General features: G+C 36.0%; 50 protein-coding genes, 1 tRNA gene and 1 riboswitch (2 of these 52 running past the window's edge). Of the genes, 27 read left to right on the top strand and 24 right to left on the bottom strand.

What is annotated here, in order from left to right:
* A protein-coding gene (locus HOO91_07380; GenBank protein ID NOU17361.1) for a type II toxin-antitoxin system RelE/ParE family toxin crosses the window boundary here: on the top strand, nucleotides 1–124 show its 3' end. The gene continues 227 nt to the left of window position 1, outside the view; 124 of the gene's 351 nt are visible here — the last part of the coding sequence; its start codon lies beyond the left edge, outside the window; its stop codon occupies nucleotides 122–124.
* Nucleotides 121–432 (top strand): helix-turn-helix transcriptional regulator, encoded by a 312-nt coding sequence (locus HOO91_07375; GenBank protein NOU17360.1) that lies wholly within the window; start codon nucleotides 121–123, stop codon nucleotides 430–432. The genes HOO91_07380 and HOO91_07375 overlap by 4 nt, the downstream gene beginning before the upstream one ends.
* A 78-nt stretch (nucleotides 433–510) precedes the next feature.
* Here the strand turns inward: HOO91_07375 and HOO91_07370 are convergent, their stop codons facing one another.
* The 3 genes from HOO91_07370 to HOO91_07360 are packed head-to-tail and all read right to left on the bottom strand — an operon-like array spanning nucleotide 511 to nucleotide 2,301.
* A complete protein-coding gene (locus HOO91_07370; protein NOU17359.1) occupies nucleotides 511–1,311 on the bottom strand; it encodes an ImmA/IrrE family metallo-endopeptidase in 801 nt (266 codons plus the stop codon).
* The gene (locus HOO91_07365; GenBank protein NOU17358.1) at nucleotides 1,298–1,705 is read right to left on the bottom strand and encodes a hypothetical protein; all 408 of its coding nucleotides are present in this window, start codon (nucleotides 1,703–1,705) and stop codon (nucleotides 1,298–1,300) included. Before HOO91_07365 ends, HOO91_07370 begins: the two co-directional genes overlap by 14 nt.
* Before the next feature lie 2 nt (nucleotides 1,706–1,707).
* Entirely contained in the window at nucleotides 1,708–2,301 is a 594-nt protein-coding gene (locus HOO91_07360; protein NOU17357.1) for a hypothetical protein, read from the bottom strand.
* 101 nt (nucleotides 2,302–2,402) lie between these two features.
* Here HOO91_07360 and HOO91_07355 point away from each other — a divergent pair, with 101 nt between their 5' ends.
* Together HOO91_07355 and HOO91_07350 are read left to right on the top strand one after the other, a co-directional pair.
* Nucleotides 2,403–2,651, top strand: coding sequence for an HNH endonuclease (locus tag HOO91_07355; GenBank protein ID NOU17356.1), 249 nt, complete (start codon nucleotides 2,403–2,405; stop codon nucleotides 2,649–2,651).
* A gap of 230 nt (nucleotides 2,652–2,881) precedes the next feature.
* The gene (locus tag HOO91_07350) at nucleotides 2,882–3,022 is read left to right on the top strand and encodes a hypothetical protein (protein NOU17355.1); all 141 of its coding nucleotides are present in this window, start codon (nucleotides 2,882–2,884) and stop codon (nucleotides 3,020–3,022) included.
* A 393-nt stretch (nucleotides 3,023–3,415) separates the two neighbouring features.
* Here HOO91_07350 and HOO91_07345 read toward each other — a convergent pair.
* A tRNA-Val gene (locus HOO91_07345) sits at nucleotides 3,416–3,490 on the bottom strand.
* The gene (locus HOO91_07340; GenBank protein NOU17354.1) at nucleotides 3,481–3,675 is read right to left on the bottom strand and encodes a hypothetical protein; all 195 of its coding nucleotides are present in this window, start codon (nucleotides 3,673–3,675) and stop codon (nucleotides 3,481–3,483) included. Before HOO91_07340 ends, HOO91_07345 begins: the two co-directional genes overlap by 10 nt.
* A 10-nt stretch (nucleotides 3,676–3,685) precedes the next feature.
* On the opposite strand from HOO91_07340, the gene HOO91_07335 reads away from it, so the two are divergent.
* Complete coding sequence (locus tag HOO91_07335) at nucleotides 3,686–4,564, top strand: hypothetical protein (GenBank protein NOU17353.1); 879 nt, start codon at nucleotides 3,686–3,688, stop codon at nucleotides 4,562–4,564.
* A 13-nt stretch (nucleotides 4,565–4,577) separates the two neighbouring features.
* Here the strand turns inward: HOO91_07335 and HOO91_07330 are convergent, their stop codons facing one another.
* The 5 genes from HOO91_07330 to HOO91_07310 all read right to left on the bottom strand — a co-directional run bounded on the left by HOO91_07330 (nucleotide 4,578) and on the right by HOO91_07310 (nucleotide 12,269).
* Nucleotides 4,578–5,867 (bottom strand): bifunctional folylpolyglutamate synthase/dihydrofolate synthase, encoded by a 1,290-nt coding sequence (locus tag HOO91_07330; protein ID NOU17352.1) that lies wholly within the window; start codon nucleotides 5,865–5,867, stop codon nucleotides 4,578–4,580.
* Nucleotides 5,868–6,238: 371 nt separating this feature from the next.
* Entirely contained in the window at nucleotides 6,239–6,964 is a 726-nt protein-coding gene (locus HOO91_07325; GenBank protein ID NOU17351.1) for a DNA alkylation repair protein, read from the bottom strand.
* Nucleotides 6,965–7,538: 574 nt separating this feature from the next.
* Nucleotides 7,539–10,733, bottom strand: coding sequence for a DUF2135 domain-containing protein (locus HOO91_07320; protein ID NOU17350.1), 3,195 nt, complete (start codon nucleotides 10,731–10,733; stop codon nucleotides 7,539–7,541).
* Between the two features lie 427 nt (nucleotides 10,734–11,160).
* The gene (locus HOO91_07315) at nucleotides 11,161–11,568 is read right to left on the bottom strand and encodes an endonuclease domain-containing protein (GenBank protein NOU17349.1); all 408 of its coding nucleotides are present in this window, start codon (nucleotides 11,566–11,568) and stop codon (nucleotides 11,161–11,163) included.
* 56 nt (nucleotides 11,569–11,624) lie between these two features.
* Nucleotides 11,625–12,269: an HAD family phosphatase gene (locus HOO91_07310; protein ID NOU17348.1), complete on the bottom strand. Its 645-nt coding sequence runs from the start codon at nucleotides 12,267–12,269 to the stop codon at nucleotides 11,625–11,627.
* 95 nt (nucleotides 12,270–12,364) lie between these two features.
* Nucleotides 12,365–12,467: riboswitch (SAM riboswitch) on the top strand.
* Nucleotides 12,468–12,741: 274 nt separating this feature from the next.
* On the opposite strand from HOO91_07310, the gene HOO91_07305 reads away from it, so the two are divergent.
* From HOO91_07305 to HOO91_07270, 8 genes are all read left to right on the top strand, one after another.
* Nucleotides 12,742–14,046, top strand: coding sequence for an O-acetylhomoserine aminocarboxypropyltransferase/cysteine synthase (locus HOO91_07305; protein ID NOU17347.1), 1,305 nt, complete (start codon nucleotides 12,742–12,744; stop codon nucleotides 14,044–14,046).
* Nucleotides 14,047–14,172: 126 nt separating this feature from the next.
* Complete coding sequence (metX, locus tag HOO91_07300; protein ID NOU17346.1) at nucleotides 14,173–15,195, top strand: homoserine O-acetyltransferase; 1,023 nt, start codon at nucleotides 14,173–14,175, stop codon at nucleotides 15,193–15,195.
* Between the two features lies 1 nt (nucleotide 15,196).
* The gene (locus HOO91_07295; protein NOU17345.1) at nucleotides 15,197–16,453 is read left to right on the top strand and encodes a homoserine dehydrogenase; all 1,257 of its coding nucleotides are present in this window, start codon (nucleotides 15,197–15,199) and stop codon (nucleotides 16,451–16,453) included.
* A 91-nt stretch (nucleotides 16,454–16,544) separates the two neighbouring features.
* The gene (gene metH / locus HOO91_07290) at nucleotides 16,545–20,222 is read left to right on the top strand and encodes a methionine synthase (protein NOU17344.1); all 3,678 of its coding nucleotides are present in this window, start codon (nucleotides 16,545–16,547) and stop codon (nucleotides 20,220–20,222) included.
* A 72-nt stretch (nucleotides 20,223–20,294) separates the two neighbouring features.
* On the top strand, nucleotides 20,295–21,248 hold the full coding sequence (gene metF, locus HOO91_07285; protein ID NOU17343.1) for a methylenetetrahydrofolate reductase [NAD(P)H]: 954 nt from the start codon (nucleotides 20,295–20,297) through the stop codon (nucleotides 21,246–21,248).
* A 522-nt stretch (nucleotides 21,249–21,770) separates the two neighbouring features.
* Nucleotides 21,771–22,328, top strand: a complete 558-nt coding sequence (locus tag HOO91_07280; GenBank protein ID NOU17342.1) for a hypothetical protein — start codon at nucleotides 21,771–21,773, stop codon at nucleotides 22,326–22,328.
* Nucleotides 22,329–22,549: 221 nt separating this feature from the next.
* Entirely contained in the window at nucleotides 22,550–22,894 is a 345-nt protein-coding gene (locus HOO91_07275; protein ID NOU17341.1) for a type II toxin-antitoxin system RelE/ParE family toxin, read from the top strand.
* Nucleotides 22,891–23,190, top strand: coding sequence for a helix-turn-helix transcriptional regulator (locus tag HOO91_07270; protein ID NOU17340.1), 300 nt, complete (start codon nucleotides 22,891–22,893; stop codon nucleotides 23,188–23,190). Before HOO91_07275 ends, HOO91_07270 begins: the two co-directional genes overlap by 4 nt.
* A 176-nt stretch (nucleotides 23,191–23,366) precedes the next feature.
* Here the strand turns inward: HOO91_07270 and HOO91_07265 are convergent, their stop codons facing one another.
* Genes HOO91_07265 through HOO91_07255 form a run of 3 tightly spaced genes read right to left on the bottom strand, consistent with a single transcriptional unit; the run spans nucleotide 23,367 to nucleotide 26,414 of the window.
* Nucleotides 23,367–24,368 (bottom strand): NADP-dependent oxidoreductase, encoded by a 1,002-nt coding sequence (locus HOO91_07265; GenBank protein ID NOU17339.1) that lies wholly within the window; start codon nucleotides 24,366–24,368, stop codon nucleotides 23,367–23,369.
* Nucleotides 24,369–24,392: 24 nt separating this feature from the next.
* Nucleotides 24,393–25,178, bottom strand: a complete 786-nt coding sequence (locus HOO91_07260; GenBank protein ID NOU17338.1) for an SDR family NAD(P)-dependent oxidoreductase — start codon at nucleotides 25,176–25,178, stop codon at nucleotides 24,393–24,395.
* 45 nt (nucleotides 25,179–25,223) lie between these two features.
* Nucleotides 25,224–26,414 carry an NADH:flavin oxidoreductase gene (locus HOO91_07255; protein ID NOU17337.1) on the bottom strand — a complete coding sequence of 397 codons (1,191 nt, stop codon included), beginning with the start codon at nucleotides 26,412–26,414 and terminating at the stop codon, nucleotides 25,224–25,226.
* 109 nt (nucleotides 26,415–26,523) lie between these two features.
* On the opposite strand from HOO91_07255, the gene HOO91_07250 reads away from it, so the two are divergent.
* A complete protein-coding gene (locus HOO91_07250) occupies nucleotides 26,524–26,958 on the top strand; it encodes a helix-turn-helix transcriptional regulator (protein ID NOU17336.1) in 435 nt (144 codons plus the stop codon).
* Between the two features lie 404 nt (nucleotides 26,959–27,362).
* On the opposite strand, the gene HOO91_07245 is transcribed toward HOO91_07250, so the two are convergent.
* A complete protein-coding gene (locus HOO91_07245) occupies nucleotides 27,363–28,718 on the bottom strand; it encodes an ATP-binding protein (protein ID NOU17335.1) in 1,356 nt (451 codons plus the stop codon).
* Nucleotides 28,708–30,087: a sigma-54-dependent Fis family transcriptional regulator gene (locus HOO91_07240; GenBank protein NOU17334.1), complete on the bottom strand. Its 1,380-nt coding sequence runs from the start codon at nucleotides 30,085–30,087 to the stop codon at nucleotides 28,708–28,710. Before HOO91_07240 ends, HOO91_07245 begins: the two co-directional genes overlap by 11 nt.
* Before the next feature lie 255 nt (nucleotides 30,088–30,342).
* Here HOO91_07240 and HOO91_07235 point away from each other — a divergent pair, with 255 nt between their 5' ends.
* The 6 genes from HOO91_07235 (at nucleotide 30,343) to HOO91_07210 (ending at nucleotide 35,264) form a co-directional block, all read left to right on the top strand.
* Nucleotides 30,343–31,602 carry an HlyD family efflux transporter periplasmic adaptor subunit gene (locus tag HOO91_07235; protein ID NOU17333.1) on the top strand — a complete coding sequence of 420 codons (1,260 nt, stop codon included), beginning with the start codon at nucleotides 30,343–30,345 and terminating at the stop codon, nucleotides 31,600–31,602.
* 38 nt (nucleotides 31,603–31,640) lie between these two features.
* Nucleotides 31,641–32,324, top strand: coding sequence for an ABC transporter ATP-binding protein (locus tag HOO91_07230; GenBank protein ID NOU17332.1), 684 nt, complete (start codon nucleotides 31,641–31,643; stop codon nucleotides 32,322–32,324).
* Nucleotides 32,325–32,528: 204 nt separating this feature from the next.
* Complete coding sequence (locus tag HOO91_07225; protein NOU17331.1) at nucleotides 32,529–32,828, top strand: hypothetical protein; 300 nt, start codon at nucleotides 32,529–32,531, stop codon at nucleotides 32,826–32,828.
* Nucleotides 32,829–32,839: 11 nt separating this feature from the next.
* Nucleotides 32,840–33,193, top strand: coding sequence for a hypothetical protein (locus tag HOO91_07220; protein ID NOU17330.1), 354 nt, complete (start codon nucleotides 32,840–32,842; stop codon nucleotides 33,191–33,193).
* A 42-nt stretch (nucleotides 33,194–33,235) separates the two neighbouring features.
* The gene (locus HOO91_07215) at nucleotides 33,236–34,594 is read left to right on the top strand and encodes a TolC family protein (GenBank protein ID NOU17329.1); all 1,359 of its coding nucleotides are present in this window, start codon (nucleotides 33,236–33,238) and stop codon (nucleotides 34,592–34,594) included.
* A 130-nt stretch (nucleotides 34,595–34,724) separates the two neighbouring features.
* Entirely contained in the window at nucleotides 34,725–35,264 is a 540-nt protein-coding gene (locus HOO91_07210; protein NOU17328.1) for a hypothetical protein, read from the top strand.
* A gap of 74 nt (nucleotides 35,265–35,338) precedes the next feature.
* On the opposite strand, the gene HOO91_07205 is transcribed toward HOO91_07210, so the two are convergent.
* Nucleotides 35,339–35,809, bottom strand: a complete 471-nt coding sequence (locus HOO91_07205) for a GNAT family N-acetyltransferase (GenBank protein NOU17327.1) — start codon at nucleotides 35,807–35,809, stop codon at nucleotides 35,339–35,341.
* A gap of 9 nt (nucleotides 35,810–35,818) precedes the next feature.
* Complete coding sequence (locus tag HOO91_07200; GenBank protein NOU17326.1) at nucleotides 35,819–37,468, bottom strand: amidohydrolase family protein; 1,650 nt, start codon at nucleotides 37,466–37,468, stop codon at nucleotides 35,819–35,821.
* Between the two features lie 56 nt (nucleotides 37,469–37,524).
* Between HOO91_07200 and HOO91_07195 the strand changes: the two genes are divergently transcribed.
* From HOO91_07195 to HOO91_07185, 3 genes are all read left to right on the top strand, one after another.
* Complete coding sequence (locus tag HOO91_07195; GenBank protein NOU17325.1) at nucleotides 37,525–39,000, top strand: hypothetical protein; 1,476 nt, start codon at nucleotides 37,525–37,527, stop codon at nucleotides 38,998–39,000.
* Nucleotides 39,001–39,015: 15 nt separating this feature from the next.
* Nucleotides 39,016–40,053, top strand: coding sequence for an endonuclease (locus HOO91_07190; protein ID NOU17324.1), 1,038 nt, complete (start codon nucleotides 39,016–39,018; stop codon nucleotides 40,051–40,053).
* Between the two features lie 290 nt (nucleotides 40,054–40,343).
* Nucleotides 40,344–40,898 (top strand): HDIG domain-containing protein, encoded by a 555-nt coding sequence (locus HOO91_07185; GenBank protein NOU17323.1) that lies wholly within the window; start codon nucleotides 40,344–40,346, stop codon nucleotides 40,896–40,898.
* Here the strand turns inward: HOO91_07185 and HOO91_07180 are convergent.
* On the bottom strand, nucleotides 40,895–42,181 hold the full coding sequence (locus HOO91_07180) for a DUF5103 domain-containing protein (protein NOU17322.1): 1,287 nt from the start codon (nucleotides 42,179–42,181) through the stop codon (nucleotides 40,895–40,897). The two genes, HOO91_07185 and HOO91_07180, sit on opposite strands and share 4 nt — an antisense overlap.
* A 754-nt stretch (nucleotides 42,182–42,935) precedes the next feature.
* On the opposite strand from HOO91_07180, the gene HOO91_07175 reads away from it, so the two are divergent.
* Both HOO91_07175 and HOO91_07170 read left to right on the top strand, forming a co-directional pair.
* Nucleotides 42,936–46,256 (top strand): hypothetical protein, encoded by a 3,321-nt coding sequence (locus tag HOO91_07175; protein NOU17321.1) that lies wholly within the window; start codon nucleotides 42,936–42,938, stop codon nucleotides 46,254–46,256.
* Between the two features lie 322 nt (nucleotides 46,257–46,578).
* Nucleotides 46,579–47,820, top strand: coding sequence for a peptidase C1 (locus HOO91_07170; GenBank protein ID NOU17320.1), 1,242 nt, complete (start codon nucleotides 46,579–46,581; stop codon nucleotides 47,818–47,820).
* Between the two features lie 89 nt (nucleotides 47,821–47,909).
* Here the strand turns inward: HOO91_07170 and HOO91_07165 are convergent, their stop codons facing one another.
* Nucleotides 47,910–49,349, bottom strand: coding sequence for an HD domain-containing protein (locus tag HOO91_07165; GenBank protein NOU17319.1), 1,440 nt, complete (start codon nucleotides 49,347–49,349; stop codon nucleotides 47,910–47,912).
* A gap of 296 nt (nucleotides 49,350–49,645) precedes the next feature.
* Here HOO91_07165 and trxA point away from each other — a divergent pair, with 296 nt between their 5' ends.
* Nucleotides 49,646–50,002, top strand: a complete 357-nt coding sequence (gene trxA / locus HOO91_07160; GenBank protein ID NOU17318.1) for a thioredoxin — start codon at nucleotides 49,646–49,648, stop codon at nucleotides 50,000–50,002.
* A gap of 255 nt (nucleotides 50,003–50,257) precedes the next feature.
* Here the strand turns inward: trxA and HOO91_07155 are convergent, their stop codons facing one another.
* Nucleotides 50,258–50,665 (bottom strand): GxxExxY protein, encoded by a 408-nt coding sequence (locus tag HOO91_07155; protein ID NOU17317.1) that lies wholly within the window; start codon nucleotides 50,663–50,665, stop codon nucleotides 50,258–50,260.
* A 543-nt stretch (nucleotides 50,666–51,208) separates the two neighbouring features.
* Here HOO91_07155 and HOO91_07150 point away from each other — a divergent pair.
* On the top strand, nucleotides 51,209–51,919 hold the full coding sequence (locus HOO91_07150; GenBank protein NOU17316.1) for a hypothetical protein: 711 nt from the start codon (nucleotides 51,209–51,211) through the stop codon (nucleotides 51,917–51,919).
* Nucleotides 51,920–52,074: 155 nt separating this feature from the next.
* Here the strand turns inward: HOO91_07150 and HOO91_07145 are convergent, their stop codons facing one another.
* From HOO91_07145 to HOO91_07130, 4 genes are all read right to left on the bottom strand, one after another.
* A complete protein-coding gene (locus tag HOO91_07145) occupies nucleotides 52,075–52,908 on the bottom strand; it encodes an acyltransferase (protein NOU17315.1) in 834 nt (277 codons plus the stop codon).
* Between the two features lie 246 nt (nucleotides 52,909–53,154).
* Nucleotides 53,155–54,522 (bottom strand): dihydropyrimidinase, encoded by a 1,368-nt coding sequence (hydA, locus tag HOO91_07140; protein NOU17314.1) that lies wholly within the window; start codon nucleotides 54,520–54,522, stop codon nucleotides 53,155–53,157.
* A 236-nt stretch (nucleotides 54,523–54,758) separates the two neighbouring features.
* Entirely contained in the window at nucleotides 54,759–56,117 is a 1,359-nt protein-coding gene (locus HOO91_07135; protein NOU17313.1) for an aminotransferase class III-fold pyridoxal phosphate-dependent enzyme, read from the bottom strand.
* 187 nt (nucleotides 56,118–56,304) lie between these two features.
* Nucleotides 56,305–57,671, bottom strand: partial view of a CoA-acylating methylmalonate-semialdehyde dehydrogenase gene (locus tag HOO91_07130; GenBank protein NOU17312.1) — the 3' portion only. 91 nt of this gene lie beyond the right edge of the window; 1,367 of the gene's 1,458 nt are visible here — the last part of the coding sequence; its start codon lies beyond the right edge, outside the window; its stop codon occupies nucleotides 56,305–56,307.

Here is a 57,671-nt window from a genome sequence, read left to right as displayed (position 1 = left end):
AGGAAATCTTGTAGTACTATTCAATGGTTTTCAAAAGAAATCGCAGAAAACCCCAAAGAATGAGATTGATAGAGCCCTGCAAATTAAAGAGGAGTATTTTAACGCAAAAAGGAGGACGAAATGAAAAAGGAAAAGAATACAAGTATGGAAATAACAACTTTCGATGAGCATTTAGAAAGGCGTTATGGCTCTCTTGGCACTGCAAAAAGAACAGAATTTGAAATAAAGGCTAAAGCTTATGCCATTGGCGAGATTATTAGAGAAGAGCGTAAACAGGCGCACATGACTCAGGAGGATCTTGCACGAAAAACAGGAACCCGAAAAAGTTTTATTTCAAGAATTGAGAACGGTCATAGCGATATTCAGCTATCAACCCTTTATCGATTGATAGAGATTGGATTTGGGAAGCAGATTAACGTAACAATTTCTTAATTGTGGTGGAACCCGGTTTTGGCTCTTCAAGGTTTTGAATGAACAAAATTGCAGAATTGGGTGAGTGAAAGTTAAGTTCTATTTTTCCCAAATCACACTTACTATGGTTTTATATTGTTTTGTTGGAATGCAATATTCAAAAAAATCAGTATCCTTATCATACTTATTTAATTTACACCAGGTTGATTTCGATATAAGTTGAGCCTTTTCATTTCCACTATAAATAAATTCATAGTCTGCATTTATATATTCCATTGCAACTGAATCATCAGGGGGAGCCAACTTAGTAATATCCTTTATCCAATAAGTCCAATTAGAAGTTTTATCCCAATATTTAACTGTTCCATTATAGATAAAAACAACAAGTAATGGATGAATGTCAAGATTTAAGCATCTAAATACAGTCGAAGTTATGCTAGTTTTGAATCTTTCAGATAAATATTTAATTAAGTCTGGAGAAAAGGACTTGCCAAGAGTTTCATTTCGGAAAATTTGTTCAGGCATAAGCAATTCAGATGCAAAATCATTAGCTTCCCATTCCTGCAAGCCTTTTTTCAACTGGGTTTCCGTACTAACAAACCAGTTTAAGGTATTTGAGTTTTCATTGTGTACTTCAATCTTTTCATGCATCAGAAAATGACCAACTTCATGGGCAATGGTAAAACGTTTTTTTGATTCATAAGAAATTTGAGAATTTACTTTTATTAATGTCTTTGTTTTACCTCTAACAATCTTGCCATCTGAATTTTGTAATTCTTCTTCAACAAGGGTTGCTCCCAAACCAGAAACAAATAATTTCATTGATAAATGAGTAATCTCATCAAATCCAATATCAGATAGAAGTTTTTTTGCTATTATGCTTCCTTTAGAATTTTTCATCATTTTCAAGTTTCTCAAGAATATCTAATAAATTATGGTCTTTGATTAATTCTTTTATATCGTCAGAGGTCAGTTTTTCTAAATTTCTGTGACCAAAAGCCAGTTGATTTGAGTCAACAAGATTTCTCAAATAACTTATTGGTTTCTCAATGTTCTTATTAATTGCGTCTTGAAAATATTTAGTCACTTTCTCTAACAAAATCTCATCTTTCTGTGAATTCAATTGACCCTTTAAAGAAAAAGTAATCTGTTTAAAACTCTTATCTGCAATATTGTTAACGACTTCAATGTCATACCCATAACTTTCTAAAAAAGAATCAATAGCCGAACTATCTCCACTTTTTAAGGCAGATATCATGTAGTCATCCATTTTATTTATTAATTCGTTTTTCATCGTTATAGTTCTTTAATTTGTTCACGTAATACAGGAATCTTTCTATCTAATTTCTTCTTTATATTTGTTGCTTCTTGTTCTGTGATTCCAAATTCTTTTGCAATATCTGCTCTTTTCATTTTATGAATAATATAAGGTTCAAACAGGAGAATTTCATCATCTGATGCACCTAGTTTAGTTAAAAAATCAAGCGAGTATTGAATAAGTTCATCATAATGGTTATCCTCTATAAGTATATCACTTTGTTTTTCTATGTCTGAATTCGTATGAATTGCTTTGCTATATTCTTTTTCAATTGTATTAAAGATTTGACTGTCAAGAGCACTGAATATTTGGTTTTTAAAATCTGGGAATTCCGTCTTGTTCCAATTTCTTCCACCATCATTTCGAACGAAGGAAAGCATTAATTCCGATATTATATCTTCGACCATTATTCCTCTTAAACCCCTGTTCAAATCATACTTGATATTAAATTTTGTATTTATTCTATATATCGAGTATTTGATTAATATTTTAGTGAATTCAGGAGTAAAAACTTCTTGAATAGCATTTCGCAGTTCATTAGTTGTTGCTAATATTTTGTCTTTATCATCCATCTATTTATAAATGCTATTTTTTTTTGTTTTTTTTCCATGCAATGGAAATTTGTTTTCTTTTTTCAGCATATACTAATGTAAAACTTTAAAAATTAGTGATTATGTCGTATCAACAAAGGAAAGACGAAGTTTGGGAAAAAGGCCAGCCAGTAAGAGGTAAAGACCCCGATTTGTACAGAAAAGATAAACTTGGTAATGTAATTTACAAACCATCTTATGGAAAGAATTCTCCAATGGGATGGGAAATTGACCATAGTGTTCCTCAGTCAAAGGGTGGAACTGACCATCTGAATAATTTGCAGCCTTTAAATACAGTCGCAAATCGTCAAAAAGGGAACAAAAAAATCTAGGATAAACTTTCAGTCCTTTAAGATGAAAGCACATTATTAATTTAAAAAATTCGAGCTTATGAGTAAAACTTCTACTCGTGTTAGAGATGCAGGAAGCGGAAGGTTTGTCCCTTCTGAAGAAGCTGCTAAAAGACCGAAGACAACTGTAACTGAAAAAGTTAAAGTTGGTCCGGTGAAAAAACGCAGTTAGTAGTATTAATGTTTTTATTAACCTTTTAAAAAGTAAATTTATGTACACAACAGGTGAAAAGCCCGGAAAGGGTTTGTACAAATGCGTAAAGTGTGGAGAAGTAATCAGATTAGATGATAATTCTGATGTATTGCCTCCATGTCCCCAATGCCACGGAACTAAGTGGACAAAAGTTGGGTAAAAAAGTGGACTGTTTCGTTGTTGAGGCAGTCCATTCTTTTGTCTTCTGCTATTCTTGATCAATTTTATAAAACTGGATTTCACATTACTTTTTTCATACTCGATACAACACCTCATTAATATACATTAAAATAATCTAACAAATATATTTTAAGTATTTAATGCTGGTTTAAACAGTATTTTCATTTCACTAATATAGCAAATAAGTTAAACATTCTATGGCCGATGGAATGAATTTAACAAATAAAGTAGTGTAAGATTTAGATTGTGGGTTTTTAGAGCGTTGAAAAGTCGTTTTTAGTTTATTGGAACTATCACGAACTACTCAACTGCATTGATAAGTGAATGGTATAATAACAAAGAAACCCTTGCGTCTGCAAGGGTTGATGATTTGTGGGAACTACTGGATTCGAACCAGTGGCCCTCTGCTTGTAAGGCAGATGCTCTGAACCAGCTGAGCTAAGCTCCCAATACTTTAGATAAACGTGTTGTTGCTTTTTCTAAAAGAGATGCAAATGTAAACGCTTTTTTTGAATAACCAAAATTATCAAATAAATTTTTTATATCACCAGAACAACCCTGCAGTAATTGTAGTTTATAGTTGACAAAAGTGTTTTTTGTAAGTATTTTTACTTTTACTTTCTCTTGTAACACAACTCGTAAAATGAAAAAAATCACTACTCTAATATTCTTCTTTACTTTGTTTTGCAATTTCAATGTTTACTGTCAGCTTGTTGCAGATACAAGTAAAGTAGTACTTATTGAAACCATTGATGGTAATGAGTATGTTGGTAAAATACTTAGTGACAATACTGTTACTCTAATATTGAAGACAGACAATATAGGAATCATCACCATTCAAAGAATAAATATTAAGAAAATTAAGGAAGTTAAATTGGAACAAATAAAGGATGGCACAGTTTGGTTTGAAAACATTCAATCTACAAGATATTTTTGGGCACCAAACGGATATGGGCTAAAGACAGGGGAGGGATACTACCAAAATTTGTGGATTTTTTATAATCAGGCAGGATATGGATTTTCCGATAATTTTTCGGTTGGCGTTGGTTTGATTCCATTATTTCTTTTTGCGGGTGGATCCACTCCGGTTTGGATAACACCAAAATTCTCGATTCCTATAAAAAAGGATGAATTCAATCTTGGGGCGGGAATATTGGCTGCAACAGTAATAGGAGAGGACAGTGCTTCGTTTGGAATCGCTTATGGGCTTACTACATTTGGATCACGTGATAGAAATTTTACGCTAGGCATGGGATATGGATATGTTGGGAAAGATTGGGCCAAAAGACCCATTGTAATGGCAAGTACAATGATTAGGACAGGTAAAAGAGGATATTTTATGTCAGAGAATTATTACATCTCAACGGGTGATGGATATGTAATTCTAATGACGTTAGGAGGAAGAACGCTAACTAGAAAGATTGCAATAGATTATGGGTTGGTGATTCCTATTTATACAGGAATGGAGAGTTTAGTGGCTATTCCTTGGTTAGGATTAACTGTCCCTATAGAGGGAAAATAGATTGATCTTTCTTTCAAACAACCTCGGCAACAACAAATGTGCTACCACCAATAAAAATCAGGTCGTTAGGAGTTGCATTTTTTTTGGCGGTATCGAGCGCTTCTTTAACGGTTGGGAAAGTATTTCCTTTCAGGTTATAGCTAGCAGCTTTGTTGGCTAGTGTCAATTCATTTAGGGCTCTGGGGATTGAGGCTTTTGTGAAGTAGTAAATGGCATCTTTAGGTAAAAGGGCAAGAACTCCCTCAATATCCTTATCGCCAACCATTCCAATTACTATATGTAACTTTTCCCGTTTAACTTTGCTTATCTGCTGCAAAACTTGGGTAATGCCATCAATATTATGACCAGTATCGCAAATTGTCATGGGCTTATCCTGTAGTGTTTGCCATCGTCCCAATAGCCCTGTTGATGCGGATGCTACGGCTAATCCATCTTTAGTATGCTTATCGGAAATGCTAAATCCTTTATCCTTAATGATATCAAGGGCAAGTAGAACTCCGGGCAGGTTGTGCTTTTGGTATATTCCCCTAAGATCTAAACGGATATCTTTTAAATAAACTCCATCATTTCGCTCAATATCAAATGATTGCCAGTTTGGGTTCTGGTCATCAATATTAATAATTCTATAAACCTTATCGGCAAATAGGAGAGGAGAGCTGGTTTCTTTGGCCTTATCTCGAAAAACCTGTTCCGTTTCGGGTTGTGTTTGAGAAATCACTACGGGGATATTTGGCTTTATGATTCCTGCTTTTTCAAAGGCGATTTTTGGAAGAGTATCGCCCAGTAAATCGGTATGGTCGAAGCTAATATTGGTAATAACCGATAGTTCTGGGGTGATAATATTTGTGGAATCGAGCCTACCGCCCAAACCCACCTCAATAACTGCAACATCAACCTTTTCCCTTGCAAAGTAATCGAATGCCAAAGCAACAGTCATCTCAAAAAATGAGGGTTTTACCTTCTCAAAAATTGGTTGGTGCTTTTCAACAAGATCAATAACCTCCTGCTCAGGAATTACCACTCCATTTATTCTAATTCTTTCGCGAAAATCCTTTAAATGGGGAGAGGTATAAAGCCCAACCTTATATCCAGCCTTTGCAAGAACAGATGCCAAGATATGCGAAGTGCTTCCTTTGCCATTGGTTCCTGCTACATGTATGGTTTTAAATGATTTATGAGGATGATTGAAGTACTCATCCAGCGCAATGGTGTTATTAAGATCGGCTTTATATGCAGCCTTCCCAATTCGCTGAAAAACGGGTAGCTGCGAGAAGAGGTAATCAACGGTTTGCTGATAGTTCATGGCTTAAAAATGATTGCAAAACTATGAAGAAAAAGGGAGTTTGAGGTAGATGTTAAAATGTTTTGTAACTATTCGGCAATAAAAATCTCACGCAAAGTCGCTAAGCCGCAAAGAAGATATGATGGAAGAGAAATTCAGTTGAATTATTATTAGAATATATCAAATTGAACTTAAGGTTTGTGCGCAAAGAGAAAAATCCTTTAGTTTTTCTCCCTTGGCGTGCTTTGCGACTTTGCGTGAACCCAACGTATATCAACGATATTAAGTGTTAATGAATACAGTAACTTGTAATCTTTATTTTCAAAGAAATATTTGTAGGATGATTTACAATGTTTTAATGGAAAAATGGGATAATGAAGATAACCTCCTCGTTACTTTCTTTGCCCCATAGTAAGATATTTATCTCGCAATTCAGGTTCAAACTTCTCAATTGCATAGCGGAGCATAGTTCGGGGCATTGTTTGAGCGTATTTATTGAGAAAGGGAAGTTCATCTTTTAAACTGCGATTGCCAACCTCACGAAGCATCCAACCTACTGCTTTGTGGATAAGGTCGTGTTTATGGTTAACCAATTTCTCCGATATTCTAAGGGTATGTATGTAATGTCCTTGGCGGATTAGATAGAAAGTGGCAATAATTGAAACCCGCTGTTTCCATAGATGATTGCTTTCGGCAAGTTCGTCGAGGATATCAAATTTAGCGGTTTCCATAACATAAGGTCCAACGATATGCTGTGCCGAAGAATCCACAAGATCCCATCCGTTTACCCTATCGATATTATTAAGATACAGAAGGGCGATTTTCTCCCTTTCTTCAAATTTTTTGGATTTTTGATATTGCTTTACAAGGATTAAAAGTGACGTTAATCGATGTTCATGAAATTCACTATTTAAGAGGTTCTGAATATCATCAGGAGATGTTTCTTTAAAAAATTGATTTGATATTTTTCGCTGATTGGGGACGCTAACCCCAATAAATTTATCGCCTTCGCCATATCCTCCCGAATAAACCTGAAAGAATTTTTCGAGAGATTTTTTATCCTTTTTAGTATCAGCATATAAAGCTAATGACTCAACTATTTTATTGAAGGTGCTCATGTTTACGAAATAATTATATATGATTGTCCGTAATGATACCTAATGAAGAATAAACAATCCAAATTGTCATTGCCTTACGGCGAACTCGCAAAATATGCTCGGTTCCTGCGAATGCAGGAATCTATCTCTTCCAAAAGATTCCGGGACTTCGCCCGGAATGACAATGGAGTGTGTTTTGCTTTTAGGTAAATAACGGAGGTGCAAATAATTATATATTCAAAATTAGCAATTATATTATTCTTGTCCGTTAAAATTTTGAATAGCATCTGTTTAAAAATGTTTATTAATATTACGCTGCTCTGCAGCTTACAACTCCTACTTGTAAATTACTTATTACAAATATTTTGCTGCTCTGCAGCTTTTTAAGCGGTAGCACCGCGATAATATTTGTAGGAAAAAAAACATCGACAGAAAAATAAGCTCCGTAGGAGCGTAATATACCTCAAAATCTTGTTGTTTATGTTAATGTTGTTTTGTTGTACATGGATGTATTATTTATAAAATAGGATTTCTTAAAATAGTGAGAGTTGGGTTATGTAGCCCAACTCTCATGGATATTATGGAACAAATAGTGTTATTTTTTATTGCCAAATAGTAGATTTCCTATGTCAATTACCTCTTTTCGTTCAGCTAGCCTCATTGTTACCTCTTTTACCTCCTGTTGTTTAGTCCCGTAATTTGTAAACATTTGAATTTGAATATTAACAGGACCTTGAATTGTTTGCTGACTTGTTCCGTAGTAATTAATTTGAACCTTGTATTTTCCATCTGGGGCTTTTTTAATAAGGAATTCCTCAGGTCCATATCCTCCAGTAAAATCTCTTGACATATAACCACCACATCTTGTTAATGGGTGAGAGTAAAAACACTTGTCGTTGAAGGGATCTGTAACCCAAAGGTCTATATCAGTATTATTCGCATCCCAGTTAAGTACAACTCTAATATCTACTGGAAGGTTTTTTAAAAATCTACTATCATACTCTTCTGTGTTTATCTTTCCATCGGCCTGTTCAATAATGGCATTCATTTCTCCAATGACAATTACCTCAATACCAGGGAATCTGCCATCCCAGTTTTTCTCAACAATACTATAAAGGATATCTGTGGCTTTTTGATATTCATTGTTACTTGCATAAGCTAATCCTAAATCGCGGAACGATTGAGGTTCTTCTGGACGCAGTTTAACCACATCCTTAAATATGCATATTGCTGTTTCAATTTCGCCTATTTGCTGAAGTTTTCGGGCTAAAGTTCTGAGTAGTTCGTGATTTTCGAGTTCAAGCTCAGCGATATTCGATAGTATTTTTATTGCCTCTTTTTTCTTGCCCTTTTCAATAAAGTATTCTGCAGCATCAAGGTAGAATGAAGGTGTTTTTAGGTTTTCGGGTTTGAGTTGTAGATACTTTTGGTATAGATCTTTGTCTTTACTACTCTTGAATTCAGTCATATATGGGGTGGCAGGATCCCACTTGTTGATCTCAATGGAAGGGTGGGGAGTTTGCATATCTACTGATTTATCTTGTTTTAATGACATATTTGTTTCTACCGAAACTTCATCAGCTACCACCTCGGTTATTGCTTCATCTCTTGATTCTTCCCTACTAACACCTAATGCAGTAACCACAACTTCATCTAAAGAAACATTCTCAGCTTCCATGGTAATTTCGAGATTAATTAAATTGGAGACATCTACCTCAGTAGTTTTCATACCAATAAAGCTAACCTGAAGAATTGCATTAATAGGTACGATAAGTTGAAAATTACCATCTACATTGGTAATAGTTCCAACATTAGTTCCTTTTATTACAACGGAAACCCCTGGAATTGGCATCCCATCTTCATTAGATATAACTCTGCCAGAAATAGTTTTTGTTTGAGTTGAATATTGACGAGGGGGGTATATATTGCTCTGTGTAACTTTACCTTTTTTGATATTTAGGGTATCTGGTGCTTTGAAATCTTTCTTCCACCATTCAACTTTTTGGTTGAATTGATTTACTACCTGATCAATGTGATCGCGAACTGATCTTTTTTCATCATTTATTTGTTTGCCAATCATGTTGTTATATTCTTCGATTAGCTCTTCTGGAGGGGTGATTTTATATTGAACATAGTCCTCGACCCTATCAAGTACAATTAGTGATGTGTTAGAGGTGACAATTGAGAACTTTTTCCCAACAGCAGTAATCTCATCATTGTTTTTTGAGGGGTTCAGACTCAACTCGTTTATCCGTTTTTGAGCCCATACTCGTTCAATTAGACCTTTGTCGGAAATATTATTTGAGTTTACTGCAATTGTTTCGGTGTGAACAATTTCTTTACCAAATCCAAAGTTCAGCTTGATATTAGCCGCATTAGCCAGTAGTTTCCCTGATACAGAAAAGTTATTTGTAAAATAGGTTGGTGCTGATGGGTAAACATTAGATATCTGATTCTTTTCAAATTCGGCCGAAATGAAATGTAGTTTTTGCTTTACTAAGAATTCTAGTGCTTGATCCGCTGTTATCTTTTTTAGGTTGATATAAATACCTGCCGTGGCAGATGCAATATACTGTAAGTAGGAATATTCGGTTGTTTGGGATGAAGATACTGCAATTACAGGAGTTTTTGAAAGCACCACTTCATTTTTACCGAAATTGCTCACACCATCAGTAAAGAGTAAGAATTCATCGCAGCTGAATTTATTGAGATCAATGGCGCCAAGTTGAGTCCCACCATCGTAAACTAAACCATTTATATCTTTTAAAAGTTCATCGATATTGCCATTTGCTATTTTGTAGGTTTTCGTTGATTCTAAATCATTTGAGAATGGAACAAATTCAATTTCTGTGTTTTGAATTTTGTTGAGGTATTTTTTAAGCAATATAATTTCAGCATCAATATCCCTATCTTTCATAGATGAGGAAACGTCCCAAAGCATCGTAATTTTCTTTGGTAAAACCTTTACCCTCTCCTCATTCTTTGGAAAGATGTTAAGGTAGAAGTAGTTGTCTTTGTCAACTTTGCCTTTGTCTATATAGGTTATATTGCCTGACTTTTGGAAAGGGATTGTAAAACCAATCTGCTTATTTGGAAGATAATTTTGTTGCTGATAATCTGTGATGTATGAATTATGCCATTGCTTAAACTTAATATTTTCAAATTCATTCTTGCTAACTGTTGGTTCAATATCTTGGTTAACAACTTCTATATGAAGGTTAAAGTCGCCAATTTTGTTGTCGAAATTCATTGGGAGAAGGTATAAATAACCGTCTTTAGAATACGAAAGTTCGCTTTCGAAGGCAATTAGGGCTTTTTTGTACCCATTTGCAGGAATAGGGTAAACCCTTGCTCTAAAGTTATTTCCTTGTGTTTTTTCTAGAAGTCCTGGATCGATGTTTTTTCTTATTACTGCCTCAAATACTTGCTGTCCTTTTTGTTTATCAACAACAACTCCTTCACGGAGTTTTCCATTGATATCAAGTGCAAACCTCGATACAGTTTGCCCTTCGCCAAGTGGAAAAACAAGTTCTCCCTCTAAAACTCTATAGGTAGAGTTATGAAATGTCATTTCCATAGTAGTTGTAGCAATATTTCCAACAACGATTACTGAAACATCAAATTTGCTAAGTTCTAGTGGGTATTCCGAACCTTGAGAGGTTTCGTCTTTAACCATCAGTCTTGGGGCGTTAAAGCCTCTCTGAGAGTTTGTTTGAGCAAAAGAGTTTGTAATGCAAGCATCGGTTAATAATGCTAGCATTAGAATGAAAATAATCGCTGAGTGCTTCATGGATTTGGGTTTAAGAATTTTATGTTTCAGTAATAACTGATTAATTCTCCCTAAAATTATTCAAAAGTTTGAAATAATTAGAAAATAAAATTTCTGTTGAGTTTCCCGATAGAAGCAAAGATTTGGATTATCAGAAGTTTGAATAGGGTGAAGATTATTGAAAGAGTGTGTGATTTTTGTGGTGGGTTTGGGGTGGATTTGACCCCCAACCCCCTGAAGGGGGCTAAGAATTGGCTATTACAGGTGTTTTGATGATATTCTTACTTTGACGGGTTTGGATTGTATTTGATTTTTGACTTTGCCTAGTTCGTTGCACTTTTTACCCTTTCCCATTAGGAAGAAAGCAGAAAAATCAACCTACACCCTTTAGGGATAGGGGTAAATTAGGTTGATTTTTCGTGTGATTTTCTAATTTGTCAAAGTAAAACTAATATTCTCTTTTTATTATTGTTCTACAGATATGTGTTATTTTATCTATTACTGTATCAATGTTTTCTGTTACATCTTTATTGGTGAAGCGAATTATTTTTAAACCAAGTTTTTCCAATTCTAAAGTTCTATTCTCATCATACTCCTTTGCGCTTTTTAGATCATGGATTTCGCCATCAACCTCAATTACTAGCCTTAGAGGATGACAATAAAAATCAACGATAAACTGATTAATTGGATGTTGTGCTTTAAACCTTAATCCTAAGATTTGATTATTTCTCAATTTCTCATTTAATTTTATTTCGGATGGGGTCATATTAGCACGTAAAACCTTTGCTTTTCTAAATACTTCTGGTTTAGCCCCATAAAACATCGAACGTTGAACTGTATCGGTAAGTTGTGGCATATTCAATTTTTAGTGAAATACTCTTTTTTCTTAACCCCCTTCAGGGGGCAGGGGGTTCACACTAACCCGTAATTAAACTCCCCAAACGATTTAATTATCCATGTTGCATGACTTATGTCGTGATGGTTTTTATTCGATGCGAATCCAATACAACCCATTCCGGCTGTGAGTGCTGCATTAACACCATTTGGAGAATCTTCAATCACAACACAATAAGAGGGAGGAATTTTAAGTTTTCGTGAAGCGGTGAGGAATATTTCAGGGTGCGGTTTTGAGTGTTGAACATCACTTCCTGTAACTATTGCATTAAAGTATTGATTCAGTTCAAATTTGCCCAATGCGGCATTCACAATATCTTTATTCGATGAAGATGCTAAGGCAACGGGTATCGCTTTTTTCTTTAGATTTGATAATACATCTTTAACACCATCAAAGAGCTGAACTTTATCGGAATTTAAAAGTTCGGAAATAAATCGACGATTACTTTCCGCAGATATTTCTTCGGGACTTTTATCCAACTTAAACTCTTTAACTATAGCATTCCACATACTTAAGCTGGTTGTTCCTGCAAATCTTGCATACATTTCTTGTTTCAAAGGAACACCTAACTCTTTTAGCATATTAGATTCTACACTAATATGTAATGGTTCGCTATCAATTAGCACCCCATCCATATCGAATATTACTGCCTTAAAATTCATAAAGTAGGAAAAAAATATTTGGCAAATGTATGAATTTATAAAAAATGGTTATATTTGTAACGCTTATTTCGACCATTCTGTAAAAAGAAGGGTTAGAATTATAGAGAAGAGCGGAGAGAACAGGCTCGAAGAACCTCTAGCAACCTGCCCACCAAAGCAAGGTGCTAAAACCTGACCCCGAAAGGGGAATTATAAATCTAAAACTTATACAATGAAATCAAATTTTACGATTTTCAGTTTTGGGTTGGTATTAATCAACTGTCAAACGTTTTTTATTACTTCCTCTTTAATCAAAGAGAATCTTGCCATTCGAATGCGCCGCTTCGGTCGAATGCGGTAGTAAATAATCTAATACATTTTGCCCAAGGGGCATGGTATACGCATTGGTATCAATGCAAAATGCTGGTTGTGTATTTCCCAACTAGTTTTCTAAAGGCAAGAATAAAAAACAGAAATTTTAAATTTGACAAAAATGAATACTAACTATAGTTTTGAAACATTACAGGTACATGCAGGGCAAGTAGTTGATCCAATAACCCTATCACGAGCGGTACCTCTTTACCAAACAACATCCTACCTATTCAAGAGTTCAGAACATGGAGCAAACCTATTTGCATTAAAGGAATTTGGGAATATCTATACACGTTTGATGAATCCCACCACCGATGTTTTCGAAAAACGTATAGCAGCACTCGAAGGTGGCGTTGCTGCTTTAGCGGTATCATCGGGTCATGCAGCTCAGTTTATTGCACTGAATAACATCCTACAGTTTGGCGATAATTTTGTCTCCACATCCCATTTATATGGAGGATCATACAATCAGTTTAAGGTATCATTTAAACGCCTTGGAGTTGAGGTACGTTTTGCAAAATCTGAAAGTGTAGATGAGTATGAAAGGCTAATTGATAGCAGAACAAAAGCGATATACCTAGAAACTATCGGAAATCCGGGTTTTAGCATACCCGATTTTGAACAATTTGCCAACCTTGCTCGGAAGTACGATATTCCTTTAATTGTTGATAATACATTTGCTGGTGGAGGGTATCTCTTCAGACCACTTGAGCATGGGGCTAATATTGTTGTAGAATCGGCTACAAAATGGATTGGTGGACATGGTACAAGCATTGGCGGTGTTATTGTTGATGGTGGTAATTTTAACTGGGGGAACGGAAAATTTCCTCAATTCACTGAACCATCCGAAGGTTATCATGGACTCGTTTTTTGGGATACTTTTGGAGCAAATAGTCCGTTTGGGAATATTGCATTTATCACAAGGGCAAGGGTAGAAGGGTTGAGGGATTTTGGTCCAGCAATTAGCCCATTCAACTCCTTTCAGTTCATACTAGGACTGGAGACTCTTTCATTAAGGGTTCAGCGTCATTGCGAGAATGCTTTAGCATTAGCAACTTGGTTTGAGAATCATCCTAAAATTGAAAAGGTTAATTACCCTGGATTACCAAGTAGTCTTTACTATCATCTTGCTAAAAAATATTTGAAAAATGGTTTTGGAGGAATGCTTTCAATAATAGTTAAGGGTTCTAAAGAGAATGCAACTAAAGTTGTTGATAATCTTAAATTAGTTAGCCATTTGGCTAATGTTGGCGATGCTAAAACATTGATAATTCAGCCATCTGCGACTACTCATCAGCAGTTAACCGATGAGGAGCAATTAGCCGCGGGAGTTCAACCTACACTTTTAAGAATTTCAGTAGGAATTGAACATATCAATGATATTATTGCTGATTTTGAGGAGGCTTTAGGAGAAATAAGTGCCTAGAGTACTTCAAGTGCCTAAAGTATTTAGAAAACGAGGAATTCATATTTGCTTCAACCTTTAAACTTTAGGCATTTTAGGCACTCAAAACTCGAAGTACTTAACTTTTGATAAACATTATTAATTTTTATGAAGATAATAGAATCCAATCTCAGAATAGATAGCCTACAACTTGAATGTGGTGAAACCCTTAAGGATGTTAATGTTCGGTATCATGTAATTGGAGATATCGAGAGGAATTTTGATAAAATTGTTTGGGTTTGCCATGCTTTTACTGCAAATAGCAACCCTGTTGATTGGTGGCCAGGTTTAGTTGGCGAGGGATGGTTGTTTGATCCCAATAAAACGCCAATTGTTTGTGTTAATGTTCTTGGCTCATGCTATGGCACTACTGGCGCAATGTCTATTAACCCTGATACTGAAAAACCTTACCTGCTAACATTCCCATTAATTTCAATCAGGGATATGGCAGAAGTTCACCAAAAGGTGAAAGAGCAACTTGGAATTAAAAAAATTTGGGTTTTGATAGGTGGTTCAATTGGTGGCTTTCAACTTTTAGAATGGGAATACATGTATCCCGGAACGGCCGAGAATCTTATGCCAATAGTTTGTTCTGCCAAAACTTCCCCTTGGGTGATTGCTATTAGTCAATCACAGAGATTATCACTACTAGCGGATTCAACTTTTAGAGATCAGGAGATTGACGGAGGTAAAGAGGGTCTGAAAGCAGCGCGCAGTATTGCGCTACTTAGTTATCGTGGTAGAAGCAGCTATAATTTAACACAGCAGGATGAATCAACTGATCTTTTGGATGGTTTTAGGGCAGATACCTATCAAACCTATCAGGGTGAAAAACTGATAAAACGGTTTGATGCCTATTCATATTATACTATGACTAAGGCTCTTGATTCTCATAATATGGGTAGAAATAGAGGGGGCGTGGAAAAAGCGCTTAGCCAAATTAACGCAAAAACCCTTGTTGTTGGTATCGATTCCGATATTCTATTTCCTATTGAAGAGCAAAAACATCTGGCTGCAATGATTCCAAATGCAACTTATGCTGAAATCCATTCAAGTTTTTGTCACGATGGATTTTTAATTGAACACGAGCAGCTTACAAGCATTATTAAGAAGTTTTTAAATCTAGAGTAAAATGGAAACAATAGAAATAATTGATAATAAAGTAGAAAAAATAAAATCATCATACAGCGAAACCACTCAGGTAATAGGTCTTTTTGGGTTTGGAACAGTAGGTTCAGGTTTATATCATGTGCTACAGAATTCGCCTACTACAAAGGCTCGAATAAAAAAGGTTTGCATTAAAAATGCCTTTAAAGAGCGTTCCCTGAATAGTAAGTTTTTTTCCACCAATCCTGATGATATTCTTGATGATTCAGAAATTAATCTGGTTGTTGAGTTAATCGATAATGCTGATGATGCTTATCGTATAGTAAAAGCAGCATTACTTCAAGGGAAGAGCGTTGTTTCGGGTAATAAAACGATGCTTTCGCATCATCTCGAAGAGTTGATTGAAATTCAGGAAAAGATGGGGGTTGCTCTACTCTACGATGCATCTGCATGTGGGAGTATACCTATCATTCGTAACCTTGAGGAGTACTATGATAATGATTTACTGCTATCAATCAGGGGAATACTAAATGGTTCTTCAAACTACATTCTCTCAAGGGTTTTTCAGCACAGCGATAATTATAATTTAGCCCTAAAAAAGGCACAAGAGTTAGGATTTGCCGAGAGTGATCCTTCCTTTGATGTAATGGGATTTGATGCGCTTTTCAAACTTGTAATTCTTGCTGTACACGGTTTTGGAACATACGTGCATCCGAATGATGCTTTTAACTATGGCATTCACAACCTCTCCGTTCACGACATTCGTTACGCAAAGGAGAAAGGGCTGAAAATTAAGCTGGTTGCAACACTAACTAAGTTTGGAAAGAATTGCCTTACACTATTCGTAATGCCTACATTTGTATCAGCTGACGATTATATATATAATGTTGAAGATGAGTACAATGGTGTTGTAATTGAAGGTGCTTTCTACGAAAAACAGTTTATGTTTGGTAAGGGCGCAGGAGGTCATCCCACGGGTTCTGCTGTGCTAAGTGATATTACAGCTCGATTCCACGATTATCGTTATGAGTACAAAAAGCGAAAATATTTTAATTGCCCCGAATACTCAACAGATGTTATGCTTGAAGTGTTTATACGTTATCACGATATTGTTGATTTAAGCATTTTTGGAATCGAGGAGATAATCGAGAAATATAATGGACGTGACCATCGGTGGGTGATTGCCAAGGTGAAACTATCGTCGTTACTTAAAGTTAAGGATCTTATTACAAAATTAAATCTATTTATTGCTTATACAGGAAAGATAGAGTATAATGAATAATGAAGGGAGTCTTTAATCTTCGGACTTTGGACTTCGGACTTCAATCTTCCGACTTCAAACTTCTAACAAAAACTAACTAAATACATATAATATGCAAAATGTCAATCAAACATTAAATCAAATCCTTAAAGAACGAATTCTAGTCCTCGATGGGGCAATGGGATCGTTAATTCAAAGGTATCGTTTAACCGAAGAGGATTTTAGGGGTGATCGGTTTAAGAATCATCATAAATCTTTAAAGGGCAATAACGACTTGCTTGTTCTTACTCAACCCGAAATTATATCTCAGATTCATCGTGATTACCTTTCTGCTGGTGCAGATATCATCGAAACTAATACTTTTAACTCTACGAGCATCTCGCAGGGAGATTATGATACAAAAGAATTGGTTAAAGAGATAAATGTTGCAGCTGCAAAACTAGCGCGTAAGGCGTGTGATGAGTTTACTCAAAAAAATCCATCAAAACCAAGATTTGTTGCGGGGTCTATTGGCCCAACCAACAGAACAACTTCACTTTCACCTGATGTTTCAAATCCTGCCTATAGAGCAGTTACATTTGATGATTTGGTATTAGCTTATACCGAGCAGGCAGAGGGGTTGATTGAAGGTGGTGCAGATATTCTTCTAGTTGAAACTATATTTGATACGCTAAATGCGAAAGCTGCTCTTTTTGCTATCGATGAGGTTTTTGAAAAAACAGGGGAGCGAATACCCGTTATGGTTTCGGGAACCATTACCGATGCTAGTGGAAGAACCCTTTCGGGTCAAACCCTTTCTGCATTCTTGTGTTCAGTCTCACATTTTCCTTTGCTTAGCGTTGGGTTAAACTGCGCTTTGGGCGCTCAGCAATTAACACCATACATTGAGGAGTTAGCTGGTTCAACAAATTTTCTTGTAAGTGCACATCCAAATGCTGGTCTTCCAAATCAACTTGGTGAGTACGATCAATCCGCAGAGGAGATGGCATCCATTGTTGAAGAAATGCTAAAGCATGGCTGGCTAAATATTGTAGGAGGCTGCTGTGGTACAACGCCCTTGCATATTGAAAAGATTGCAAATCTTGTAGGTAAGTATAAACCACGTGAAGTTCCTGAATTGCCTAAGTATACTCGTTTGAGTGGACTTGAAGAGCTTGTTATAAGACCTGAAACCAATTTTGTAAACATTGGGGAACGTACTAATGTTGCAGGATCGAAGAAGTTTGCTAGGCTAATTGCCGAGGGCAAGTACGAGGAAGCCATCTCTGTGGCTCGTGAGCAGGTTGATAATGGTGCTCAGGTAATTGATATATGCATGGATGATGCCCTAATTGAGGGTGAAAAGGCCATGAGAACTTTTCTAAACTATCTCGCAACTGAGCCCGATATTGTCAAAGTACCTTTTATGGTTGATTCTTCCAAATTCTCAATTATTGAGGCTGGATTGAAGTGCATTCAAGGCAAGGCAATTGTAAACTCAATTAGTTTAAAGGAAGGAGAGGAGCAATTCATCCAAAATGCTAAACGCATAAAGCGGTATGGTGCTGCAATGGTTGTTATGCTTTTTGATGAGAAGGGTCAGGCGGATACTACTCAACGTAAGATTGAGATTGCTGAGAAAAGTTATAAACTTCTAGTCGAAAAGGCAGGCGTTAACCCAGCCGATATTATTATAGACCCGAATGTACTTGCAATCGGAACTGGTATTGCAGAGCACTCAGGGTATGCCCAAAATTTTATAGAGACCTGTAAATGGATAAAGAAGAATTTGCCGTATGCTAAAATTAGTGGTGGGATAAGCAATCTTTCGTTCTCTTTTAGGGGAAACAATTCCATAAGGGAGGCTATTCACTCAGTATTTCTTTACCATGCAATTAATGCAGGTATGGATATGGGTATTGTTAACCCAAGCATGTTGCAAGTATACTCCGAAATTAATCCCGATCTACTCAAATTAACTGAGGATTTGGTGCTAAACCGCCGAAAGGATGCAACCGAACGACTCTTAACATTTGCTCAAAGTTTTGAGGAGGAGAAAATTGATAGTGTTAAGGAAGCGGCGTGGAGAGATGAATCTGTTGAAAAGCGTTTATGCCACTCTTTAGTAAAGGGTATAACCGATTTTATTGAGGTTGATACTAAAGAGGCATTAAGCAAACTTAAGTCTGGCCTATTGGTAATTGAAGGTCCATTGATGGATGGAATGAAGGAGGTGGGCGATTTATTTGGCTCAGGAAGAATGTTTCTACCTCAGGTTGTAAAAAGCGCAAGGGTGATGAAAGCCGCTGTGGCTATTTTGCAACCTTTTATTGAGCAAGAAAAACTCGATGGCAAATCGGTTAAATCTGGGGGTACAATAGTTCTTGCAACTGTAAAGGGTGATGTTCACGATATTGGAAAGAATATTGTTGGCGTAGTACTTTCATGCAATGGCTACAAAATTATCGATCTTGGTGTTATGGTTCCCTGCGAAAAAATAATTGAAGCAGCAATTGCAGAGAAAGCAGATATAATAGGACTTAGCGGATTAATCACTCCTTCTCTTGAGGAGATGGTTCACGTAGCCAGTGAGATGGAGCGCAGAGGACTTAAGATTCCTATAATACTTGGTGGTGCTACAACCTCAAAACTTCATACTGCTTTAAAGATAGATCCAAATTACAGCAATGCGGTTATTCATGTAAAAGATGCATCGCAAGCAGGAGGCGTGGTTTCTGGCTTAATCAATGCTAAAACTAAGGATGAGTACACAGCCCAGTTCAAAAAGGAATATAAGGTTTTAAGGGAGGGTTATAAAGGCAATACCATTCAATCAATTCCTATTGAAAAGGCTAGAGCAAACTCATTTAAAGTAAATTGGAATACCTACGCTCCACCTCAGCCTAAAAAAACAGGGATAGTCACTTTTGATGAATATCCACTCGACGAGATTCGCAAGTATATCGATTGGACTTTCTTCTTTTATTCATGGGATATAAACGGTAAATACCCAGCTATTTTCTCCGATCCTGTAAAAGGGAAGGAGGCTCGTAAGCTATATGATGATGCAAATGCGCTACTTGATATAATAATTAGTAAGAAGTTGCTTAAAGCAAAAGGGGTAATTGGTATTTTACCTGCTTCATCGGATGGTGATGATATAATAGTTTATAATGATGAAAGTAGGAATTCGGTAATATCAACAATTCCACAGCTACGTAATCAGGAGCAAAAGCAAGGCGGTGAACCAAACTTATGCCTAGCCGATTATATAGCACCCACAAATTCAGGGTTAAAGGATTGGATTGGGCTCTTTGCAGTAACAGCAGGCATTGGGGCTGATGAACTAGCAAAGGTTTATGAAGATAAATTGGATGATTACAATGCCTTACTATCAAAAGTACTTGCCGATAGATTTGCTGAAGCGTTTACCGAACTCTTGCATCAAAAGGTGCGTGAGGAGTTTTGGGGATATAGTTCCAACGAGAATCTATCAACAGAGGAGTTACTGTATGGAAAGTATAGAGGAATTCGTCCAGCACCTGGTTATCCTGCATGTCCCGATCATCGTGGTAAAGAATTTATCTTCTCACTTCTGAATGCAACCGAAAATACTGGAATGTGGTTAACTGAGAATTTAGCAATGGTGCCGGGAGCCTCTGTTTCAGGGTTCTATTTTTCACATCCCGATTCTCAGTACTTCAATATTGGCAAAATTGGAATCGATCAGGTTCGAGATTATGCAAAACGTATGGAATTGAGCATTGAGGAAACGGAGAAATTCTTTCCAACATATTTGAATTATAAATAAGGTTATCATTTACTGGTTATTAGTTATTAATAGCCAGTAACTAATATTCAATAACTAATAACTAAAAATACTATGAAAGTAATCGATCACATTAACAATTCTAAATCAACACTGTTCTCATTTGAACTACTTCCCCCATTAAAGGGTAGTACACTTCAGACAATTTTTGATACGATCAATCCGCTTTTGGAATTTAACCCTGCTTATATCAATGTAACATATCATCGTGAGGAGGTTGTCTATAAACCATCTTCAAATGGTACGCTAATCCCAACGGTTCTCCGAAGAAGACCAGGAACGGTTGGAATTGCCGCCGCCATTCAGCATAAGTATAAAATTGATATCGTTCCGCATATTATTTGTGGCGGATTTAACCAGCTAGAAACGGAGGATGCACTAATTGACCTAGATTTTTTGGGAATCCATAACGTTCTAGCAATTCGGGGCGATGCCGATAAAATAGTTGGAAAATTTGAGCCTAAAATAGGTGGTCATAGGTATGCTGTAGATTTGGTGAAACAGGTAATTGCCATGAACCATGGAAACTATCAGGATGAAACTCTTGAAAAACCAAACCCCACCAATTTTTGTGTTGGAGTTGCTGGGTATCCCGAGAAACATGCCGAGTCTCCAAATGGTTTTTCAGACATTCAACGTTTAAAGGAGAAGGTTGACGCTGGGGCCGATTACATTGTTACACAAATGTTTTTTGAGAATAAAAGTTATTTCAACTTTGTAAAGGCTTGCCGTAATATCGGAATTACCGTCCCCATAATCCCAGGGCTCAAACCCGTTTCACTTAAAGAGCATCTAAGCATACTCCCAAAAGTATTTAACGTAGAACTCCCACAGGATTTAGTAAAAGAGATGGAGCAGTGTTGCGATAACCGCTCCGTTAAGGAAGTTGGCGTTAAATGGGCTATAGAGCAAGCCAAGGAGTTGAAACGTCAGGGTGTACCCTCAATCCATTTTTATACTATGGGTAAATCGGATAATATTGCAAAAATAGCGAAAGAGGTGTATTAGATAGATACCTACAAAACCTAATACTTTACTCAAAAGGGTTGCCCAAAAAGAAAATTAACCGCAAAGTATTAAAAGGTTTCGCAAAGTTCGCAAAAGTAAAATATGCTGTTTAATAAGCACTTGCGACCTTTGCGTCTTCCTCTTTGCGCCCATTGCGGTTAAAAATTAACATTTTTATACAACCCCTCACCAACCCAACATAAAAAGCACCCAAACTATCGCAATTTGCGATACCCAACCACAACAACCCTTCCCACTACCCAAAACCAAACCGCTAGCAACGCAAATAAAACAGAATCCTTTAGCTGGTTTGGTTAATGGCAACCTTTAATAAATATCCAATCGGAATAAAATCATCCCATCCGTTAAGGAATGTTTAGCTTATTTACTATTTTAGTAGAATTAAAAAGTTAGCTGAAAGTATATGTATACATTAAATTTTAATGTGTGAATATACTTTTGGTGTGTGTATAAATAAGTCGGCAAACATAATGAGAAACCATAGTATAAAAACTGATAATTATGAATACTACTGACACAGGAATTAATCTTACTCTTATTCTTAGTCTTTGTTTCAATATCTTTTTAACAATAATACATTTACTTGGGCGAAAAGATAAAAGGAAAGAACTAAAAAGTAAACTAACTGAAGAAATGATTGCTATTAATACATTAGCAATTCAGTACCCTGAATTAAATTTAATCTATGAGCCTGTTGGAAGATATGAGGAATTAAAAGAACCAAATGATGTTCAGAGAGTATTAACTTTTAGTTATAAATATTTGAATTTACTAAACAAAATTGATGATTATTATTCAATAGTGAAACATCTAAACAATCCACATAAATTAAATGCATTTATCAATAACAACTATACCTTTTTGGATAAGATTAAATACAAAGATCCTAAACAGCTAAGGGATTGGTTGATTTTCTATAGAAAATCATTTAAGGAGGGTATAATTGGTCATAAATTTATGAAAGAAACTGTTAGTGTAGATAATATAACAAATTATGGAGAGTATAGTATAGAATTTGCAAGATTTGTCAGGCTTCTATTGCCCATTGAAGATGAATAGTTTTGCAAAATTACGTTTGTCAACACGTGGTTAAAATATTGGGGCTGATGCGCAGATAAGCAGGTTTTTAGTACTTTAGTAAAAGTTTAACGTGGGATAAGGACACTGGCGGTTAATTCCCCAGCGTGCCAAACCACGGGAACGTTGGGGTACATAAAATGACATCCCACTTTCCTGTTAGAATATTTGGATTATGTTATCTTTTAAGATAACTTTGCAGCATGACAAGAAAGATAATATTTCATAAAGAATACTTCTTGGATTTTTACAGAACGCTTGACGACAAGGTTAAAACCAAGATTCAGTATGTATTCGAGTTGATAAAACAGGTAGATAGAGTACCTGATAAATTTCTTGCTCCGATTAGCGGATATGACGGACTCTTTGAGATTAGAATTGAATATCAATCTAATATTTATAGAGTTTTCTGCTGCTTTGACGAGGGACGAATAGTTGTATTGTTTAATGGATTTCAGAAAAAGACACAGAAAACACCAAAGGAAGAGATTGACAGAGCAATGCGGATAAAGAAAGAGTATTTTGAACTTAAAAAACACAAATCATGAATAAATATAAAGGAGTTAAGACTTTTGACGAGCTGTTAGAGGTTGAACACGGAAAAATCGGAACAGAGAGCCGAAATGAGTACGAAGAACGGGCACAAATGTTCATTGTGAGCGAAATGCTTAAAGAAGCAAGAAAAGCATCTAAAATGACCCAGGAACAATTGGCCGAGAAATCAGGGACAAAGAAGAGTTACATCTCGAAAATTGAAAACGGAAAAGGAAATATTCAACTTTCGACTCTGATTAGAATATTCGAAAAAGGTCTTAATCGTAGAATCGGCTTTACCTTTTTATAAGTAATTTACGTACCCTAACAGCTGCTATATTTAAGCTGGGCAGAAACGAAGGTTGGAAAAGTAATTCCTATCTTCGTTTTTGCATTAACGGGGGATAGACTTGATGCTTCTAACTCCCAGTCATAAGTTAGCATAAACCGTTAGCTGCAACTTTACCGACCATCACCGCAGACAGTCTACTTGACCTTGACAATTACTTTTCCTTTTGCACGACCACTTGAAACGTAGGATATTGCTTCGTTCATTTGCTCAAACGGAAATACTTTATCAATGACAGGATGAATAACACTCGTTTCAATCAGCGAACCAATTTCTGACAACTGTTTTCCGTTGGGTTTCATAAATAAAAATGAGTAATCAACGCTAAGTTGTTTGGCTTGTTTTCTGACTTTTCGGCTTAAAAAGAACATTGCTGATTTCAAAAATAGATTCAAGCCTATTTCGTTAGCAAATGCCACATCGGGTGGACCTGAAATGGATATTACCTTTCCGCCTTTTTTCAGAATTCGCAGCGACTTTTCAAGTGTTTTTTCGTCTTGACTGTTCAATACCAAATCAAACTCATTGAGTATCGTTTCAAAATCTTGCGTTTTATAATCAATCACAATATCAGCACCCAAACTTTTGACCAATTCAAAATTATTGGCACTTGTGGTGGTGGCCACAGTTGCACCCAAATGTTTCGCCAACTGAATAGCAATCGTTCCGACACCGCCCGAACCGGCTTGTATAAACACTTTCTGACCCTTTTTGAGCTTTGCTTTTTCAACAAATGCTTGCCAAACCGTTAAAGCAACCAACGGAACAGAAGCTGCCTGTTCCATTGAAATATTTTTGGGTTTTAAGGCGACATCGTTTTCATTGATAGCGATGTATTCAGCAAATGTGCCGATACGGAAATCGGCAGGTCGTGCAAACACTTCATCGCCCATTTTGAAACGACTGACTTTTGAGCCGACTTTCGTTACTACGCCAGCCACATCGTGTCCTAAAATCAAGGGAAATTTATACGGAAGTAATAACTTGAATTCGCCACTTTTTACCTTGGCATCTAACAGATTTATGCTTGTGGCGTGTATCTGCACCAATACATCATTTTCTTTAACAACTGGTTTGGTAACTTCAACAAGTTGAAGTTTATCCTTCTTACTGTAGCGGTTTATTGTATATGCTTTCATTTTTATTCTTGTTTATGAAAATTGTTAATGCAAAAATTTGTCTGTCCTAAGCATGGGGAGAAATAAATTCTTCGGATTAATCAGTCGGAATGCCAATCTTGGAAAAAGTCGATTGATCATGTAAACAGTGGTTGTGTAGCCCATGCGAATGGTGTATTGGTCTTTTTGCAATCCTGCGATAAATCCCTTTATCAATTTTTCCGTGCTCATTTTTTTGATTTGTTTATGGGCAACTAATTCGGTTTCTACCGCAGGTGGTAACAACTCAAACACTTTTACATGGCTGTTTGCGATCCGCAAGTGTTCGCGAAGCGACTTTGTATAAAACGCCAATGCTGTTTTTGACGCCGAGTATGTTACGTCAAGCAACGAAGGTACATAGCTTAAAACAGAGGTGGTGTTGATAATTGCGCTATCCTTTCTTGAGTTCAGCATATCCAAAAAAAGATTATTGAGCCGAATAATAGCCAAGTAGTTGATGTTTATTTCGTAGGTAGCACCTTCAAAATGTTTGTCGCTGGGGATACCTAAATTTGAAGGCATCATGCCAACACCTGCGTTATTGTAAAGAATATCAATTCCGCCCAATTCCTTAACTTGATTGTAGAGCGAAATTGCATCTTCTGCATTTGCTACATCACTTTTTATAGTAATCAAGTTCGGATACAGTTTTTTAGCTGTATCTAATTTATCCTGACTTCTGCCTGTGATGATGACCTTTGAGCCAATTCCAATAAATTGTTTGGCGGCTTCCAGTCCAATGCCGGCACTTCCACCGGTAATCAATATTGTTTTATTCTTTAATTCCATATTTATTTTATTTAACTATTGATTATCAATTGACTACAAAATAGATTAAGCCACTGATTTATTGGGAACTTTTCCGTAATAACATCTGAATGGTGCTTTTTCAATTCCTATAATACAGAAATTGCATTGAATACATTTAGACTGCGTTTGTTTTCCGGTTTTGAATTTATTTACCAAATCCGCTTCAAGAATAAATGGTCTGCACATAGATACTAAATCACTTTTATTCTGATTGATAATAGTTTCAATTTCATTTATATTTGTTATGCCACCGACTACTATCACCGGAATATTTACCGCATTTTTTATGGCTGTTGCTGCATCCAAATTGTATAAGCGTTTGGGCTGGGGTTGTGGAAATGATTTTTTGGCTACCACTCCGATAATGCTTTTTACGAACCCTGGCATTTTATTCAATCGTTCATTTTGAGCCACTAACATTTGCCATGGAACATTACCGCGCATTGTTGCCAAACCAGCCTTTATTGTTCCATTAGAGACTTCAATGCCATTGCAACCTACCTGTTCTAATAGTTTGGCAATTTTAACCGATTCACCTATGGACATTCCATTTTTCAGGGTTTCATAACCATTTATTTTTGCAATTATTGGATAATTACCCACTTCTTTTCTGGCTTTTTCAAATATAGTTTTTACTATTCTGAAACGGTTTTCGGTGTTTCCGCCCCATTCATCGGTTCGCCTGTTCATTCTTGGCGAAACAAATTCTGATAGTAAATATCCATGAGCTAGGTGAAGTTGCACACCATCAAAACCTGCCTCTTTCGCATTTTTTATTCCTTGAACAAATGCTTCTATTACTTCCAAAATCTCAGCTTTAGTCATTTCTTTAGCCTTATAATCGGAAATTTTTGAAGGTGCAATTACAGGCATCTTGGTATCCTCTTCTTTCGTTTGTCCACCGCAATGGTTAATTTGGGCAATAATGGGCGTGCCTAACTCATGCATCTTTTGTGTTATTTTTTTGTATGCTTTGATGTTTTCGTTGCTATTCAGCAATGACATGTGAGCACCCGAACGTCCTTGTTCGTTAACCCCAATAAAACCGGTGATTATTCCACCGACACCCCCTTGTGCTAATGCTGTATATTTTTTTTCTAATTGCTCGGTTGGCGTGCCGTCTGTTTCACTCATTCCTTCATAAGTTGCCGATCGGATAATCCGGTTTGGAAATGTTATCCCTGCCAATTGAAATGGCTCAAATACCTTGTTCATCTGTTTCATTTTTTTGATATTAAATTTATTTTTTACCTTTGCTTGCAATTTGCAAGTGCAAAGATAATTATTAACTTGCAAATTGCAAGTCAATAATAAAATATTTTTTATGAAAGAGATAAAAAAAAGGTCAGATTGCCCATTGAGTTGCTCACTTGACGTATTTGGAGATAAGTGGTCGTTGCTCATTATCAGGGATTTAATGTTTAATAAAAAAAGCACCTACAATGATTTTTTAAAATCAGATGAAGGCATTGCTACAAACATTTTAGCATCAAGACTAAAAGGACTTGAAGAAAATGGTATAATTGAAAAATTAGAACACCCCGACAGCAAAGCAAAAATTTTGTACAGATTGACACAAAAAGGAATTGACTTGTTACCTATAATTATGGAAGTTTACATTTGGTCGGACAAATATTTTACTATTCCAGCAGACATAAAAGCGACAATTAAGGAAGCCAAAAAAGACAAGGACAAATTTGTAAAGCAGATTACGAAAGAATTGAAAAATGACTTGAAAGAGAAAAAAAGCAACAGCTAACACACTAAATTCCATTTGGGCTGAGATGTAGAAACCAAAGTTTTTCGTATTTTAGTTTTTAATTAACGGGGGATAAAGAAACGTTTCTTTGCTCCGATCGCTAATGATGAAAAATGACTAAAAAATTGATTGTCGTCAATAAGGACGTGTCTTTGTCAAAAAAGAAAAATGATAGAAAGAGGATTATACTTAAAACGATTAAGTCAATTAAAAGACCAGAACCTAATAAAAGTAATAACACCCGCTAGCGCGGATTTAACTTCGTTGAATTCGTAAAATACGCTCGGTTGTATTTAGGCTGATGAAGAATTTGCAATTATTTTCACATTCTGGTAATTCCATCCATTTTAATCGCATTTTGCGATAATGCCAATTGGAAACATATAACTAAAGATATTCTTGAACTAAAAAGTCATTGTAAAAGTTGTTCCGTGGGAAGGAACGGAATAAGCGGTTATGCTTCCATTATGTAAGCGCATAATCTGCCGCGATAAGCTTAACCCAATTCCAGAGCCCTTGGGCTTGGTTGTAAAGAATGGGATAAAGATCTTGTCGAGTACTTCTGGAAGAATGCCCACTCCATTATCAACAACCTGAATGGTGACTCTACCCCTTTTATTTAGGAATGCTTTCATAGTAATTTGAGGATTTTTTGCCCCTTCAAGAGCATGAATAGCATTCTTAAATAGGTTTATCACCACTTGTTCCAGAAGTTCAATATCTACTGAGAATTCAATATCTGATGGATCTATCTCACTGTGAAACGAGATTCCCGCTTGGGTTATCTCATCATTCATTAATGGGATAATATTATCGAAAAGATTTTTAACGGTAGTAATTTTGAAGTTAGGCTTTGGTATCCGCGTTAAATTCCTATAAGTGTTAACAAAATGAAGTAAGCCAGTACTGCGTTTATGAATGGTTTGTAAACCCTGTTGAATCTCCTGAATGGTTTCTGGATCTAGATTTGAAGCGGGCTCTTCGGGGTTAAGTTCCTGAAGATTTTTAATCATTAAATCAATGGTTGATGAGAGCGAAGCAATTGGGGTAATCGAATTCATAATCTCGTGGGTTAACACGCTAATAAGTTTCTGCCATGCTTCAGTCTCCTGCTCTTCCAATACGCTCTGGATATTCTTTATAGTAACTAGCACAATAGTTTTATTGTGAATCTTGAATTCTGTGCTGTTAATTGCAAGTTGGAGCAAATCATCTTCTTGCTGCACTTTAATAAGAGCACTTTCGCCCGGAGTAATAGTTAATAGCTTTTCAACTAGTTCGCCACTTATTTGGTAAAGTTGCTTTACATTCTTTAGCCCGCTAATCTGAAAGAGTTTCTTGGCTGCCTTATTAATCATCTCAACGGTGCCATCCTTCTGGTATGCAATAATACTTACATCAATATTTTGAACTATACTTTGTAGGTAATGGAAATGCTCCTCTTTTTCGGTACGAACGGTTTGAAAATCTTTAATTACATCATTGAAGGCTTTATTCAGCTCATCAAAGGATGGACCCATTCCTTCCACCTGAAATGAGCGGGTAAATTCGCTAAATCTAATTGATTCTAAGAAACTTGCAAGATCTCGATTTGTTTTATCAACGTACTTGAAAAGAGCATAAAGTTGAATAATAATTGCTACCCCAATTAGAACTGGGGTGATAAAAAAGTTTTTCCATGTATAAAAGGTCAGAAAAATGGTAATAGCAATCAGTATTATCCTGACTATTATGTTAAACCTGAAATTTTTATAGATCATACTTTTCCATTCTACGGTACAACGATGTTCGTGTAATACCTAACTCGGTTGCTGCTTGAGTAATATTTCCCTGGAATTGTTTAAGAACCTTATTGATTATCGCTTTTTCAACCTCTTCAAGATTGTAAGTGTCAAAATCGCCTCCCACAGCTTTTGTTTGCTTTGTTGCTGATAGGAAGAAATCATCGGGTTGTAATATGCTTGAATCACTCATAATAATTGCACGCTCAATAGAATGTTGAAGTTCGCGTACATTTCCGGGCCAATGGTAAAGATTCAACTTTTTTAAGGCATCAGCACTTAAATTAGTGATGTCCTTTTTATACTTTTTAGAGTAAATCAGAATAAAGTGTTTTGCAAGCAACGAAATGTCTCCTTGTCTTTCTCTCAGCGGGGGAAGATGGATTTCAACAGTATTAATTCTATAAAGAAGATCCTGTCGAAATTGACCTTCGGAGGTCATTTGGGTGATATTATTGTTAGTTGCACAAATCAAACGCACATCAATATTTTTGGGTTTATTTGAACCAACTCGAATAACTTCACGTCTTTCAATTACTGTAAGCAATTTTGCTTGCATGGCAAGTGTGAGGTTACCAATCTCATCTAAAAAAAGTGTACCCCCTGAAGCAATCTCAAACCTACCGGGTTTTTCCTTCTTAGCATCAGTAAAAGCACCTCTTTCGTGTCCAAATAATTCGCTCTCAAAAAGAGATTCAGCAATTGATCCTAAATCGATATTAATAAATACTTCACCTGAGCGAGGAGAATTTCGATGAAGAGCCCTTGCCACAAGTTCTTTCCCTGTTCCATTTTCACCCAGTATTAGTACATTGGCATCTGTCTTCGCAACCTTTTGAATGGTGGCAAAGACACTTCGCATCTCCTCAGAATTTCCAATAAACTCATGGAAAGGCTGATCGAGAACCTCGCTAATTTCTTGCTGTTTCATCTTTAACGTGTCAACCTCTTGCTGGGAACGTTTAAGTTTCATGGCGGCTGAAACTGTAGCAATAAGCTTCTCATTCTGCCAAGGTTTCAATATAAAATCTGTTGCCCCTGCCTTAATAGCCTTTACGGCTTTTTCTGCATCGCCGTAAGCCGTTATAAAAACAACAATAGCCTTCGGATCTATACTTAAAATTTTTTCTAACCAAGAGAAGCCTTCCTGACCACTAATTGCATCCTTGGTAAAATTCATATCCAAAAGGATAACATCATACGTTTCTTTACCCATCAAATCAGGTATATCCGAAGGGTTAGGTGTTGTATGTAATAGTTCAATATGAGGTTTAAGAAGCAGTTTAAGGGCAAAAAGAATATCCTCATTATCATCAACAACTAAAATTTTTCCTGCTTTCTTATTCATTGTTAGCAATTTTTTAATTTTAAATAATTAAATATGCAACCTTATAAAAAGTAATATGAGGTAAATATATAAAAAAACTATTACTAACAGATGTGTTGATAGTTATGTGTGCGAAATCGAACATGAGATGTTGCATTACCGAACATTAATAAAGATATTTTTACACGAATAAAAAAGATAAATAATTAATTATCAAACGATAGTTAATTATGGCATATAAACTGTTTAAACAATAACAAACCTGAAAATGCTTTTATGATGGATAAAGTTATTCAAAAAAAGAAATGGACTCTTAAAAAGATTCTTTGGATTACAGGAACTACTGTTTTTGTAGGACTTATTGCGTATTACTTGGCTTTTGGTGATAAAAGTTCAAAACTTAATGTTGAGGTCGATAAGATAACCATTGAGGAGGTTACTCAGGACCTATTTAGAGATTACATAACTGTAATTGGCACAGTTGCCCCAATTCATACTATTTATCTTGACGCAACAGAGAGCGGAAGTAGAGTTGAGGAAATTATACTTAAAGAGGGGAGCATGGTTAAAAAGGGTGATGTAATCGCCCGGTTTAGTAATACCAACCTAATTTTAGAAATTTCGAATAATGAGGCAGCTGTTTCTAGAAGTACCAATGAACTTCGGAATATCAGGCTTCAAATGGAGAGGCAGACTCTTGATACACGTAGCCAGTTAATACAATTTTCATTTGATTTAAAAGAAAGAGAGCGTACCTATCGAAATAATAAAATTCTTTATGAACAAAAGCATATATCAAAGGATGAGTTTGAACGTTCGAAGGAGGCTTATGAACTCACTAGTGAAAGGATAAGTCTATTTCGCCAAAGCGCAATTAAGGATTCTATATACAACATAACACAAATTAAAACACTTGAGGAACAAGATGAGAGAATGCAAATGAACTCAAGGATTGTTAGAAAAAGATTGGAATCCTTAGAATTCAGAGCTCCTGTAACGGGTGAATTGGCTTCACTTAATCTTGAGGTTGGACAAGTAATAGGTATGGGGATTCGTATGGGTACAATTAACGTGCTAGATTCCTACAAATTAAGGGTTGAGGTAGATGAACACTATATATCAAGAATTGTAAGAAATTTAACAGGCGATTGCGAATTTGCTAGTAAAATGTACAAAGGGGAGATTAAAACTGTTTACCCAGAAGTTCGTAATGGTCGTTTTACAGTTGATATGGTTTTTACCGATTCTGTTCCTAATAACATAAGGATAGGCCAAACATCTCGTATAAATCTTGAATTAGGCGAATCGCAGAGGGCAATTCTACTAAACCGTGGAGGTTTTTACCAAAGTACAGGTGGGCAATGGGTATATGTGGTGGATCCTATTGGTAGTTTTGCAACCAAGCGTAACATCAGAATTAATCGTCAGAATCCTAGATTTTATGAAGTTATTGAGGGCTTAACACCAGGTGAAAAGGTTATTGTTTCTAGTTATGATAACTTTGGAAATGTTGATAAATTATTGTTGAAAAATTAGATAACTATATTTTAACAAACAAAATAATATCTACTACTATGATTAAAACACAAGAATTAGTTAAGGTTTTCCGTACAGAGGAAGTTGAAACTACAGCTTTAAATAAGGTGAATCTTGAAATTAAACAAGGGGAATTTGTGGCTATCATGGGTCCTTCAGGATGCGGAAAATCCACCCTGTTAAACATTATTGGTTTGCTCGATAATCCTAGCGGAGGTGATTTTTATTTTAATGGCATTGAAGTATCGAAGTTCAAAGAAAAACAGCGCACAAATCTAAGAAAATCCAACATTGGGTTTGTGTTCCAGAGTTTTAACCTAATTGATGAGCTAACTGTTTTTGAAAATGTTGAATTGCCTTTACTATATATGAATGTTCCTTCATCTGAGCGTAAGAAAAAGGTTGAAGTAGTTTTAGAAAGAATGAAAATCTCACATCGTAAACAACACTTTCCACAACAACTTTCTGGAGGTCAGCAGCAAAGGGTTGCTATTGCACGTGCTGTTGTTGCTAATCCAAAACTAATCCTAGCCGATGAGCCAACAGGTAACCTTGATTCAGCAAACGGTGAAGAGGTTATGGAATTATTAAGTGAATTGAACCGCGAAGGAACAACTGTTGTAATGGTTACCCATTCACCAACCGATGCAGAAAAAGCTCACCGAATTGTACAACTATTCGATGGACATATTGTAACAGAGAATGTTAAAAAAGTATTGTAAAAGATTAATAGAATTATTTAGATTACTATAAAAACATCAAACTAAAATAATAAGAAAAAGGTTTTGCCATGAAACGCCCATATTTTAGGTGTGTACTAAAGTGAATAATCAGGATATGGGTGTTTCATAATTGTAAATAACATAAATAAACCATGACGACCTGTGTTATATAAATATATTATCGATTAATCTAATACTATAGTTATGAAAGAGATATGTATACCAATTTCGAATCTTGGGGAGGATGAAGTCGCTGATGTTACATTAACTATTGGCGGGAAAAAAATGAGTTACAGTTTTAGAGTAGAATCCTTTCCCTGGAATATTGAAAATAGTCAATCCTCACCGGATGATGATTCAATGCATGCTACCTTAGAGCAGATTATTCAACTCCGTAATTCAATCTCAAACTATGATAGCGGCTGGGAGTTAATTCAAATCTTCACGCCAAGAACTGGAGCCACACATATCCAGGTGCTTTATAGAAAGAAAAATGGAAATTAAATAATTTAGAAATGATTAAATACAAAATACTATTATTGACTTTTATATGCTTCATTTTCGGTTTTGTTGAGGCATATGCAGAGCAACCCTCATCGAGTAATCCTCCACGTGAGAAATCTCAAGTTGAAGCGGGTGAACTATCAAGTGTTATAGTTGTCACCGCCAATAATAATGAATCATTTGATTATGGGCTTTCCAATTCCGATTCTTGTTTAAATGAAGACTGTTATCCTTTTCTAACTATTAAGCCTAATTTTCCTCTAGATTCATCAAGTAATACTAGAATGTTGAATTATTTAAAACAATTACTGCCAGTGTATAGTGAAATGGATGATTTGGATATTGATATGATTGAAATTCTTTAGTAGTTATTAAACGAATATTTTTTGCTGATAAAAATACGAACCATGAAACAACATTTTAAATATTTTCTAACTGTTTTTGTTTTACTCTCTACTACCACTCTTTTTGCTCAGAAAAAATGGACTTTGGAGGAGTGCATTAGCTATGCTTTGCAAAATAATATTCAGATAAAAAGGAGTGTTTTACAATCCGAAAGATTAGAAAAAGATAATATTCAAGCGATTGCCAATATAACTCCTACAATCAATACTTATGCTAATTATAACTATGTTGACGGTTTTGATTTTAATCAGTATACGGCGAAATTCGAAAAATTTGCTGTTAAATCGGGTGGTGCTGGGATTAATGGTCAAATGGATATTTTTCAAGGATTACGTAATTTCAATAATATTAGGAGGGCGAAATTCGATTTACTTGCTGCTATAGAAGGAGTGGAAGAGTTGAAGAAGAATATGTCTATCAACATAACAACACAATACTTACAAGTTTTACTTGCGCAGGAAAACTGTAATTTGGCTATAAATAGAGTTGAAACTTCAAAGAGTCAACTCGAACGAGTGAAATCACAATATGAATTAGGTAATGTGGCAAGTACTGAGTTTTTACAAATACAAGCTCAAGCAATTAATGAAAAAGCCCAACTAACTGCTGCAAATAATTCATTGGATGCAGCATACCTAGATTTAGCTCAAATGCTAGAACTTGATACCCTTGATGGTTTTAAGATAAATACAGATAATATTATTTTAACAAATGATACAATATCAATGAGTTTAAATCAGTACTATGATTTTGCTCATTCTACAATGCCATCGGTTAAGATTGCTGAGTATAGACTTAAGAGCGCACGAAAAAGATATAGCATGGCAATTGGTAGTATTTCTCCAACTTTAATTCTTTCCTATCAGATTGGAACATCTTTTTCAGAAAGTGCAATAATTACAGATGCAGGAGGAAATCAAATAGCTTATCCACAATATTCTTTTAGATCGCAAGCTAAAGATAATATTCAGAAATTTGTTGGACTACAGTTAAATATTCCAATCCTTAACAGACTAACTGGATATACTCAAATTAGTCGAGCTAAAATAGATGTTTTAGATGCAAAATTTGAACTTCAAGAATCTGATAAAACTCTTTTAAAGAGTGTTCAGCAGGCATATGCAGCAGTTAAAGCAGAATATGATAGATATGAATCTTTGAAAGAAGCAGAATCCTCGTTCAAAGAAGTTTACGAGGTAAGTAAAGAGAAATTTAACCTTGGAATGGTAAATGCTATTGATTATGGAATAGCTCGTGATAATCTAATTAGATCCCAAGGTGAATTACTTCATGCAAAATATTCATATTTATTAAGACTCAAAATACTTGATTTCTATAGAGGTATTCCAATAACCTTGTAGTTTTTTCAGGTTTAATTAGTATGTTTAGTTTGTGGTTTGTTTAGCCCCAGGAGTGGTTCCCTGGGGTTCTTTTTTTTATATTTCATAAAAACTGCATATTTTTGTTTGTAAACTAATTAACTATTATTAAATGAAAAAGAGATTATTGTTTTTGTTACTACTTCTTATGGCGAGTAGTTCATTTAGTCAGGTTTTCAATACAGGTCAAACACTTAAACCAAAGACCTTCTCTTTGGGTATTGAACCCAGTGTTTTAATAAATGGAAACTCAGATTTTATATTATTTCTTCATGGAGGTTATGGTATAAAAAAGGGTATAGATTTTTCGGTGAAGGCTGGGTTTTTGGGTACAACCGATTATTTTGGAGCCGATGTGGAATTTGCTCTTCCATATAGAATGTCGTTTGTTGTTGGTGCTCATCAATTTGGTGATTTTGGTTTAGATGGTGCCTTAAATATCACGTTCCCTATAAAGAGTGATATTAGATTTTCTTCGGGACTTGACCTTGATGTTAATTTTAATGATGATAAAACTCGTTTCTTACTATGGCTGCCACTTGGCCTTGAAATAGGTGTTAGAAAGAATATGAGTTTTATATTTGAAGCAGAGATTGGATTAACTGATCCAGCTTACAATTTTATTGGTGGAGGCTTAAATTTTTACTTTTAGCGCATTCCAAGTATAAAATATCAAAAGTCCTAATTATTAGGATTTTTGATATTTTATGCTATTATGAAGTTAGACTAGACTATTCTTTTTTCGAACTTAATACTAATAAATTCATCAGGAACTTCATTCTCAGAACCTTGGTTTATAAAACCATTTTCTTCAAGCAGTTGACCAAGAGATTTATCCTCAACAGGTGTAGTTCCTTTAAGTATTGTTGATCCCTTCTTTCTGGCTAAATCTTCTGCAAATTTTAGAACTTCGGGGGCTAATCCTCTTTTTTGGAAGGGGGGGTAAATTGCCAATCGGCTAATTACTAAAGTTTTTGGGTTCGATTTATCGGGTTTAATTGTAACTGTCCCAATAGTAACCCTATCTATAACCAGTAGATATACAAATTGATTAGCAATATCTTCAGAGATGTCATTATAATCAGCTAAGCTATTGTTCCAGTACTTAATTCCTTTTTCGAGGAGTTGCCTCGAGCATTCTCTGATTATATAAAGTACCTCAATCAGTTTAGTTTTTTCTGCAAGCCTGATTTCCATAGCAAGCTATTATTTTTTTTGATAAACTAGTTCTCCTGCAACAAAAGTGCTAATAACTTTTGATTTTGGCAAATCTGATTCAGGCTCAACTAGTAAATCCTTTTCAAGAATTACAAAATCAGCCCATTTACCTGGCTCTAGGCTTCCTTTAAAGGATTCTTCGAAATTTGCTTTTGCTGCCCAGATTGTCATTGTCATAAGGGCTTGTTTTCTGTCCAAAGCATTTTCTTTTTGAAATCTATTTTCAGGCAATCCATTTAAATCTTTACGGCTAATGCCTGCATAAAATCCGAATAATGGGTTAATGTCTTCAACAGGAAAATCGCTGCCATTTGGCAACCAACCATTCTGCTTAAGTAGATCCTGATAAGCATAAGCGTACTTTACCCTATTGCCTAGGCGCTCATCTGCCCAGTTCATATCAGAGGTTGCATGTGTGGTTTGTACCGAAGGAATTACACAATACTCTCCGAATCTATTTAAATCCTGCGGATCTACAACTTGAGCATGCTCAATTCTCCAACGTAGATCGTTTTTGGGTTTAAGATATTTCGAATAATTGTCTAGCATCAACCGAACGGCTGCATCTCCAATGCAATGAGTGTTAACCTGATAACCTGCTTTAAATGCTCTCTCGCAGTTGGCTAATAGGCTTTCGGTAGATTCTACTTGAAGTCCCTTCGTATTTGGTGCATCAGTATATGGTTGTAATAATAATGCCCCTCTTGAGCCCAAAGCACCATCGGCAAAAAGTTTTATGGATCGAACTGTTAGATTATCTGTTGAATAAATTCCTTTTGAAAGAAAATGGTCGAAATTTTCAGCGGTAGGATTAAGCATTGCATAGACTCTCATCTTGAGTTTCTCCGTTTTTTGAAGGGAGTCTATTAATAGTACATCTTGTAAATCTATACCAGCATCCGATACTGTGGTTAAGCCAACTTCAAAGCAATTCTCCTGAGCTTTTAATAGTATTTGCTCCTTTGTTGCTCTATCTATTTCAGGTATAATTACTCTTACCAATTCAATAGCATTATCAACAAGAACACCAGTTAGTTTTCCGTCTTTTTTAATTAGTTCACCACCTTCTTTCTTTGAGGATTCTGTAACGCCCGCCATTTTTAGTGCATAAGAGTTTGCAATGGCTGCATGACCATCAACTCTAACTATAAAAACAGGTTTGTTGGGGAATGCCTTATCAAGTAAGTCATTCGTTGGAAACTCTTTAATATCCCATTCATTCTGATTCCATCCACGCCCCAGAACCCATTCCGATGGAAACTCTTTTTGATGAGCTACTAATCTTTCAATAACCTCATTCCATGTTTTTGCCCCTGATAGGGAAGCATTGCTAAGTGAAGTTCCGTATCCTAAAAAATGGCAATGAGGATCTATGAATCCAGGGAAAATATATTTTCCGGATGCATCTATAATATTCGATGCTTCATATTTTGAATCAATTTCTTGATTTGTGCCAATAGCAATAATCTTACCATTACCAATAGCCATGCTCTGTTTTGTGCTAAAGGTTGAATCAACTGTATAAATTGTTGCATTTGTCACAATTAAATCAACTTTTTGACGTTTCGAACATGCCATAATAAGAATGAATGAGATTATTGAAATGATAAAAATGGAATTTGTAACTCCCTTTTTCATAGCAACTATTTTAGAATTTAAAAAGTAAAAGTATCAAAATTATATTTGAAAAAGATATGCTGAAAATATTTTCTACTTTTGATGTGAATGAAAATACTATGAATAGACTATATTTTATATTTCTTCCAGTTTTAATTTTTTGGTTTGCATCGTGCGAAAGAGAGGATATATCTTCTAATCCATCGTTAAAACTTAAATTCTCTAGGGATACAGTGATGTTTGATACGGTTTTTACAACCATTGGCTCATCTACTAGGTATTTCAAGGTTTATAATAAAAATAGCAACGATTTAAGGATTTCTTCCATTGAATTGGCTGGAGGTAACTCATCTAATTATCGAATTAATGTAGATGGAGTACCTGCCAATAGGGTAGATAATGTAACTATTCGAAAAAACGATAGCCTTTTTGTGTTTGTTGAGGTCAATGTTGACCCAAATAATCAGAATTCACCATTGGTTGTTGTCGATTCAGTTGTGTTTACAACAAATGGTAATGTTCAGGATGTTAAGTTGGTTGCTTGGGGACAAGATGTAAATCTTATAAATTCAGAAACTCTTAGCTCGGATACAGTTCTTACTCCCAATAAGCCACATCTCATTTATGGTTTTTTTTATATAAAACCAAATGTTGAACTCAAAATTCAAGCAGGCACTAAACTCTATTTTCATAATAACGCACATTTAATAGTAGCCGGATCTCTTAAAATAGAAGGAGAGTACGAAAATCCTGTAACTTTTGATGGGGATAGAAGGGAACTGTTTTATCGTGACAAAGCCGGTCAGTGGGGCGGAATATGGCTTTCTGCTGGAAGTAAAAACAATCAAATTCGGTGGGCGGAAATTAAGAATGCGATTAATGGAGTAATTGTTGATACCTGTGTTACCACAGATGCTCCAACATTAAAGATTAGCAACACGAAAATTGAAAATATGAGTTCTGTTGGGCTATACGCCCGAGGCTCGAAGATTGAAGCAGATAATTGTCTTTTCTCAAACGCAAGCCAAATAAGTGTTGCGTTAACTATTGGCGGGTCATATAAATTCTACCATTGCACCATAGCAAATTATTGGGGACAATACATTTCACGAAAAGGGCCAGCACTCCTTCTTAATAATTATTACATATATCAGCTTGTAAAAGATGGTCCTGTTTTAGTTGAACCACGAAATTTGGAACAGGCTTTATTTAATAATTGCATTATCTACGGAAGTCAAGATCTAGAATTTGAAATAGATAATACCTATAAAGGGCAACTGGTCTCAGCATCGATGAATTATAACTTTGATCATTGTATTCTAAAAGTGCCTAATGATTATAATATTTCCGATCCTGCAAAATTTTTAAATGTAACCAAAGATAACCCTAAATTTAAAGACCCATGGTCTCTCAATTTTCAACTTGACACCTTAAGTCCTGCAAAAGATAAAGGGTTACAGATATATTCAATTCAATATCCAATTGATTTGAAAAACGTTAGCCATTTATTGGATGCCAATCCTGATTTGGGTGCTTACGAACGAAAAGAATAGCTTGCTAAATTTGATATGATTAAGACTTCCATCCTCATCTCATTACAATTTTTTATAGTTATTGCCTTCTCCACTGCACAGGAAACTGGTGATGTGAAAAAATATAGGGCAATGTTTTATAATACCGAGAATCTGTTCGATTCATTTGATGATTCTCTTACTCAAGATGAAGAGTTTACGCCAATGGGCGCAAGGCATTGGACTTGGGATAAGATGAATCAGAAAATTAATGGCATCTACAAAACTATTATCGCTGTTGGAGAGTGGAATCCACCTGTGTTTGTTGGTCTATGCGAGGTTGAGAATGGCATTGTTCTTTATCGATTAACCCATGAAACTCCGTTGATTAAATATGATTATAGAATAGTTCATAGGGAATCACCCGATCCCCGTGGAATTGATGTTGCTCTTTTATACAGGAATGATTTATTTGATCTACAAGAATCAAAGTTCTTTCGTGTTTTCTTCCCCGATCAACCCACTCGGAGAACCCGAGAAATCCTTTATGCAAAAGGAGTCCTAGGTGGTGTAGATACACTACATGTTTTTGTTAACCATTGGCCTTCCAAACTTGGCGGGGAGTTGGAGTCAACATCGGGACGTTTTGCAGCAGCAAATACGCTTAAACAAAAGGTTGATTCAATAAAAATATTTTACCCGGATGCCCGGATTCTCATTATGGGCGATTTTAACGATGAGCCAGAAAGCGCACCAATGGTTGATGGTTTAAAGGTTTATTCAAATATTAGCGATACCTGTAAATCAGGACTTGTAAGCATTTCATCAATGCTAAAGGCAAGCGGGCAGGGGAGTTATAAATATCAAGGTGTTTGGGGAATGATCGATCAAATTATTATCTCAAATAGTTTTCTTGATAGTAAAAGGGTTATACATACATCACCTGAAAACGCTTCGGTGTTTAAAGCCGATTTTTTGCTTGAACCTGATGATGCTTTTATCGGTGAAAAACCTTTCCGCACATTTGTTGGATATAAATATCATGGTGGTTTTAGCGATCATTTGCCAGTTTATATCGATTTTATAGGTAAATAGCCAATATGTACAATGGGAAAATTCGAAATACAAAGTCTAGGAAATTATTGTTAATCAATAAAAACCCTATTCATCGATTGTTCCAATATCTTTTTAAATCTAATTTAACGCGAATTAGATCTAAGTGTAACATTTTGATTTTTAATATAGAAATAGATTGTTGCTTTGTCATGCTGAACGAAGTGAAGTATCTGGGTTATTAATAATTAGATCCTTCGCTTCGCTCAGGATGACACCTTGCATCAAGTTGACGTTAATTTTTTTATTTTTGTCGTTCAAAATTCAATCCTATGAATACTCGCAGCTACTACCTCGATCTTTTAAAAAAGAACATTTCCAACCCCAAAATGATTGCACATAGTATTGCTTCCGAAGCAGTTCTTAGAGGACTCGCAAGAAAATTTGGCGAGGATGAAGATTTATGGGGTTATGCTGGCTTACTGCATGATATTGATGTTGAAATAACCAATGTGGATTCCAAAAAACATGCACTAGTTGGAGCAGAGATGCTCTCCAATGAACTACCTGCCGATGCCATTGATGCAATAAAAATGCACAACGAACATGCAACGGGCATGCCTCGTACAACTCGTTTTCAGTTTGCACTTGCTGCTGGTGAAACAATTACAGGATTAATTTTTGCCACTGCTTTGGTTTACCCCGATAAGAAGATTGAAAGTGTAAAGGTGAAATCTGTTACAAAACGGATGAAAGAGAAGCTATTTGCGGCTACAGTTAATAGGGAAACAATTTTGGAGTGCGAAAAAATTGGAATTCCTATTGATGAATTTGTGGAAATTGCCTTAGGTGCTCTTAGGCCGATAGCTTCAGAACTTGGTTTTTAGCGTTTGCCGTTTGAATTTAATCTTTTAACTCCTACGAGTCTATCATAGCGTGCTCCAATTTGCCTATAGTACACTAGAATAGTGTATGAGTTTTCAGTTTCAAAGTGATTTCCCTCAAAAAATGTAAAATCAACTTCGCCCGTTTTTGCATCCCGAACTGCAAAGCGGTAATTATAATAACCCTGTTTAAGTTGCAGTCTCAGTTCATAAGTTTGCCGCTGAAAGTTGTATTGCATCTGGTTCATCGGGGTGAGTTGCCAGCCTGTTAGTTCACCATATACATAAACCTCTTTATTGGGAAGTTGATCGTAATATGGAAGTGTAAAATATACCCAAGCGTAGTCGGCTTCAACATCACTCAACTCACTTCTTTCTAGTTTGACTAGATACTTACCATTTATATCTTGCTGAGTCGAATATTTTTGCTTTCTATTATTCTCAGCAGGCTTTAGCTGAACATTGAAATTTCCTCCAAATTGCTCTATGCTTTGTATTCCCGATGATAGAAATCTAATAGAATTGATATCGAATGAACGATACTCATTTACCCCATCAAATATTAACTTTTCAGGGGATGAGTAGACTATTTCATCTGTTCTTATAAAGGTTGGTTTAATGGCAAATAAGCAATTATCGGGTTGATTATTTTGGATGATTACAGGGATTAAATCAGTAAAAGGATTTATGATATTTAATGATGCTGTTCCAATCTTCAGTTCAATCTGCTGTGAGGATAGCCTTGAGTTTTGATCTATGGGTTGCCTTATAGCAGCATTTATTGCAATTAATGGCTCAACCACCATAAATCGTTGCTCAACCATAATTTTTTCTGGGGAATAAGTGTCAAAAACTCGGATAATATAATTACCAGATAGTTTGATTTTGATTTCATCATTAGGTATTTGTACCTTAAAATGGATATACGGAACGGTTGTAGCAACTGAATTCTGATAATCGTATATAGATTTTGAGTCGAACCCTTCCATATACTCAGATCGCACTAAACCCGATTCCTTCCAGTCGCAAGTACAATGGGTAATTGAATAAGAGTAATTACTAGTATTCCCGGAAAGGTCATCGAATATCAAGGTGACAGATTCATCACCTCCAAGTTCAATAATTGGATCTGATAGTTCATCCCCAGTTTTGTAAATTTTAATCGCTTCGATGTTTTTTTTTTGTTGAATACCGATATTACCCATCTTCGAGGCTGGGTATGCAATCGTATTAAAAAGAAGTGAAATTAAACAGATTGATATTTTGGAAACAAATTTTGACGTCACAATTAGCTGTTTTAATTAATGAATTTGAATGAAATGTATGTAAGTAATTGTAAAATAAATAAATACATAAATAAAATCTTAACTTTTATTAACAGTCGTTAACCCGCCTTAGCTATACGCTGAGCTATCTTTGTATCATAAGTTTTAGTAAAAGATTTTTTCATAGAATAGGTTTAGGTTAATAAATTTAGTTTAGGGTTTGGGTTTGGGGCTGTCCTGGTTAGACAGCCTCTTTTTTTGTATATAACCCAAGTTCTTAATTATAACAATCTTTTAAAGAATTGATTAACGAATATCGATTGCCTCCGGCGAACTCGTAAACTCGGTTAACGATTGCCTTCGGCGAACTCGCAAAAAGATGCTCGGTTTAGGATTTTTGAAATTAATATGCATAATACACTGATAATTAAAATTATGATACTTAATCTCACATTACTTCTAAAATCAAAATTCGTTAATCCTTGTTCTTAAATCTTCTTTTATATCATAACTAGCAACTTGGATTAATTCAAAAATTCATAATCCCTTCCTAGTAAATATCCCCCTCTTAAAATCCACTTTTTCTTTAACTAATAGGTTTAACTATTTGTTGATTGATAAACCATTACACAGTTTTAATTGTTTACTAGAAAAAATTCCTTCAAATTTATTCTATTTAATGTTAATGAGAGCTAAATTTACGCATAAATCGTTATCGTTTGAGACCGTATTGTCAAGATTAAATATTTGAACTTATAACCAAACCAACAACTATATGAAAGCCTTAATTTTTATTTTATCATTTTCCTTCATAACTAATTATTGCTATAGTCAAACATCAAGCTGCACTGTAGGTAATTGCCAAGATGGCTGGGGCGTTTATGAATGGAAATCAGGAGCAAGTAGTGGCGATAAGTATATTGGAGAATGGAAAGATGGCTATCGCGACGGAGAAGGTGTGTATACTTGGCATACAGGCGAGAAATATATTGGAACATGGTCTAAGGGTGTAATTAACGGCTATGGAACACAATATTTTACAGATGGATCGAAAACCTCTGGTAATTGGCAGAATGCGGAGTTAGTTGGTACTAAATATACTTCAGCTGCTTGTTTAAGTGGTGATTGCGATAATGGATATGGAGTTTGGGTTTTTGATTCTGGTGATATTTATTCAGGATATTGGAAGGGTGGTTATAGGAATGGCGAAGGAACATATTTATATGCCGATGGCGATAAGTATGTTGGCAATTTTGATAATAATAAGCGAAACGGTTATGGAACATATAATTGGATTGCAGGCTCTTCATATTATGGAAATTGGAAGGATGGAAGCCAAGATGGCTATGGAACCTATACTGGCTCCGATGGAAAAGTTGAAACCGGGTATTACAAAAATGGAAGTTATGTAGGAACAACCGATGAGGATAATAGCAATTTAGCATCTTCATCATCAACAACATCGTCATGTATTTGTGGTGATTGCGAGAATGGTTGGGGCATATATGAATGGAAAACAGGTACTAGTAATGGGGATAAATATATTGGTGAGTGGAAAAATGGAAATAGAGATGGTGAGGGTGTATATACATGGGCTAATGGCGATAAGTATGTTGGTACATGGTCTGCAGGTGTGATTAATGGTTATGGAACACAATATTTTGCAAATGGGACGAAAAGTGTTGGCTTATGGGTGAATGCTAAATTAACAAGCAAAAATTATACTGAATCATCATGTGTTTCAGGTGATTGTAATAATAGCTATGGTGTATGGATATATGATACAGGTGATAAGTATAAGGGGTATTTTAAGGATGGTTATAGATCGGGACAAGGAACATACCTTTACTCCAATGGTGAAAGATATGATGGTAGCTTTCTTAATCATAAGAGGAATGGTTATGGAACCTATAACTGGACTGATGGTTCAAACTATGTAGGTAATTGGAAGGATGGAAATCAGGATGGAAGTGGTTCTTATACAAAAGTTGATGGAACAAAGCAGGTTGGTAAATTTGAAAAAGGGAGCTATATCGGTGAATCAAATCAAAGTAACACCAGTACTGCGGCCCAATCTAAATGCTTAACAGGCGATTGTGATAATGGTTTTGGTATATATACATGGGGTCAAGGTAACTGGGAGGGCGATAAGTATATAGGCGATTGGAAAAGTGGCTATATGAGTGGACAGGGTTATTACTACTGGCATTCGGGATCAAAATACATTGGAGGATGGGAGTCTGGCAAACAGAATGGCTATGGTACTCAGTTTTATGCTGATGGAACAAAATCACTTGGGTTATTCAAAGATGGAAAATTAGCAGGCTCAACTTCAAGTACAGTTGGGTGCGTTAATGGTAATTGCAGTAATGGTTTTGGAGTTTGGATTTATGAAAGCGGCGAAAAGTATGAAGGCTATTGGAATGATGGTTCAAGAAGTGGTCAGGGTACATATATCTACCCAGATGGGATGAAATATATTGGAAATTTTAATAACAACACACGTAATGGATATGGTACTTTCTATTGGACTGACGGATCATCTCACGTTGGAAATTGGAAAGACGGAAATCAGGATGGTTCTGGAACTTACACAAAGGCTGATGGTACGGTAAGTAAAGGATACTGGGTAAATGGAGTTTACAAAGGCGAAGTCGATCAAAATAACAAAACCTATCTGGCAAATAACTCATCAACAAGCAGTAATAGTTCTGAGACGAATACAAATTTTGTAAATAAAAAAGCGAGTTTATCAGATCGTATTAAAGCTTATGTTGAGGATAAAGTGAATCAATGGCAGCAGAAGGGAGAATTTGAAAAAACAGTCGATTATAAACTTCGTGTGAACGAAACATCACGGAGTAAAAAGATAGAAGATTTTCAGAAAGAGGCTATTGCAACCCTGAAAAAGGATTTTAAGGAATCGGTCAACTATAAAAATATTAAACTTGGCCTTTACGATGCCGATAATGAAAGTTTCTTACTTACCTCTGATGAACTTGGCGAATTTGTTGTTCCAGTCCCAGTTGCAGAAGCACCAATCTTCAAACAAAACTTTACAAACTATCAATTCAATAACTCCGATTTTTATGTAAAGGATAATAATTTTGTTCTTGCTTATGCTGAGATTGTTAACCCAGTAAGTAAAAAGAAATACATCTACGATAGTAAGAATAATGCAACCTATGCCACAACCAGTATTAACTATAAATTTAATGACATTGTTATTGATGTTGAGGATAGAGCGGGTGGTTCTAGCAGTTCAATTAAGAAGGGTACAAATACAATTAGCGTTGGGAAAGCAGATGTTGATTTAGATATTCCTGTAAGTTCAGCCGTGAAATCAAACACCTATGCTTTAATTATAGGGAATGAGGATTATACTACCTTTCAGCCAGGCCTAAGTAGCGAAGTTAATGTAGATTTTGCTGCAAATGATGCTAAAGTATTTAAAGAATATTGTGTCAAAACCTTTGGAGTACCCGAAAAACAGGTAAAACTTCTACTTAATGCTACATCGGCTCAGATGAGTCAAGGAATTGCATGGTTAACAAACCTTGTTAAAGTTGAGGAGGGTAATGCCGAAATTATCTTTTACTACTCAGGACATGGATTACCCGATGAACAAACCAAAGAGGGGTATTTAATCCCTGTTGATGTTAGCGGAAGCAATGCAAATCAAGGAGTGAAATTAAATGATTTGTATGCTAAGTTGAGCGAATTCTCTTCTAAAAAAATTACAGTTTTTCTTGATGCATGTTTTAGCGGAGGTGCTCGTAATCAAGGTTTAATTGCCATGAAAGGCGTTAAGGTTAGACCAAAAGAGAATGTTGTAAATGGGAATATGGTTGTATTCACTTCAAGCACCGGTGATGAATCATCCGGAGTGTATCGCGAAAAGCAACATGGATATTTAACCTATTTCTTGTTAAAGAATATACAGGATTCCAAAGGAAATATTTCCTACAAAGATTTAGCAAGCTCCATTATCAGCAATGTTAAAAAGGAAACTGCTCTAGGTGGAAAAGTTCAAACACCACAAATCAACATTAGTAATTCGGTTGATGGTATTTGGGAGAATTGGAAGGTTAAATAATAAACGGAACGGAAACTTCTTTAAACCTGTTAAGTTTAGGGCTTAACAGGTTTTTTATGTGAAAGTTGAAAATGAAGGGGTAAACTTTTTTAAGAATTCACTATCTAATAATAGTTCGGTAAACTTTTTGGTGTGACTTGGTGATTTTGTGGCTATTATAAAATTTTGACACCAAAACACGAAAACACAAAATATCACAAAAACAAGATGTTACAAGTCAATAATAAAATTTAACAAACTGTTGTAATTAACATGGTTTCGAATTCATTGCGATACCAGTACCAATAAACAAAAATATCAACATAAAATAAAATCATTGAAAATGAGACGGACTATTATTCTTGCTTTTATAATTCTGGGTTTGAAATGTGTGACATTTGCTCAAACCCAAGATAAATCGGAGTTCATAAATGTTGAACCCGGATTTTACCTTAATTCAATATTAAAAGATGTTAATGCTGTTAACGAAAACCTGAAACCTAAAGAGCATAAAACTAGCTTCCAAATGGTACAGGATATCTCTAAAATCCCTAACAAAGTCGCTGATTATAAACGTATGTGGGCTTTCCCTCCAGTTTCACAGGGAAATACGAACACATGCTGGTGCTTTTCAACCACATCATTTCTAGAGTCAGAGGTGAAACGTATTTACAATAAGGAGATTAGACTTTCGGAGATGTTTACTGTATACAATGAGTACCTTGAGAAGGCTAGTCGTTACGTTAAGGAAAGGGGCAACTCGGCATTTGGTGAGGGTTCCGAGGGCAATGCCTTAACTCGTATGTACGAAAAATATGGTTGTATGCCTCTTTCGGTATATTCAGCCTTACCTGTTGGGCGTAAATATCACACCCATGAAGCGTTGTATAATGAGCTAAAATCATTTTTGGAATCAGTTAAAGCCTCCAATTCTTGGAACGAAGAATGGGTTTTATCTACCTTTAAATCCATTATGAATAAATATTTGGGTGAGCCACCTGTCAAATTTACATACGAAGGCAAAGAATATACTCCAATATCATTCCTAAAAGACTATGTTAAAATTTATCCAAGTGATTATGTTGATATTCTTTCCATAAAACAAGAACCGTACTGGAAGCAGGTGGAATATAAGGTTCCCGATAACTGGTGGCATAGTACCGATTATTACAATGTTCCCCTTGATGTATTTATGGATGCTATTAAGAAGGCTATTCGCAATGGGTATACCATGAGCATTGGGGGAGACGTATCTGAACCAGGTTTTTCACGTACCACTCAAGCGGCTATGATACCTTCATTCGATATCCCATCGGCATATATTAACGACGATGCACGTCAATTCCGCTTTACAAACGAAACAACAACCGACGATCATGGAATCCACATAGTTGGTTACTGTGAGCGCGATGGAAAAGATTGGTATCTTATTAAAGACTCTGGCTCTGGTTCACGCAATGGAGATACTAATGCTCCTGAGTTTGGTTACTATTTTTTCCATGAGGATTATGTGAAACTAAAAATGATGGGCTTTACCATTCATAAGGATGCTGTGAAAGATATCTTAGCGAAGTTTAATAAGTAATTTTTTGATTAAACCATTTTGAGTTTGATAAGAGTTCCGAACTTTTTAAAAAGTTCAGAACTCTAGATTAACTGAAAAGAGTTGGATAATTATTCCAACTCTTTCTTTTTTCCTTTTTGTGATTCTGACTTTGGTGTCAGCTTTAACTCCTTCCCCTTTTCAAGCATTAGTGCGTAAGCCTCATCAAAATTATTGTGAATAATACCATCGAGGATAGCATCCTTTATTGCAATCTTAATAATACCAATCTCCCTGCATGGCTTAATATCAAAAGTCTCCATAATAAGTTCGCCAGTTATTGGTGGTTGGAAATTTCGGATAGTATCCCGTTCCTCTAGCTCTTTAAGTTTTTGCCTTACAATTTTAAAGTTGGCAAGATGCTTACGAACGGTACTATCGTTCTTTGAGGTAATATCGGCCTCGCAAAGAATCATTAAATCATCTATATCATCACCAGCATCAAAAAGTAGCCTACGAACTGCTGAATCGGTAACTATCTCAAGCGAAAGTATAATAGGGCGTAGGTGAAGCTGAACCATTTTTTGAACATACTTCATCTTCTCGTTAAGTGGTAGCTTTAAATCTCTGAAAATGATAGGAACCATTTTTGCACCGAGGAACTCATGCCCATGAAAAGTCCATCCTTGCTTAGGAAAATAACGTTTTGTATCTGGTTTAGCAATATCGTGTAGTAATGCCGACCAACGTAACCATAAATTGTCGGTTTTTTTGGAAACATTATCGAGTACCTGAAGGGTATGCATAAAATTATCCTTATGGCTTAAGCCATTCTTTGTTTCGCTTCCCTTTAGGTTGAATAGTTTTGGAAAAATCAGCTCGAGTAATCCCGATTGGTCCAGTAGCAAAAAGCCAGTTGATGGGCGATTCGAAAGTAAAATCTTGTTAAGTTCCTCAACAATTCGCTCCTGCGATACAATCTCTATGCGACTTCGGTTCCGATGAATTGACTTAAAAGTCTTTTGCTCAATTGTAAAGTTCAGCTGTGTGGCAAACCTTATTGCCCTAATCATCCGAAGAGGATCATCGGAGAAAGTTTGGTCAGGATCAAGCGGTGTTCTTATAATCCGATCCTCAATATCCTCTAGTCCCTTGAAATGATCTAGCAGTTTCCCGTAGGTTTTGGAATTTAGGCTGATGGCAAGCGCATTAATAGTAAAATCTCTGCGCATAAGATCATCCTCAAGCGTTCCGTTTTCTACTATTGGTTTCCTGGAATCTAGGCGGTACGACTCTTTCCTTGCACCAACAAATTCAACCTCAAGATCATCGGACTTCAGTTGGGCTGTACCAAAATTCTTAAAAACGGATACTGTTGATCTTTTTATCCTTTTTGATACCTTTTTTGCAATATCAATTCCATTTCCTAGTACAACAATATCAATATCCTTCGAGTTTCGTTTCAGAAAAATATCGCGAACAAAACCACCAATCACAAATGCCTGTGTGTTTTCAATATCAGCTACTTCTGATACAATTTTGAAAATATCTTGCTTTAGATATTGCTGCATTATCAATGGGAAATACAAATTTACCAGTGACAAAAATACAACTAATACCGATTATAAATTCATTAACGGACGAGTATAAAGAGGAAAGTTAAAAGTGAAAAATTAAAAATGAATAGTTAAGAGTGACAATATTGCCGATATTCAAAAAATAACTCAATAACCAAAAAATTCACAACTCTTGATAAATATCAATTACATTTCATAGAACAAAAGGGCATAACTTTGGTTTTGGTATATAATTTGATATATGTAGATATGTTAATTTGTTAAAAAGGAAACCAAATAAATTTAAAAATATGATTGAACACTTAACTTTAGAAACATTTAAGCAAAAGGTATTTAACTACGAAAAGAATACCGAGTGGAAATTTGAAGGCGATAAACCTGCCATTATCGATTTTTATGCTGATTGGTGTGGACCCTGTAAAATGGTTGCTCCAATATTAGAGGAACTTTCAAAGGAGTACGATGGTAAGCTAAATATCTATAAGGTAGATACTGAGAGCGAACAAGAGTTAGCCTCCGTGTTTGGAATTAAAAGCATTCCCTCATTACTATTTGTTCCAAAGGATGCACAACCCCAAATGGCACAAGGAGCCCTTCCGAAAGATTCATTTAAAAAGGCTTTTAAGGAAGTTTTGGGTGTGGAGTAACCCAAACGATGGCTTTACCATAAAGTTGCAATAAAAACAGTAAACCCAGCTTATTACGGCTGGGTTTATTGTTTGGTGTTGTCTTAGCACAGATTATGCTTTGATAAACGAGCATCAAAAAATAAAATTCTCACAACGTCCTATACTATGTGCACCATCCCTTTTATTATCGCAAAATGCGATTATTTTACTTGTTGCTAATTCTGGTTTTGTAATTTGTTGGGGTGGGGTTTATTGTTTGCTTGCTGCATTGCTTTAGTAAGGATTTGCAGATGAGGAGTTTTTGTATTTTGAATTGATTAGCCGTTTAAATTCTAAACTTTTACAACCAAAGTTAATTAGTAGGCCAACCTCAATATTATAGGCTTCGAGGTAATTAATGGCTTGTGCCAAATGAACAGGTTCAAGTTTTGTAACCGCCTTTATTTCTACTGATATAATTTCTTCAATAAGAAAATCAACCCGTCTTGTTCCAATCTGTTGATTTCGGTAATGGATTGGCATTTCAAATTCACGCTTATGGTCTAGCCCTGCCAATGGGAATTCAATCTCCAATGCTCTTTGATAGATAACCTCTTGAAAACCATTTCCAAGTACTTTGTGTACCTGCATAGCTGCTCCGATAATTTTTCCGGTAATATCTTTGTATTTATAATCTTCCATCGCAAAAAAAAGTCTTAACCACAGATTTTAAATGATTAAGCAGATTTCGCAGAATTAGTAAGCTTTTCTTTTCTGCTAACTGCTTAAGGTATTATAGCTGTTTACTTTGCTACTCTAACTGTAAATATACAAAATCTGCTTAATCCTACAATCTGCTTCAATCAAGGTTTAGACATATTAAATGATAAACCTAGCTTGTTACAATTAGGTTTATTATTTGTTTTTATTATGTATTTGATACACAATCATAAGCGTTTGCATAGGCAAGAGAGGTTATAGGATATTCCGTATGCTGTTTCATTAACTGTAATCCATTATCGTTCAACTAATCAATAGAATTATTATATTGTAATGAACAAAAACTGTTTTGATGAAGTTGTTTAACTTATAGGAAAACAACGATTTAAAAGATTTGTATCTTTGATTTTTAATCTTAATGGCAAGTAAAAATAACAAATTCACTAGGAATACTAAACAAGGTATTGATTTTACCCATCGCAAAATGCGATATTTGGTAGTTGAGGTTTATTAAACCAATGTAGAATGGGAGTAGGGAGGAAAATAGGAGGTTTCATCTTTTTACTTACTTTAACGTTGAGGGTATTTGCCGATCAACCCCCAATTGGATTGGATTTAAGGCTTGGCGGGTGCTATACAATTGTTGATCCCAATACTGCAAAATACTTTCAAAGCCCATTGGGAGGGAAGTTTCACAGCTACTTTTACATACAAAATTTTTTTATAGGAATTTCCTCCAGTTCGGCAAACTCTTACTTTAAGGATTCGCTAAAAATTGGAACTGTTTACCACTTAAGTAGTGAGAAATTTGGGCTAGATATTGATAGATACACCATTGGGTACAGCTTTTTTAAGGCAAGAAGGAGATATTCAATAAACCCATACCTTGGGGTTAATAGAACGGTTCTGGCGCGACAAAACAGGAATAACCGGGTTTATGATTCAAAGATTGGCTATAGCCTTGGTTTAATGTACAATATCTACCTTAGTGAAAAGGGGAAATCTTTTGATCCCTATATGTACATCGATAATACATTAACCTACTCCAACCTGCGAAAGGTAAATAGTAAGTTGGGCAATTTATATTATACTGTTGATATTGGGATAGGATTCACAATAGGAAATGCCCGACGACCCAAAACCTTTTATACCAAGCATAAACCCCTTAACAGGCATTTTTCACAACCTAGGCACAAACGCCATAGATATACACCGCTGAAAGGAAAACGAAGATAAAATTATAGCCTTACTGTTGACGTATACCCATGGTCAATGTAATATTTTTAGACCAAATTAATCTCTTTCACAACAAAAACCCTAGTTTGTTACATCTAAGGGTTTTGTTATGTTGTTGAAATACAGATGAGAACGTCTGTTTGGGCAGAGGCATCCTATAAATCAACCAACCTGCCATATGTTTCAGGTCTTCTATCACGGAAGAATTGCCATGTCGATCTTACATCATCAATTAAATCGAGATCGAAATCGGCTACTAGTAATTCGTCTTTGCTATCGGAAGCACAGGCGATAATTTGACCTCTTGGGTCAACAAAATATGAGCTTCCGAAAAATTTGCCGAGGTTCCAAGGTTTTTCTGTTCCAACCCTGTTGATGCAACCCATAAAATAGCCGTTGGCAACGGCGTGTGCGGGTTGTTCCAATTTCCATAAATGCTGTGATAGTCCTGCAACTGTGGCTGAAGGATTGTATACAATTTCGGCACCGTTAAGGCCTAAACATCTTGCTCCATCGGGGAAATGCCTGTCGTAGCAAATGTAAACGCCTACTTTGGCATATTTTGTTTGGAATACAGGGTATCCTAAATTTCCGGGTTTAAAAAAGAATTTTTCCCAAAAACCTGATGTGTGAGGGATGTGGTTTTTGCGATATTTTCCAAGGTATGTTCCATCGGCATCAATAACTGCGGCGGTGTTGTATAAAACGCCAGGTTGTTCTTTTTCATAAATAGGAACAATTATTACCATGCTGTATTTTTTTGCATAGGTTGCCAATAGGTCGGTGGTTGGCCCGGGTACAGATTCTGCCGATACGTACCATTTTCTGTCCTGACCCGGACAAAAATATGGAGTGCTAAATATTTCCTGAAGGCATAAGATTTGGACACCTTTTTTCCCTGCATCTTCTATAAATGGAATGTGCTTTTGAATCATTGCATCAATTATTTCGGGGATAGTTCCGTCGCCTTCGGTTTTAGGAATACTCATTTGGATGAGTCCTGATTTGATAAATCTTGGCATAAAATATTTTTTTAATAGGTTAATAAATTTATTTGTAATTATGTATTTCAATGTTGTTTGGCTAAGGTATAATTCCTATTAAGTTAGGGATTCCTGCCTTCGCAGGAATGACAGTAAGAATGGTGTCACCCCTTGTCATTCCTCACTTGATGCGGAATCTCTTTAGCTAAGCGACATTGAAATGTATTCTAAAAATGAATTCTTTAAATTCAGCTATGCTTTTCTCTTTATGTATTTACCGTACCCTTTTTCTATCAATAGTTTATTGTTGTCCACCGCAATTTTTCCACGAACAAGTATTGTTTTACATTTCCCTGTTACTTCCCATCCTTCAAATCCTGAATAATCGCAATTCATATGATGTGTTTTTGATGATAGGATATGTTTCTCGTTTGGATCAAAGATTACCAAATCGGCATCAGAACCAACCGCAATGGTGCCTTTCTGAGGGGACATTCCGAATATCTTAGCGCCATTTGTTGAGGTGATTTCTACAAATTTGGAGTGAGTAATTCTATTTTTATTCACCCCTTCGGAATACAACAATTCCATGCGGTGTTCAATTCCAGGAAACCCATTTGGTATTTTAGAGAAATCATCTTCTCCCATTTTCTTCTTTTCCCACATAAAAGGACAATGATCGGAGGCAACAACCTGAATTAACCCGCTGTTTATGCCTGACCATAATGCTGCTTGATCCTTTTTTTCTCTTAACGGAGGGCTCATCACCCATTTAGCCGATTCAAATCCTTTGTCATACAGCGATGCATCAAGAAGCAGATACTGTATACATGTTTCAGCATATACTTTTTGGTTTCTCTTGGCTGCATCAAGGATTTGATTAAGAGCACCTTCGCATGTTAGATGAACTACATAACTTTTTACACCCGTTAGATTTGCCATATCGGTAAACCTTCCAGTAGCCTCGGCTTCAGTAATTTCGGGTTGAGAAAGATAATGATATAGGGGAGAGAGTTTACCTTCGGATTTGTGTTTAGCAACCAGAAAATCGATCATACCGCCATTTGTAGCATGCACAGAAACAATGCCGTTGTATTTCTTAATCTCAGTCATGAGTTCCAACATCTGCGAGTCATCAATCATTAACGCACCCTTGTATGCCATGAATGCTTTAAAGGAGGTTATGCCTTCCTTCTCAATCATATCCTTAATTTCGGTTCTAACATTCTCGTTGAAATCGGTAACTGCAAAGTGGAAGGCGTAATCGCCTAAGGTTTTTCCATCCGATCTGCTTCGCCACTCTTCAAGGGCAGAGTATAAAGAATTTCCTTTCTTTTGGATAACGAAATCAATAACAGTGGTTGTTCCACCAAATAGGGCCGCTCTTGTTCCTGTTTCAAAATTATCGCTTGATGAGGTACCCATAAACGGCATGTCCAAATGAACATGTGGATCAATACCGCCGGGGAAAATCAATTTGTTACTGGCATCAATAGTTTGATCTGCTTTTGAATTTAGGTTTTTTCCGATAGATGTTATCTTGTCATTTTCGATGAAGATATCTGCTAAGTAATCATCGGCAGCAGTAATTATTCTTCCATTTTTAATTAATGTTGACATATAAAAAAGTATTGAATGTTTTATTTGCTGGGTAAATGTTTTGTTTGTTGCCAGATACAAGTGCTATTTTAATATAATAAACAAACCCCAACCCCTTAAAGGGGCTATAACAGAGTAGTGCGGTGGTTTCCCCTCCTTTTTAAGGAGGGGTAGGGGTGGTATTACTAGTTTAACACTTAACATAACACTTGTTACCAGTTCCTAATTTATCGTTTTCAGCGTTCTAAATATTTTAATTAATAGCAATACTGGTCAGCAATAGAAATTCCTTTTGAAATTGCAGCCAACCCTTCGTCAATCTGCTCTTTTGTAACTGTTAATGGGGGGGCTGTGAAAATCCAATTCCAACGAACCATTGCGTAAACGCCACTTTCCCTTATTTTAGCTGATACTTTGCTCATAATTTCCATTTCGGCAGGTGTTGCATTCCAAGGAGCCATTGGTTCTTTGTTAGCCCTATTTTTAACAAGTTCGATGCACCCAAGTAACCCGCGATTTCTGAAACTGCCGATTGAAGGATGTTTTGCCATTAATTCTACCATGCGAGAATCGATATATTTCCCCATTTCAAAGGCATTTTCAATGATGTTATCATCCTTGTAAATTTCGAGTACTTCGCTAGCGGCTGCAAGGCATACAGGATGTGCGTAATGTGTTAGACCCATAGGCAGAGGATTATTGTCGAAATGGGCAGCTATTTTATCTGAAACAATTATTCCTCCAAGGGGAAGATATCCAGCAGTTATACCTTTTGCAAATACTAAAAGATCTGGAACTACACCATGATAATCAACGCCAAACCAATGTCCTGTTCTTCCAAAACCGCTCATAACCTCATCGGCAATTGCAAGGATGTTGTATTTTTCACACAACGCTTTAACGCCTTTCCAGTAACCTTCGGGAAATTTTACACATCCTGATGTTCCCGATTCACCTTCGAGTAGTATGGCTGCAATTGTGCCTGGCCCTTCGAACTGAATAACGCGTTCTAAATGTTGCAGGGCAAGTTCTTTTCCTTCCTCTTCGGTTTTGCTTCCCCAAGGGCAGCGGTAGGGGAAAGGCCCTTCGAAATGTACAACATTGGGCATCAGGCTTTGATAGGTCGAAAATTTTCTTGGATCGCCTCCGGCAGCTATTGCCCCGTAAGTTGCGCCATGATATGACCGATATTGAGTTAGTATTTTTTGTTTTCCGGTATAAAGCCTTGCTATTTTCATAGCATTCTCAATAGCCTCAGCACCTCCTAGAGTGAAAAATGTTTTATTGAGATCCCCAGGAGCAATTTCTGCAATTTTACGACCGACTTCGCCACGGATTTTGGTTGTGAACAATGCCGGACAAACAAATGCCACTTTATCCATTTGCTTTACAATAGCTTTGGTAACCCACTTGTTGCCGTGACCAATATTCATGTTAACTAGTTGGGAGGCAAAATCGAGAAACTTTTTTCCTGTTGCGGTGTAGAAATATACTCCCTCAGCCCTGTCTATAAGTTCTGGGTTTAAGCCTGATTGCTTACTCCATGGGAAAAATGTATACTGCTTTGATTCGTTTATCAAGGCAGCACTTTCTTCTAAAGATATTATTTCGTCCATAATTTATTTTTTATGATATTCGTATAGATAACCAACTTGATAAACTAACTTACCTGTCATTCCGGGCGAAGTCCCGGAATCCCCTTTTTTCAAACTCAGATTCTAAGACTTCGACTGTAACCGAGTTTACGAGTTCGGCGCAGCCAATGACAATGGATTGCGTTTTGCTTATAGGTGTCATTGCTGATTAACTCATCCAATTTACTTTTGCTTCAGGATTCCACTTGGTGGTAATCTTTTTGGCCTTAGTCCAAAAACCTATAGAACTCTCGCCGGTTATATCGCCAGCACCGAATTTAGAATCTTTCCATCCACCAAAACCAAAAGGCTCTCTGGGCACAGGTACTCCAACGTTGATACCAACCATTCCCGCTTCAATTTTTTGAACAAAGATTTGAGCTGATTTTCCGCTTTGTGTAAATATCGAACTGCCATTCCCGTAAGGCGATGAATTTGCGATTTCTAGCGCTTCCTCTAAGGTTTTTACTCTTACTATGGTTAGAACTGGCCCAAAATTTTCTTTTTTAACTATTTCAGATTCGGGATTTGCAAAATCTACGATAGTTGGCCCAAAATACGTACCGTTCTCTTTGCCTTGAACCACAGCATTGCGCCCGTCAACAATAATTTTTGCGCTGTCACGTTCAGCCCGATCAATGAATCCCTTAACTCTATCCCTTGCTTCTGCGTTTATAATGGCACCCATATCAATACCCACTTTTATTCCTCTTGCTATTTCAATAATTCTATCGATGATAGGATTACAGTCGCCTACAGCTACCAAAACACATGCAGACATGCACCTTTGCCCTGCTGTTCCAGTAAATGATGCTATAATGTTTGTGGCAGCCATCTCTAGGTTTGCATCGGGTAGTAGAATTAGGTGGTTATTGGCACTTCCTAGGGTTAGAACACGTTTTAGGTTTGCCGAGGCTCTGGTGTATATTGCTTTTGCAACAGGCGTTGATCCAACAAATGTTACCGCTTGTATTCCTGGGTTATCGCATATAGCATCTACTAGCTCTTTTTCTCCGTTTATAATGTTTAATACCCCGGTGGGTAAACCTGCATCATGTAGTAATTCTGCTATTCTTATAGGAGATATTGGTGCTGCTGGCGATGGTTTAAGTATCATGGTATTGCCTAATGCTAATGCGTTGGGAAAAGTCCAGTGAGGCACCATGTGTGGAAAATTAAAGGGTGTAATACTAGCAACTACACCCAAAGGGATATGCTCGGTTCTGCATTCCACCCCTGCGCTTACGTATAGGTTTGAACCAGTTGCTACTTGCGGCATTGAGCATGCAAACTCTAGCAGCTCAAGACTTTTACTAACTTCCTGTCTGCCCTCTTCAATAGTTTTACCAATTTCTTCGTGAATAATTCGAGCATGATCTTCGTGATATTTTTCGAGCAAGTTCCTGTATCTGTATAAAATCTGAACGCGATCTTTTACTGTTTTATCGGACCATTCAATAAATGCTTTTTGAGCGACATTGACCGCTTCATCCAAATCATCGGATAAAGAAATGTGAACTTTTGAAAGTAGCGATC

The organism is Bacteroidales bacterium, from assembly GCA_013141385.1.
GTDB lineage: Bacteria > Bacteroidota > Bacteroidia > Bacteroidales > Tenuifilaceae > UBA8529.
Note: the sequence above shows the minus strand (reverse complement) of the source record. Positions and strands in the feature narration are given on the sequence as shown.

Bases quoted from the DNA above. Each gene is read 5' to 3' on its own strand.
- HOO91_07375 (NOU17360.1), top strand. From the start codon at position 121: ATGAAAAAGGAAAAGAATACAAGTATGGAAATAACAACTTTCGATGAG.
- HOO91_07370 (NOU17359.1), bottom strand. From the start codon at position 1,311: ATGAAAAATTCTAAAGGAAGCATAATAGCAAAAAAACTTCTATCTGAT.
- HOO91_07365 (NOU17358.1), bottom strand. From the start codon at position 1,705: ATGAAAAACGAATTAATAAATAAAATGGATGACTACATGATATCTGCC.
- HOO91_07360 (NOU17357.1), bottom strand. From the start codon at position 2,301: ATGGATGATAAAGACAAAATATTAGCAACAACTAATGAACTGCGAAAT.
- HOO91_07355 (NOU17356.1), top strand. From the start codon at position 2,403: ATGTCGTATCAACAAAGGAAAGACGAAGTTTGGGAAAAAGGCCAGCCA.
- HOO91_07350 (NOU17355.1), top strand. From the start codon at position 2,882: ATGTACACAACAGGTGAAAAGCCCGGAAAGGGTTTGTACAAATGCGTA.
- HOO91_07335 (NOU17353.1), top strand. From the start codon at position 3,686: ATGAAAAAAATCACTACTCTAATATTCTTCTTTACTTTGTTTTGCAAT.
- HOO91_07330 (NOU17352.1), bottom strand. From the start codon at position 5,867: ATGAACTATCAGCAAACCGTTGATTACCTCTTCTCGCAGCTACCCGTT.
- HOO91_07325 (NOU17351.1), bottom strand. From the start codon at position 6,964: ATGAGCACCTTCAATAAAATAGTTGAGTCATTAGCTTTATATGCTGAT.
- HOO91_07320 (NOU17350.1), bottom strand. From the start codon at position 10,733: ATGAAGCACTCAGCGATTATTTTCATTCTAATGCTAGCATTATTAACC.
- HOO91_07315 (NOU17349.1), bottom strand. From the start codon at position 11,568: ATGCCACAACTTACCGATACAGTTCAACGTTCGATGTTTTATGGGGCT.
- HOO91_07310 (NOU17348.1), bottom strand. From the start codon at position 12,269: ATGAATTTTAAGGCAGTAATATTCGATATGGATGGGGTGCTAATTGAT.
- HOO91_07305 (NOU17347.1), top strand. From the start codon at position 12,742: ATGAATACTAACTATAGTTTTGAAACATTACAGGTACATGCAGGGCAA.
- metX (NOU17346.1), top strand. From the start codon at position 14,173: ATGAAGATAATAGAATCCAATCTCAGAATAGATAGCCTACAACTTGAA.
- HOO91_07295 (NOU17345.1), top strand. From the start codon at position 15,197: ATGGAAACAATAGAAATAATTGATAATAAAGTAGAAAAAATAAAATCA.
- metH (NOU17344.1), top strand. From the start codon at position 16,545: ATGCAAAATGTCAATCAAACATTAAATCAAATCCTTAAAGAACGAATT.
- metF (NOU17343.1), top strand. From the start codon at position 20,295: ATGAAAGTAATCGATCACATTAACAATTCTAAATCAACACTGTTCTCA.
- HOO91_07280 (NOU17342.1), top strand. From the start codon at position 21,771: ATGAATACTACTGACACAGGAATTAATCTTACTCTTATTCTTAGTCTT.
- HOO91_07275 (NOU17341.1), top strand. From the start codon at position 22,550: ATGACAAGAAAGATAATATTTCATAAAGAATACTTCTTGGATTTTTAC.
- HOO91_07270 (NOU17340.1), top strand. From the start codon at position 22,891: ATGAATAAATATAAAGGAGTTAAGACTTTTGACGAGCTGTTAGAGGTT.
- HOO91_07265 (NOU17339.1), bottom strand. From the start codon at position 24,368: ATGAAAGCATATACAATAAACCGCTACAGTAAGAAGGATAAACTTCAA.
- HOO91_07260 (NOU17338.1), bottom strand. From the start codon at position 25,178: ATGGAATTAAAGAATAAAACAATATTGATTACCGGTGGAAGTGCCGGC.
- HOO91_07255 (NOU17337.1), bottom strand. From the start codon at position 26,414: ATGAACAAGGTATTTGAGCCATTTCAATTGGCAGGGATAACATTTCCA.
- HOO91_07250 (NOU17336.1), top strand. From the start codon at position 26,524: ATGAAAGAGATAAAAAAAAGGTCAGATTGCCCATTGAGTTGCTCACTT.
- HOO91_07245 (NOU17335.1), bottom strand. From the start codon at position 28,718: ATGATCTATAAAAATTTCAGGTTTAACATAATAGTCAGGATAATACTG.
- HOO91_07240 (NOU17334.1), bottom strand. From the start codon at position 30,087: ATGAATAAGAAAGCAGGAAAAATTTTAGTTGTTGATGATAATGAGGAT.
- HOO91_07235 (NOU17333.1), top strand. From the start codon at position 30,343: ATGATGGATAAAGTTATTCAAAAAAAGAAATGGACTCTTAAAAAGATT.
- HOO91_07230 (NOU17332.1), top strand. From the start codon at position 31,641: ATGATTAAAACACAAGAATTAGTTAAGGTTTTCCGTACAGAGGAAGTT.
- HOO91_07225 (NOU17331.1), top strand. From the start codon at position 32,529: ATGAAAGAGATATGTATACCAATTTCGAATCTTGGGGAGGATGAAGTC.
- HOO91_07220 (NOU17330.1), top strand. From the start codon at position 32,840: ATGATTAAATACAAAATACTATTATTGACTTTTATATGCTTCATTTTC.
- HOO91_07215 (NOU17329.1), top strand. From the start codon at position 33,236: ATGAAACAACATTTTAAATATTTTCTAACTGTTTTTGTTTTACTCTCT.
- HOO91_07210 (NOU17328.1), top strand. From the start codon at position 34,725: ATGAAAAAGAGATTATTGTTTTTGTTACTACTTCTTATGGCGAGTAGT.
- HOO91_07205 (NOU17327.1), bottom strand. From the start codon at position 35,809: ATGGAAATCAGGCTTGCAGAAAAAACTAAACTGATTGAGGTACTTTAT.
- HOO91_07200 (NOU17326.1), bottom strand. From the start codon at position 37,468: ATGAAAAAGGGAGTTACAAATTCCATTTTTATCATTTCAATAATCTCA.
- HOO91_07195 (NOU17325.1), top strand. From the start codon at position 37,525: ATGCTGAAAATATTTTCTACTTTTGATGTGAATGAAAATACTATGAAT.
- HOO91_07190 (NOU17324.1), top strand. From the start codon at position 39,016: ATGATTAAGACTTCCATCCTCATCTCATTACAATTTTTTATAGTTATT.
- HOO91_07185 (NOU17323.1), top strand. From the start codon at position 40,344: ATGAATACTCGCAGCTACTACCTCGATCTTTTAAAAAAGAACATTTCC.
- HOO91_07175 (NOU17321.1), top strand. From the start codon at position 42,936: ATGAAAGCCTTAATTTTTATTTTATCATTTTCCTTCATAACTAATTAT.
- HOO91_07170 (NOU17320.1), top strand. From the start codon at position 46,579: ATGAGACGGACTATTATTCTTGCTTTTATAATTCTGGGTTTGAAATGT.
- HOO91_07165 (NOU17319.1), bottom strand. From the start codon at position 49,349: ATGCAGCAATATCTAAAGCAAGATATTTTCAAAATTGTATCAGAAGTA.
- trxA (NOU17318.1), top strand. From the start codon at position 49,646: ATGATTGAACACTTAACTTTAGAAACATTTAAGCAAAAGGTATTTAAC.
- HOO91_07155 (NOU17317.1), bottom strand. From the start codon at position 50,665: ATGGAAGATTATAAATACAAAGATATTACCGGAAAAATTATCGGAGCA.
- HOO91_07150 (NOU17316.1), top strand. From the start codon at position 51,209: ATGGGAGTAGGGAGGAAAATAGGAGGTTTCATCTTTTTACTTACTTTA.
- HOO91_07145 (NOU17315.1), bottom strand. From the start codon at position 52,908: ATGAGTATTCCTAAAACCGAAGGCGACGGAACTATCCCCGAAATAATT.
- hydA (NOU17314.1), bottom strand. From the start codon at position 54,522: ATGTCAACATTAATTAAAAATGGAAGAATAATTACTGCTGCCGATGAT.
- HOO91_07135 (NOU17313.1), bottom strand. From the start codon at position 56,117: ATGGACGAAATAATATCTTTAGAAGAAAGTGCTGCCTTGATAAACGAA.